The organism is Microbacterium sp. ZW3a, assembly GCF_057167165.1.
This window is the reverse complement of sequence record NZ_CM169903.1, coordinates 111999-169445: the sequence shown is the minus strand read 5'-3', so window position 1 is coordinate 169445 and position 57447 is coordinate 111999. Positions and strand designations below refer to the sequence as shown.

Genomic DNA, 57447 nt, shown 5'->3' with positions numbered 1-57447 from the left:
CATCGTCGTGCTCCCCACGGGTGCGATCGAGCACCACGGTCCGCACCTCCCCCTGGCGACGGATGCCATCGTCGCCGAGGCCTCCGCCACGGCCGCCGTCGCGCGGGCGGCGGCGATGGGCCTGGACGTCTGGCAGCTGCCGACCCTGTCGATCACGAAGTCGGACGAGCACTCGTGGGCGCCGGGAACGCTGTGGCTCACGCCCGAGACCATGATGCAGACGGTCGTCGACATCGGACGATCGCTGTTGACCACGCGGGCGCGGACGCTGGTGTTCCTCAACGGCCACGGCGGCAACGTCGCGCTGCTGAACGTCGCGAACCGGGAGCTCCGCCGCCGCTTCGGTCTGCGCACGTTCTTCATGCCCGCCGCCCGCGTGCCCTCGTTCGACGGCACCGACGGGACGCCCGACGAGCACGGCACCGGCATCCACGCCGGATACGGCGAGACCAGCATGATCATGCACCTGCGCCCCGAGCTCGTGGACACGTCGCGGTTCGCCGCCACCGTGCCCGCCCACATCGGCGACTTCCGGCACATCGGCTTCAACGGCAAGCCCGTGACCTTCGGCTGGCTCTCGAACGACTTCGGCCCCTCGGGCGTGCTCGGCGACCCGACCGGCTCGACCGCCGCCGCCGGCGCCGAGCTGTTCGAGCAGAGCGTCTCGTTCGTCGTCGAGGCGCTCGAGGAGATCAGCCGATTCGACTACACGGCGTGAGCGGGGTGGACGCCGCGCGGGCACAACTCCTGCATATCCGGCGTATCGGGTCGCCGGGACCGTCGTCGGCGCGAAGGTGCAGGAGTTGTGCGCGACGCCGCTCGCGCGCCGCCGCCGCCGCCGCCGCCGCCACCGCCGCAGCACAACTCCTGCGGGAGGTGGGCTCCCACGCTCCGGAGGCCGCGTACGGCCGGTCGTGCAGGAGTTGTGCGCATCGGGGCGCCAGATCGGCAGCGACAGCAGAACTCCTGCACAACCGGATCGCGGCCGCCGCGACCCCCCGGCATCCACGCTTCCGCCGGAGTTGTGCACGGCCGATCTCCCCGCGCGCCCACACGGCACAACTCCTGCACACCTCACGCCACGGCGCGCCGCGGCCCTTGCGGCCCGAAATCCGCCGGAGTTATGCACCGGCGCAGGGAGCCGTCACGTGACCGTCGCGGCCGAAGCGACCGGCATCCGCGCCTACGGGCAGGTCCTGCGCCTGCCCGGGGCGCGGGCGTTCGTCGCGGCCGGCGTGCTCGCGCGCTTTCCCCGCGCGACGCTGTCGCTCGGCATCATCCTGCTCGTCTCTGCCGCGACCGGGAGCTTCGCCTCGGCCGGGATCGTCGTCGCCCCGCTCGTCGTCGGCATGGCGATCGCGGCACCCCTGTGGTCGTCGCGCATGGACCGGCACGGCCAGGCCCGCGTCATCCTGATCTCGCTCGGATGCCTCGTGCTCGCGGCATCCGCCCTGCTCGCCCTCGTGCTGACGGGGGCGCCGTTCTGGACGTGGCTCGTCGCCGCGCTCGCGACCGGGGCGTCCACGCCCGACCTCACCTCGGCCGTCCGCGCGCGCTGGACGGTGCTGGCGCCGGAGTCGCAGCGCACGCCGGCCCTGGCGCTGGAGACCATCGGCGACCAGATGGTCTTCATCGCCGGTCCCCCCGCGATCACCGCCGTCGCGGCAGCGGTGAACCCCGCCGTGGCGATGCTGGGGTCCCTCGCGCTCGGGCTCGTTGGCGGGGTGTGGCTCGCCTCGCAGCGCGGCACCGAACCCACCCGGACGGACACCACGGGTCGCCCCCGCTTCGTGTGGCCCCCGGCGGGGGTGGTGCCGATCGCCCTGGCCTGAGTCGCCCTGGGCGGGGTGTTCGGCGCGTTCGACGTGAGCCTGATCGGCTGGGCCGACGTCGATGGGCGCCCGTGGCTCGCGGGCCCCGCGTTCAGCGCGCTGGCCGTGGCCATCGCCCTCGGGTCGATCATCACGGGCGCCCGGACGTGGCGGTTGTCACCCGCGACCCGCTTCATCGTGTTCGCCGCCCTCGCCGCGGCCGTCGCGCTCGCCCTGCCCGTCACCGAGCACTCGGTGCCCGCGCTGTTCGGGGTGATCCTGCTGCTCGGGCTCGCGGTGTCGCCGGTGATGGTGTCGGGGATCCTCGTGGCATCCGCCCGCGCCCCCGAGGGCCGCGTCACCGAAACGCTCGCCTACCCGACGGCCGCGATGTCGCTGGGCGTGCCGATCGGCGGGGTGATCGCGGGCGCGGCCCTGGATGCCACCGGCCCCGCCGCCGCGCTGGTCACCATCGCGGTGTCGCTGGCGTGTGCCGCGGCGATCGCGGCGGTCGGCGAGGCGCTGCTGCGGGTGGTGCGCCGCTGACGCGCGGGGCACCCCACGCGAAGGGGTGAGGCACCCCGCCCGCCCCGCGCCGCACGTCAGACCGCGTCGACGCTCTCGCGCTCCGGGGACTTCGCGGAGGTCCGCCGCGCCATCACGCGATTGCGGATCGCGAACACGAGCACCACGGCCAGCACCGCGTAGATCGCCAGCGCGATCGGGCTCTGGACGAGCGTCGTGAGGTCGCCGTTGGCGCTCATCGCGGCATCCCGCAGGCTCGTCTCGGCGAGCGGGCCGAGCACCATGCCGATGATGAGCGGCGCGAGCGGGTAGTCGTTGGTGCGCAGGAGGAAGCCGAGTAGTCCGATCCCCAAGAGCATGAGGAGGTCGAACGTCGCCCCCGATGTGGCATAGATCCCCAGCCCGCAGAACACCGCGATGGACGCATAGAGATAGGGCCGCGGAATGACCAGGAGCTTGGCCCACAGCATCGCGAACGGCAGGTTGAGGATCAGCAGCACGACCATCGCGAGGAAGAAGCTCGCGATCAGGGCCCACACCAGGTCGGGCGCCCGCTCGAACAGCAGCGGCCCCGGCTGCAGGCCGTACTGCCGGAACGCCGCGAGCATGATGGCCGCGGTCGCCGAGATCGGCAGGCCGAGCGCCAGGAGCGACCCCATCGCCATCCCCGTCGTGGAGTTGCCCGCCGCCTCGGGAGCCGCGAGACCCCGAATCGCCCCGGTGCCGAACACCGGCTTCTTCCGTCGCGCGTCGAGGCGCTTCTCGATGCCGTACGCGAGGAAGGTCGGGATCTCTGCCCCGCCGGCGGGGATCACGCCGAAGGGCACGCCGATCGCGGTGCCGCGCAGCCACGCCGGAGCGGCCTCCTTGAGCTCGCCGAGCGACAGCCAGGGACGACCGGCGGGCCGGATGATCGTCTTGTTCGAGATGTGGCGTTCGAGGGAGGCGACGTAAATGACCTCGCCGAGCGCCAGGATGCCAACGGTCACGGTCACGAGCGAGATGCCGTCGAAGAGGTTCGGCGAGTCCAGCGTGAACCGGGGTGCGCCCGAGACGCCGTCGACGCCGATGACCGCGATTCCGAGCCCCAGGAAGAGGGAGGCGAGGCCTTTCACGGCGTTGTCGGTGACGACGGACGACGTCGCCGCGAAGGCGAAGATCGCGAGCGCGAAGAACTCCGCCGGCCCGAAGCTGCTCGACACATCCGCCAGCAGGGGCGCGAAGAACACCAGGAGCACGCACGCGACGATGCCGCCGATGAAGGCGCCGATCGCGGCGGTCGCGAGGGCCTGAGCCGCCCGCCCGTTCAGCGCCATCTTGTGCCCCTCGAACGTCGAGGCGATCGCCGAGGCTTGCCCCGGGGTGTTCAACAAGATCCCGGTGATCGAGTCGCCGAACAGCCCACCGAAGTACACGCCCGAGAACATGATGAACGCGGCCGTCGGGTCGAGCGAGAAGGTGACCGGCAGCAGCAGCGCCACCGCCATCGACGAGCCGAGACCGGGCATGACCCCGACCGCGGTGCCGAGCACACAGCCCACGAGCACCCAGATGAGGTTCTGCCAGGTCAGGGCGCCGGCGAATCCTTCGCCGAGCAGAGCGAGAACGTCCATGTCAGAAGGCCCATCCCAGGATGCCGGAGGGCAGGGAGAGCCCCAGCCCCATGTCGAATGCGATGTAGGTGAGCGAGCTGATCGTTACGCCGACGAACAGGGCGAACAGCCACCGGGTGTGGCCGAAACCGCGGGCGATCCCCGCGAACAGGAGAGCCGCGGCCACGATCCAGCCGAGGATGCCGAGGAGGAACGCGAAAACGAGGAACGACCCCACGACCCAGGCGAACGACCGCCAGTCGACGCCGACCGAACGCTCGCCCGCCTCCGTGGCATCCGTCGTCGGGGTCTCGGCGAGCGCGCGCACGGCGCCGATGCCGAGGAGGACAGCGAAGACGTACAGCCCCGCGGCGATGATGCCGGGGAAGAACTGCGGGCCGGGGAAGGCCGCGGACGGCGGCACCTTCATCGTGACGATGCCGAAGACGAGGTAGGTCGCGAACGCCGCGAGCACGGCCGGCATCAGCAGGGCCTTGGCGAGTCCCGAGGCGCCGCGGTTCCGGCGGAACCGCAGCCGGTTTCCCACGACCGCCGAGACGGAGGTCGGGTTGTTCGACGGCATCACAGGCCCATCTCCTCGTACAGTCGCTCGATCCGCGCGCGCTCTTCGGCGAGGAACGCCGTGAGGTCGTCGCCGGTGATGAGGCGCTCGGTCCAGTGGTAGCGGGCGCGGGCGTCGGCCCATTCGGGGGTTGCCGTCGACTCGAGCACCAGGTCGGTCAGGTCGTCGACCTGCTCGTCGCTCAGGCCGCTCGGAGCCGCGAGCATGCGCCAGTTGGTGAGCGTCACGTCGTAGCCCTGTTCGGCCGCGGTCGGAATGTCGACGCCCTCGAGGGGCTCGTCGGCGACGAGCGCGAGGGCGCGCAGCCGCCCCGACTCGATCTGGTCGATGTTGTCGGGGTAGCCCCCGGTCGCCGCCTGGGCCGTGCCATTGAGCACAGCCTGAATGGCTTCGCCCCCACCGTCGGACGAAATGTAAGTCATGTCGGCGGGCTGGATGCCGGCGGCGAGCGCCAGATCCGCCACGACAAGCTGGTCGAACGAGCCGCCCCCGGTCCAGGGCAGCGCGCGCGGGTCGGCGCGCCAGGCCTGGACCAGGTCGTCGAGTGTCTGGAACGGCGAATCCGCCGGGACGACGATCACGTCGTACTCCTCGACCATGACGGCCAGGGGCGTGACGTCGTCGAGCGTCGCAGCCGAATTGAACTGCACGGTCGCGGCGAGGAGCCCCGTTCCGCCGACGAGGAGGTTGTTGGCCTGCCCGTTCAGCACTGAGACGTTCCCGAGGGCGATCGTGCCGCCCGCGCCCGGCATGTTCACGACCTGCACGTTGTTGACGAGGCCGTTCGCCTTCTGCGCCTGCTGCAGCTCACGGGCGACACCGTCCCAGCCCCCGCCGGCTGCGGCCGGGGCGATGATCGTCATCGACGCGTGGATGTCGTCGCCCGCGGCGGCCGAGGTGATCGACCCATAGGCGGCGACCGCGATCGCCGTCACCGCCACCGCCCCGCCGACGGCGCGGCCGATCCATCGGCGCCGGGTGGTCGAGACCGGTGGCGTGTGGTCGGGGGGAGAGGGAGGCGTAGGCTCCGTCATCACAGCTCCTCCTTGCGAACGTCGTCGTGTCGCAGAATGTGACGACGCTCTCAGGGAAGAGCGGCACACGCACCCCCCGGTCGCTTTGTGCTCATAGTGCGCACGAGAGAATGCCCCTGCCATGCCCGACGTCACGCCCTCGGTCCCCGCCCGGGCGGTTCGTCGCGCGCTCGTCGTGCTGCCGAGCCTCATCGTGCTGACCGCCGTCGGGCTCACGATCTTCGTCGCCGCGTCGGTGCAGGAGCGCCACATCCGCGACGACACTGCCGAACGGGTCTACGACGTCGCGTCGAGCCTCGCCGAACTCGACGACGTGCGCCGCACCGTGGCATCCGTCGCCTCTGTCGGCACGAGTGCCGACCTCGCGGACGCGCGCGATCTCGCCGAGGCGTCGACGAGCCTCCAGCCCCTCGCCGATCTGGTGCAGCGCACGGCCGGGGTCTTCTACGTCGTGATCACCGACGACGAGGGCGTGCGCATCACCCACCCGGTGGCCGAGCAGCGAGGGCGCCAGGTCGAGACGACGAACGCCAGCGTGCTGGCGGGGACGCCGTTCCTGGGCACCGAGACCGGGCCGTCGGGCAGTTCGCTGCGCGCCAAGGTTCCCGTCCGCGACGGGGAGGCGGTGGTCGGCATGGTCGCCGTCGGCGTGCTGGAGTCGAGCATCCTGTCCGATCGCGACGAAGCGCTCGGCGACCTTCTGCCGTGGGCCGTCGGCGCGCTGATCGCCGGAACGCTCGCGTCGTCGCTGCTGGCCGCGGCGATCGAGCGACGCTTCCGGCGCCTGGACGCCCTGGCCGCCGAGCAGGAGCAGACGGCGCGCACGATGGTGGCACTGCGCGAGCAGGCGCACGAGTTCGGCACGCGCCTGCACGTGCTGCACGGCCTCATCTCGCACGGCGACACCCGCGACGCCCTGACCTACATCTCCGACGCCATGCCCGGACTCGCGCCGCGCGAGCCGTCGGACACCCGCCTGGATGCCTCGGTCGTCAGCGCCAGCATCGAGGCCCTCCGCAGCGAGGTGTCGGCGCAGGGAGCGCGACTGGAGGTCCGGATCGACCGCGACACCCCGATCGATGAGACCGTCGTGCTCGTGCTCACCAATCTGTGCCGCAACGCCGCCGAAGCGGGCGCCTCGCGCGTGCGCTGCACCCTCGACCTCGTCGGCGACGTGCTGCACGGCGCGGTCGACGACGACGGGCCGGGCCTGGATCCGCGCGACGTCGAGCGCGCGTTCACGCGCGGCTACACGTCGAAACCCGATCCCACCGGCACGGGCCGCGGGATCGGTCTCGCCGTGGTGCGCCGCGCGGTCGCCGAACGCGACGGCGAGATCCTCGTCACGCGGTCGGCGTGGGGCGGGACGCGCTTCGAGTTCGAGATGGGGGCGCCGCGATGACCGACCGGATCCGCGTGCTCGTCGTCGATGACGACGCCACCGCCCGCGCGCTGCACGGGCGGTACGTCGCGGGAGCGCCGGGCTTCGCGGTCGTCGGCTCCGCGGGCACCGGTGAAGCCGCGGTCGCGCAGGCGATCAGCGGCGTCGATCTCGTGCTGCTCGACATGCGGCTCCCCGACATCAGCGGCGTCGAGGTGCTGCATCGCCTCCGCACCCTCGGCGCCGAGGGTCTCGACGTTCTCGTGATCAGCTCGTCGCAGGACCAGGTGACCGTGCGGCAGGCCCTCGCGGCCCACGTCATCGGCTACCTCGTGAAGCCGTTCACCGAGGGCACACTGCGCCAGCGCCTCGAGACCTACCGCGTCGAGCGTCGCGCCCGGGCGGAGGCCGACCGGGATCGCTCGCTCAGCCAGGGCGACATCGACCGCCTGCTCAGCACCGGCACGGTCCGCGTGCCCGACCGCCCCGCCACGGCCGGGCTTCCGAAGGGCCTCGCCCCGGTGACCCTCGAGCGAGTGCGAGCGGCTCTCGACCCGGTCGCGCTCGTCTCGGCATCCGATGTCGCGGCCGCCTGCGGGCTCTCGCGCGCCACCGCGCAGCGCTACCTCGAGCACCTCGTCGCCACCGGGGTTCTCGACCTCGCGCACCGCTATGGCGCGCGGGGCCGTCCGCGCATCCTGTACCGGCTCGCGCCGCCGCCTCCCTCCTGAGGGGACGCGCGCGACGCCCACCCGCCCGCCCGTCGAGTGTCCAAGACACGCCGGTGATGCCGCGTAGCATCCGCGTGTTCTTGGACACTCCATCGGTGGGGGCGCGACGGAGCGCGGCTCCCCTACAGGATGACGCCGAACTCGTCCGCTAGCGCGGGCAGCTGTGTGTGCAGCACGTGCGACGCCTCTTCCGCGAGGGGGTTCGTCGAGACGCCGTTCTCGTTCACGAGCTTCCCGCCGACGTACACCTGCTTCAGGTTCCGCAGGCCGCACGCGAGCACGTAGCTGCGCACCGGGTTCCAGAGCGGTCCGATGTCGGGCAGCCGCGGGTCGACCACGACGAAGTCGGCGAACTTGCCCACCTCGAGGCTGCCGACGCGGTCGTCGACGCCCATGATCTCGGCGCCACCGAGGGTGTGCAGGCGCAGGACGCGCTCGGGCATCATCGACAGCGGGTCGTGGGTGCGGGCGCGCTGCATGAACATGCCCATCCGCATGTTCTGCCACGGGTCAGCCACGTCGGTGCACGCCTGGTCGTCGAGCCCCATGCCGACCTTCATGCCGAGGTCGAGCATCTCGGGCACGTGCGCGATGCCCGACGCCAGACGCCCGTTCGACGCGGGCTGCCACGACATGGAGGCGCCGCCCTCGGCGGCATCCCGGATGATCTCGGGCGTCGTCTGGATGAAATGCCCGAACATCATGCCCGGGCGCAGCGCCCCGGCGTTCTTGTAGAGCTGGAACTTGGTCTGCTGGTGCTCGATCGCCTCGTACGTCTCGAGGAAGTGCGCCTGGTTGGTCACGCCGAAGCGGTCCATGACGGCGACCTCGATCTCGGCGGCATCGGGCCTGGTCGACCACTGCACCTGCCCCATGACCGAGGCGCCGAGCGCGATGTCGGGGTCCATCGCGAGAACGTGATCGAGGGATGCCTCGAACCGGGCGAAGATCTCGTCGTCGGTGCCGACGGTGGCATCCAGCGCGATGGAGTCGACGAAGCGAAGCCCGGCGTCGTGGCATCCATCGGCCTGTCGGGTGTGCCACGCGTGGTCGCGCAGCACGCCGCCGCCGTCGGAGCGCTTGCCCTCGACCATCGGCTCCCAGGGCAGCAGCGGGTCGGTGAAGTTGTAGGCCGTGGTTACGCCGTTGGCGAGGAAGTCGAGCGATCCGTGCAGCGTCGCCCAGTAGATCTGGTCGGGGGAGGCGTTGTTGAGCACGCTGAACATCGACGTGCACCAGCCGTAGAGCGTTTGGTCGACGCCGAGTCCGCGGGAGCCGCTCGTGAACAGGTGGCTGTGCGACGACACGAAGCCGGGGGCGACGAACTTGCCGTCGACGTCGAGCGTCTCGTCGGCGGCGAGGCCAGGATCGGGGTCGCCCGCGCCGATCGCGGCGATGCGGCCATCGCGCACGAGCATGTACCCGCGCTCGATGTAGCCGGGGTCGTCGGTGCCCGCGGGAACCGTGATGAGCCGTGCGTTGATGACCAGGAGCGACATGTTGATGACGGTAACAATCGCGTGTTTCCGCGGTGTTCCGAGCGTGCGGCGGGTGTTTTGCGCGGGGCTTTCTCGTCCCACTTCTGACGGGGCATGTCCCACTCCTGACGGGGCATGTCCCACTTATGGTCGGTTGGGAGCCGCCCAGACGACCATAAGTGGGACGAGGTTCGAGCGGCTCAGGCGAACACCGCGCGCACGGCCGGCGCGACGGCGGCAAGCACCTCGTCGCGGGCGGGTGTCGACGGGAACACGAGGAACAGGTGCGGGACACCCTCGCGCCGCACGAACTCCACGGGGGTTCCGGATGCCGCCACCCGCGCGGCGTACTCCTCGGCCTCGTCGGACAGCGGGTCGACGCCCGCCGCGACGATCACCGCCGGCGCCGATCCGGCGAGGTCGGGCGCGCGCAGCGGCGCCGCCTCGACGGGCACGGCGGGCGCGGCGTCGCTCTCGACCGGAGCACCGCCCCACGGCGCCACCGCCACCGGCACCGCGTCGGTTCCGGCCCCCGGGGCACCGGGATCCGGCGCAACCCGAGCTGCCGCAACCGGCACCGCGCCGGTGGCATCCCGCACGTACAGGCCCCAGTACCACTGCATGCCGCGCGCGGTCAGCGGCAGGTTCTCGGTGTGCGCGCGGTAGCTGGGGCGGTCGAGATCGGGCGCGTCGAGCACGGGGCAGAGCAGCACCTGAACCCGGATGCCGGGAGCCCGGCCCTCGCGCGAGCGCAGCGCCAGCGCGGCGGCGAGGTTGCCGCCCGCACTGTGCCCCGCGACGCCCAGCGCCGCGGGATCCTCGACCAGCCCGCCCGCGCCGTCGGCAGCGAAGCGCAGCGCGCGCTCGAGGTCGTCGAGCCCGGCGGGGAAGGGATGCTCGGGCGCGAGGCGATAGTCGACGCTGAGCACCTGCGTGCCGGTGGCCGCGGCGAGCGCGCGGCACAGGGCGTCGTTGTTGTCGAGGTCGCCGGCGACCCACCCGCCACCGTGCGCGAAGACGAGCGTGCCCCGGTGTCCCGCGCGCGGCCGGTACATCCGCAGCTCGAGGTCGCCGGTCGCGGTGTCGATCGACTCGATGATCTCGTCGTCGGGCAGCCGCACCCACGACGGGTTCGCACGGAGCTCGGCGATCCGCGCGGCGTCGTCGCCGTCGGCATCCGTCGCCCCGGAGGGGATCGTTCCCGCCTGCGCGGCCAGGCGCGCGAGGTGCGCGCGCACGGCGGGGTCGGTGATCGCGGGGTGCACGCCGTCGCTCACGGAGGCTCCTGTCGGGGTGGATCGTTCGAGTGTCCAAGACACGCCGTCGGCGGCTGGTCCTATACGGCGTGTCTTGGACACTCGATGGGAGGGAAGGCCGCCGGGGCGCTGAGAGCGAGCGTAGGGGCGGGGGCGGGGCGCGGCGGGGACGCGAGCGAGAGCGTTACGCCGCTGAAACACCGGCGTCGTCGGGGCGTTCGCGCCCGGGCGTACGGTGACGCCGAACGGGCGCACCCGACGCCCGGGGAGGAGTGCCATGTCTCAGCGCGTCATCGTGACCGGAGGGGCGGGCGGCATCGGCGCCGCGATCGTGGAGCGCTTCGCGGCCGACGGCGCCCGCGTCGCGGTGCTCGATCGTCGCGCGCCCGAGCGGGGATCGGCATCGTTCGTCCCGGTCGATCTGCTCGACCCGCTCGACACGCGCCGCGCGATCGGCGAGGCGATCGAGACACTCGGCGGTGTCGATGTGCTCGTCAACTGCGCGGGGATCTTCCAGCACGCGTCACTCCTCGACATCACCGTCGACGACTGGGACCGCGTGCTCGACATCAACGCCCGCGCCACCCTCGTCACGATGCAGTCCGTGGCCCCGGTGATGCTCAAGGCGCGAAGCGGCTCCATCGTCAACATCGCGAGCATGGCCGCCAAGCACGGCGGCGGCGGCGAGGGGCACTACGCCGCGTCGAAGGCCGCGGTCGTCGCGCTCACGCGGGCGGGAGCGCAGGAATGGGGATGCCACGGCGTCACCGTCAACGCGGTGTGCCCGGGGTACGTGCTCACCGAGATGGGCGCCGACACCCGCTCCGAAGAGGATGTCGCCGCGTGGAGCGCGAAGTCACCGCTGGGCCGACTCGGCATCCCGGAGGACGTCGCGGGGGTGACGCACTTCCTCGCCTCAGACGCCGGCGGCTACCTCACCGGCCAGGCGATCAACGTCACCGGCGGCATGATCATGCACTGAGGTCGCGAAAGCTGGAGCCATCGCCCGCCTGCGACCGCGTGATGACGCTGACCTTGCCGTCGCTCTCGAGCACGACGGCGGCCACCATCGACAGGTCGCCCGTGCCGCTGGCCCGGACCGCTTGGAGCACGTCGGCGCGCGCAACGCGATGGCGGCGCAGAGCCTCGTCGTCGATGTGCCCGTCACGGCCGAGCAGCGAGGGGGCGGAGGTCGTGAGACGCCGGAAACGCGGCGACCGCTGCACCCCGAGCGCGACGACGATCTGCAGCCCGAGCAGCAGCGCGAGCGCCACCAGGCCCTCGAGGAACGACACGTCGCTGCTGAGCAGGATCGTCGCGAGCGTCGATCCGAGCGCGACGGTGACCACGAAGTCGAAGGCGTTCATCTGCGCGAGCGCGCGCTTGCCCGACACGCGGATGAGGATGATGAGCGAGACGTAGGCCGAGACGCCGACCAGCACCACCCGCCAGATATCGAACCAGTTGTCGAACCACATGGCCGCACCGTAGGTCCCGCGTCCTGGCGGCGCCACGCGATTGCGTACAGCACCGAAGAGGGGTACGGGAATAGCCCGTCGAGCGCGGCGTTGTGGTGGGCGTAAGCCAGCCGAAAAATGGATGCCATGACCTCGACGCCCCTCGCCCCGACTGACGTCCCGGACCGCGACGACGCGGTGCTCGACAACGCCGCCTGGCACTCGCTCGCCGGCCCGCACGCACACTTCGCGATCGGTGACGACCTCGTGCGCCGCTATCCCGCGGACATCGCGCCGTTCGTCGCGGTGCGGACGTGGGACGACCCGGGCGTGTGGGACGTGCTGCGCGAGCTCGTCGGCCCCGGCGCCGAGGTGGGCTTGTCGGGCTACGAGGGCGACCTGCCCGCGGGGTGGGAGTTCCTCGGCGTGATCGAGGGCGTGCAACTGGTGGAAACCGACGCCCTGCGCCCGCGGCCGGATGACGAGGCCATCGAGCTCGACGCCGACGATGCGGCCGAAATGATGGCGATCGTCGAGCGGAATCAGCCCGGACCCTTCCGGCCCCGTACGCACGAGCTCGGCCGGTACATCGGCATCCGTCGCGAGGGCCGGCTCGTCGCGATGGCGGGCGAGCGGCTGCACCCCACCGGCTGGACCGAGATCAGCGCCGTCGCCGTCGACGCCGACCACCGACGGCAGGGTCTTGCGTCGCGCCTCGTGCTCGATGTGGCCTTCCACATCCAGCAGCGCGGCGACCGCGCCCTGATGCACGCCGCCGCGAGCAACGTCGGCGCCATCGCCGCCTACGAGCGTCTGGGCTTCACCCTGCGCCGCTACAACCGCTTCGCCTCCGTCCGCACGCCGGAGTGACCCGCTCGGCGGGCGCTGGCAACCCCGTCCGCGGCGCACGCCCGCGCGCTTACCGTGACCACATGGCATCCCCCGCGCACGTGACGACAATGGATGCCACGATCGACGGGCTCGCGTTCCGCACGAGGTCGAGCCGGGCAGGCGCACCGGGGGCGACGCCCTACGTACTCGTCCACGGGGTCGGCACCTCGCACCGCTACCTCGCGAGGCTGCACGCGCGCCTCGCGACGCACGCCGACGTGCACTCGATCGACCTGCCGGGCTTCGGCGGGCTGCCCGCGCCGGCCGGATCACCGGGCGTGCCGCAGATCGCGGACGCCCTCGCGACGGTCGTCGACTCCCTCGGGGTGACCTCCGCCGTGCTCGTGGGGCACTCGATGGGAGCCCAGTGGGTGGTCGACCTGGCCGTGCAGCGGCCGGATCTGGCGCGCGCCGTCGTGCTGTGCAGCCCCGTCACCGATAGCTCACGGCGGTCAATGCTCCCCCAGACGCTCCTCCTCGGCCTCGACAGCGTGCAGGAGCCTCCGAACGTCGGGGCCATCGTGCTCGCCGACTACGCCCGCTGCGGACCTGCCTGGTACTTCGCGCAGGTGCGCCACATGCTCCGCTACCCGCTCGAGGATCGGGTGGCGGCCCTGACCGCGCCGGTGCTCGTCGTCCGCGGCGGCAAGGATCGCATCGCGAATCTCCGGTGGTGCACCGCCCTGCGCGATCGTGCCGCCTCGGGCACGCTCGCCGTCGTCCCCGGCCACCGGCACCTGGTGCAGTTCACCGCGGCCCCCGACGTGGCCGCCCACATCCGCGCGTTCGTCGCCTCGGCGACGGGCGCCACCGCCTGACCGCCCCGGCGCCGCCGGGGTCGCCGCCCGGGTCGGGTCGGCGCCCGGGTCGGCGTCTCCCGGGTCGCCGCCGCCGGCACAACTCCGGCAGAAACCCTCACCGCCACGGCATCCACCGCCCGCCAACACAACCCGCAGGAGTTGTGCCCGCCCCGCCACGCGCCCCGCACCGGCCGCGCCCGACACCGCCCAGGCCGCCACCGCCCGCCCGCCGCCGCCCTCGCCCCGCCAGCACAACTCCGGCAGAAACCCTCACCGCCACGGCATCCACCGCCCACCACCACAACCCGCAGGAGTTGTGCCCACCCCCGCCACGCGCCCCGCCCCGGCACCGCCCGGGCCACCTCCGCCCCAGCGCCGCCAGCACAACTCCGGCAGAAACCCTCACCGCCACGGCATCCACCGCCCACCACCACAACCCGCAGGAGTTGTGCCCGCCCCGCGCCACCCGGGGCCACCGCCGCCCGGGCCCCCGCCCCACAGCCCCGGCCGCCCCCGCCCCACAGCCCGCCGCGCCCGGCCTCACCGCAACCGGCGCGCGACCTCCGCCTGGGCCTCGGCGAACGACTCCTCGGCTCCGTCGCGGCCCCCCGAGAGGTTCACGCCCACGACGCCGGGGATCGCCAGCATCTCCTCGGCGAGCGCGACCGCCAGCGCGATGCCCTCGGCCCGCGGATCCCGCGCTTCCCTCACGCGCGTCAGGAACCCGTCCGGCAGCACGAGCGTCGTGAACGACTCGAGCAGGTCGGCCGAGGCGTGGTCCACGACCACCGGCACGCACGGCACGTACGCCGCCGAAACCCCGACCTCGTCGATGAACCGCCGCACGGGCGCCGCTCCCCCGGCGTGGTTGACGAAGCACACGTCGGCGCCGGCGCGCAGCTTCTCGCGCAGGCGCGCCGCACGCCGGTCCACCGGTGGGGCCGCGGGAGACGCCGCCACCGAGACGACGTGCCCCGCCGCCCGCGCGAGGGCCGCGGCCTCGGTCGAGTCGAGGTCGAACACGGGCGCGGCGTCGGGTCGGTGCCCCGTGCGAGTGTGGTCGCCGGTGACGCAGTGCACCCCGGCCACCCCCTCGACAGCCAGGGCCGCGAGTTCGCCCTCGATCGCCACACGGTTGCGGTCGCGCATGTTGAGGCCGGTCCATACCCGCAGCCCCGCGCGCTGCAGCAGGTGCGCCCGGTAGGCCGGGGGAAATTGCACCCGCGCCGATCCCGCGTCGCCGGCGAGGACGGCATCCACTTCTCCCGCGAGCACCGCGGCGCACGCGTCGATGGATGCCACGCTCAGCGCCCGCGCGGGAAGGTCGGCCACGATCCACGGGCGCGTGCCGAAGGAGGCCAGGGTTGCGGCGGCGGCCGGGGTTCGGGGCGCGGGCTCGACGGGCGTTGCACGGTCCACACCCGTCCACGGCACCGTGGGACGGTGCAGGAACGCGCACCGGTGCGCGGCGTCGATTTCGCACGACCCGTCGAAGCCGACGCCGCCGCACGGGCCGTACTCCATTCGCTTCGGGCACGCGTCGATGAGGGGCAGGAGCGTCACGGGGCACCTCCGTTCCGGGGCGCCGCGGCCCCTCGCGGGGAGTGTACGGAGCGCGTGTTTCGCCAAATGTTCATAGCGGCAACATCGCCGAAACGCGCGATGCCTACGCTCGGCGGTGCCCGCAGCATTCCGGAGGTGGCCATGATCACGGCAGGCACCACATTCGGCTCCGACATCGACGAGACCGACGCGCTCGTCGGCGACCCGCTCGATCTCATGGTGCGGTGGCTTCCCCCGCACGACAGTGAGTTGCGGCCTCTCGCCGCCCTGTCGACGATCGGACGCGACGGTCTCCCCTCGCTCCGGCACGTGCTCGTGAGCGACCGGGATGCCACGGGCCTGTACTTCCACACCGATGCGGCCAGCGCGAAGGTCGGCGAGATCGGGGCCGACCCCGTCGCGGCGATGTCGGTGGCCTGGCCCGAGGTGGGACGCCAGCTCGTGGTGCGGGGCATCGTCGAGCGCGTGAGCGATCGCGAGGCCGCGGCGGTGTACGCGCAGCGCTCGCGCTACCTGCAGATGCTCGCCTGGATGAACACGCGCGAGAACGCGCAGCTGCCGACGCAGGAGCGACGCCGCCTCTGGGCGCAGTTCGACGCCGCGCACCCCGAGCTCGATCCGCCAAAGCGCTGGGTCGGCTTCCGACTGCGGCCGCTCACGCTGACGTTCTGGCGCGGCGACCCGATCGGGCAGAGCACGCGGCAGCACTACCGGCTCGCCGACGGCGCGTGGTCGGGCGAGATCCTGGCGGGCTGAGTCGTGGACATCACCACCGTCACCTCTTACCGCGCCGCGCGCACGCGCGACGACCTGTCGCTCGCGCCCGGCGAGGTCGTGATGGCCGGCGGCACGTGGCTCATGAGCGAGCCGCAACCGCGGACCACCGGGTTCGTCGACCTCACGACCCTGGGGTGGCCCGACCTCGAGATCACCGCCGAGGGACTCCGCATCGGCGCCACCTGCACGATCGCGCGGCTGTTGGCGTGGGTCGAGCGCGACGCCCCCGACGAGTGGACGTCGCTCGCCCTGGCCCGGCCCGCGGCCGACGCGCTGCTGGCCTCGTTCAAGATCTGGAACACGGCTACTGTCGGCGGCAACGTCTGCCAGGCGTTCGCGGCCGGGGCGATGATCGCCTTCCTCTCGACCCTGGATGCCACGGCCCTCGTGTGGACGCCCGACGGCGGCGAGCGCCGGATCGCGGTGGCCGACCTCGTGATCGACAACGCCGCGACCTCTCTGGAGCCGGGAGAGGTGCTGCGCGCCCTCGACCTTCCGCTCGCGGCATTGACGTCGCGCGTGGCGCTGCAGAAGATCGCCCTCGCCGAGCTCGGGCGCTCCGGCGCCGTCGTCACGGCCCGCGTCGGCCCGGACGGCTCGGCGGTGTTCGTGGTCACGGCCGCGGTGCGTCGGCCGCGCGTACTGCGCTTCGCGCGGGTGCCCGGGGCGGGAGAGCTGCGGGATGCCGTGGCATCCGCCACCGATTTCTACACCGATCCGCTGGGCAGCGCCGACTGGCGCCGCGGGGTCAGCGTGGTGCTCGCCGAGCGGCTGCGCGCGGGGTTCGCCCGGACCGCGCACGAGGGCGCCGCGTGAGCGCCGGCTTCCGCGGCGGCGCCGTCCCGCGCTTCGGAGCTCGGAGCGGTTCGGCCCTCGAGGCGTACCTCACCGCCGCGCTTCGGGCCGTGTTCTCCGGAGCGCGGCACCGGCGCCGCCCGAGACGAGGCCAGCAGGAGGGCACCGCGTGAGGTTCGAGGTCAACGGGGCGGCCGTCGACGCCGTCCCCCGTCCGGGCCAGTGCGCCCGGACCCTTCTGCGCGAAACCGGCCATGTCGAGGTGAAGAAGGGATGCGACGCGGGTGACTGCGGCGCGTGCTCCGTGCTCATCGACGGGGAGCCGACGCACTCGTGCATCGTCCCGGCCGTCCGGTTGGAGGGCCGCGCGGTGACGACCGCCGCCGGCCTCGCCCCGGGCGACGAACTCCACCCCGTGCAGGAGGCCTTGGCATCCGGGTTCGGGTTCCAGTGCGGCTTCTGCACCCCCGGCATGAGCGTCACGGCCTCGACGCTGTGCGCGAGCGACCTCGACGACCTCGACCGGCGTATGAAGGGGAACCTGTGCCGCTGCACGGGGTACCGACCGATCCGCGAAGCGATCCGGGAGTCGGTGCTGGGTCCGGTGCGCGAGACCGGACCCGCGCCCGCGCCGAACGGCCACCCCGCGCCCGCCACCGCGCGGGACGGCAGCGTCCCGCCCGCCGGCCGCGTCGGCACCTCCGTCGTGCCCGAGGCGGCCCGGCGCATCGTGCAGGGCCGCGAGCCGTTCACGTTCGACGAGCCCGTGCCCGGCGGCCCGGCGCTCGTGCTGCGCGTCGTGACGTCACCCCACGCCCACGCGCGCATCACCTCGATCGACACCGCCGCCGCCCTGGCGGTTCCCGGCGTCGTCGCCGTCTTCACCCACGCCGACGTCCCCGACATCCTTTACTCCACCGGCCGCCACGAGCACCGCACCGACGACCCCGACGACACGCGCATGCTCGACGACGTCGTGCGGCACGTGGGCCAGCGGGTCGCCGCGGTCGTCGCCGAAACGGCGGAGGCGGCGGATGCCGGCTGCCGCGCGGTCCGCGTCGAGTACGACGTGCTGCCTGCCGTCTTCGATCCGGAGGAGGCGCGTCGACCCAGCGCTCCCCTGCTGCACCCCGACCGCACGCCCGAGGAGCGCGTGATGGCCGCCGGTCGCAACGTCGTCGCGGGCTTCCACACCGGCCACGGCGGCGACATCGACCAGGCGCTGGCCGCGAGCCACGTCACGGTCACGGGTGAGTGGCGCTCCTCCCGCGTCACTCACGCGGCCCTCGAGACGCACGGGTCGGTCGGCTGGCTCGACGACGACGGGCGCCTCGTCATCCGCTCGTCGACGCAGGTGCCGTTCCTCGCCCGCAACGAACTCGCGCACGTCTTCGGCCTCGAGCGCGATCAGATCCGCGTGTTCGCGAACCGCGTCGGTGGAGGCTTCGGCGGCAAGCAGGAGCTCTTCACCGAAGACCTCACGGCGCTGGCCGTGCTGAAACTCGGGCGCCCGGTGGCGTACGAGTTCTCGCGCACCGACCAGTTCGCGCGGGCGTCGCTGCGGCATCCGATGCGCGTGCGCACCACTCTGGGGGCGGATGCCGACGGCCACCTCACCGCGATGAAGCTCGACGTGCTCAGCGACACCGGGGCGTACGGCAACCACGCGATCGGCGTGCTGTTCCACTCGTGCGCCGAGTCGACGACGCTCTACCGCGTGCCGACGAAGTGGATCGACGCCGAAGCGGTGTACACGAACAACCCGCCGTCGGGCGCGTTCCGCGGGTACGGGTTGGGGCAGGTGGTGTTCGCGGTCGAGTCGGCAATGGATGCCCTGTCGGAAGAGCTGGGCATCGACCCGTTCGACCTGCGCCGCATCAACGCGGTCCAGGAGGGCGACCCGCTCCACCCCGACGACGACGAGAAGTACGAGGAAGACCTGATCTGGGGCAGCTACGGCCTCGACCAGTGTCTCGATCTCGCGCAGGACGCGCTGCGGCGCGGCAACGGCGTCGACGCCCCCGAGGGCTGGGCGGTCGGCGAGGGCATGGCGGCGGCGATGATCGCCACGATGGCCCCGCGCGGACACATCGCCCACACGACCGCGACCCTGCGCCCCGACGGCACGTACCTGCTGCGCGTGGGCACCGCGGAGTTCGGCAACGGCACCTCCACCGTGCACCGGCAGATCGCCGCGACCGTGCTCGAGGCCTCCCCCGAGCGCCTGGAACTCTGGGCCGCCGACACCGACGCCGTCCGCCACGACACCGGGGCCTTCGCCTCGGCGGGCACGACGGTCGCGGGCAAGGCGCTGCACGCCGCGTGCACGGTGCTCCGCCGGCGCATGATCGACATCGCCGTGGAGCTGACCGGAGGGAATGCCACGGACGCCGAGGTCGTGGCATCCGGGGTTCTGGCCGGAGACGAACTCGTGACGTGGGACCGGATCGTGGATGCCGCCCCCGAGGCGCTCCGCGACGAGCAGGGGCTCACGGCCGACGGCGCGGAGTTCGGCGACTTCCGGTCGCTCGCGTTCAACGTGCACGCCGTGCGGGTGGCCGTCGACCCCGAGACGGGGACGGTGAAGGTGCTGCAGTCGATCCAGACCGCCGACGCCGGCGTCGTGATCAACCCCGCGCAGTGCCGCGGGCAGATCGAAGGCGGCGCCGCGCAGGCTCTCGGCGGCGCGCTGTACGAAGAGGTGATGCTCGAGGACGGCGTGGTGCAGAACGCGGTGTTCCGCACGTATCGCGTGCCGCAGTTCGCCGACGTGCCCGACACCGAGGTGTACTTCGCCGAGACCGACGACTCCCTCGGCCCGTTCGGCGCGAAGTCGATGAGCGAGTCGCCGTACAACCCGGTGGGCGCGGCGATCGGCAACGCGGTGTCGCGCGCCCTCGGCCGCCGCGGCTACGAGCTGCCGTTCTCGCGCGACCGCGTGTGGAGGCTCGCCGGCGGGGAGTGACGGCGGGCGGGCGGGAGTCGGCCACGGCGGCGCGGCGGCGCGGCGCCGCGCGACCCGGCGGCCCGGCGCCGCGCGACCCGGCGGCCCGGCGCCCCGGCGCCCCCCTCGTCCCACTTATGGCGGCGTGTGTCCCGAATGGTGCTGCCCTGAGGAGTTCAGAACCGCACCAAGTGGGACATGCTTCGGGGGTCAGCACGGCGGCCGCTGTTGTCCGCTGTCCCACATAGGGCGGGCGCATGTCCCAAAGCTTGCTGGTCCGAGCGGCTGCAGGCAGCAACAAGTGGGACATACCTCGCGCGACTCACCGTTGAAGCGGCACGGCCGTCCCCGACACCTGGATGCCACCGGCCTCCGGCACATCCACCTCGAGGATGCTCGGCCGACCGATGTGCCGCCCCTGGTGCACGGTGACGCGGAACGGAGTCGGCATCCCGATACGGTCGCGCAGATAGGCGCCGATCGCGGCCGCCGCGGAACCCGTCGCCGGGTCTTCGGTGATGTCGCCGACGGGGAAGAGGTTGCGGACCTCGACGGCCATGCCGTCCTCGAGGTCACCACCGACGTGCATCACGATGACCGTGCCCTGCCACCCGCGCTCGTCCTTGAGCGCACGGAGCGCGGCGGGGTCGAAGCCGAACGCGTCGAACCGGTGGCGCTCCGCGATCGCGACCACGGGGTGCACATTGCCCGCGAAGGCCTGCGCCCAGGGCAGACGCATATCCAGATCGGTGGATGCCAGCCCGAGCAGGGCCAGCAGCCGCTCCGCGATCTCGGGCTCGAGGTCGCTCGTGCGGGGTTCGACGCTTGTGAAGCTGGCGTCGATCCGCCCGCCGTCGTCGGTCGTCGACACCTCGACCGAGCCCGAAGCGATGTCGAACACGAACTGTCCTGGCCCGGACTCCTCGGCCAGCGCCACCGCCGTCGCGATCGTCGCGTGGCCGCAGAACGGCACCTCCGCCTCCGGCGAGAAGTAGCGCACCCGCATCCGCCGCCCGTCGCGTGCCACGACGAACGCCGTCTCGGGGTGCCCCACCTCGGCAGCGATTCGCTGCATGTCGTGGTCGCTCAGGGTCGTGGCATCCAGGACCACTCCCGCAGGATTACCGCCGCCGGGTTCGGCGGCGAAGGCGAGCAGGTGCAGGATGCCAGGGGCCTCGGTCATGCGCCGATTCTTCCGCGCGCGCGACCGAGGGCTCTCGGGCCACTTCTCGATCCGTGGATCGATTCGACCGCACCTCGTGACGCCGACGTGCCCCCGGACCGAGTTCAGGCTCCCTCCCCGGGGGTGAAATTCTCCCTCGGTGGTTCTCACCCGATAACGCCGGGGCGTTGCGAGAGTGTTTCCGCTGCGCGCGGGTCTCGGGGAGCCACCGCGGATCCGACATCCACAAGACGTCGGGGCGGGAGTGTGCCGCGGGATCCGGAGGCGCGGCGCGGAGGCCGCCTCGCCGTCCCTTCCCCGAGCGAATGCACCGGGAATCGTTGTCGGAACGGTGCTCTCGAGCGCCCCCTCACCTCCGCGTTCATCCCCATGAGCACGTGTCATCCCCACGACACGTGCGTTCTCACCTCACCCGGAGGAGGTGGTACCTCCCTTGCCGCCCTCTCCTCCGCATTCAAAGCTGGCCCCGACGAACCCGAAAGGCCTTGCCCATGTTGCACAACTTCGAGCACAGCACGCCCGCACCGTCGGGTTCACCGCACCTCCTCGCGCAAGACGCACGGGAGAAGTCTCGGCGCTCCGTGATCATGACCGCGGCGTGGGCGGCCCCCGCGGTCATCCTCGCGTCGGCCACGCCCGCCGTGGCGGAGTCCGGCACCGCCGATCTCTCGTTCGAGAAGTCCATCTATTCGGGCACCGCGTGCTCCTCCCTTCCCGGTGTCGCGCTCATCGTCCGAGTGAACGGTGTACCCGCACCCGGGCGGTCCGTGACGGTCACCCTGCCGGGCACCTCCACCTTCCAGGACGGCTCGCAGTCGTTCTCCGGCGTCAGCGGCAACGACGGAAGGATCGGGCTGCCCCCTATCCTCCTCACGCCCGGAGGAGGGATCGGATCGATCACGGCGATCACGAGCGGCGGCGCGACCATCTCGGCGATGCTGTCGACGTTCACCATCGTCGGCACGAGTGCAGACTATTCACGGTTTCCGGCCCCGCCGCCCGGTATCAGCGTGGCATCGATCCTGGGGGATGAATTCCGCAGCCCGGAGACCTACACCTTCCTCGGCAGCGACGGCGACGTCTACCAGAGCAAGGACGGGGGCGCGTGGACAAAACTGTCCTCGGGTGGAGTCAGGATCCTCAAGGAAGCAGACAACTTTTACCTTCCCTTCTGGGCAACGTCGGACGAATTGTTCGCCTTCTCGGGAACGCTGACGAGCGTCTCCCTTCCACCGGGAATCGACATCACGGCCTTCGAGGTGCTCCGATCGGAGAATTTTCTGGGGAACGTCGCTGTGCTCGATCGCGGGGGTGACGTCTATCACCGCTCAGAGAGCGGGGACTGGTCCCGATCGCCGATCAGTAACGTCAGGTCGATCATCGGAGGCAGGGTGGGAACGGTGGTCTGCGTCGGCGACACCTTCCTCAAAGCCATCAACGCAAGCGGCGTCGTCTCGGACTATCCCGCCCTGCCCGCCGGCGTCGGAATCGGTCGCGTTGCCGCGGGCCCCGCCAACTCGAGGGACGTCCTGACCTACGTCAAGGGAACGAACTCACGCCTGTACTGCAGCACGGCACTCGGGGCGTGGTCTCAGGTCACCACCGAGCCCGTCGACTGCGTGCACGTGAGTTGGAACGGAATGGCCTATTACACGATCGGCTCGAACGTGTATTCGCGTACGGCGACAGGTTTCATCCGGCAGCTCGAAACGCTGCCCCAGGGCCTGACCGTCAGCGAAATGGGGTCGGGCACCAACGGCTCCACCACGCAGATCCATGCGAAAGCCAGCGACGGCTACCTCTACCGGGCGACCTTGCAGAGCGGTGCCTACTCGGCCTGGAGCGTCTCCTCTCCCTACGACGTCCGAATCTTCTTCGTCAGCCGGTACGGGAGGGCGTACTACGCACTCCAATCGGCATGCTGATCGACGTACGGTGACGCTCACGGGCCAGAGCGTCAGCCCCGCTCCGCCCCCAGGTGCAGCACCGCCTCGGCGAGGGCCCGGATCCCCGCCGCGACGTCAGCGCCCGAGACGGCCTCGTCGGGGTGGTGGCTGATGCCGTCGGGGTTGCGGAGGAACAGCATCCCCACCCCCGTGATCGCGCCGATCGCCATCGCGTCGTGACCGGCGCGGCTGAACAGGGTCGGGGCCTCACCACCGATCCCCGCCCGGACCACGTCCTGCAGCAACGGCTCGCAGAACACCGCGGGCGCGCTGTGCACCTCGCGCGCACGCCACCGCAGGCCGCGGCGCCCCATGATGGCATCCAGCTCACGCGAGATCGCGTCCCACGTGTGATCGCGGGTGTCGTCGAACTCGCCGCGTAGGTCGAGTGAGAAGTGCGCCTCACCGGGCACGACGTTGACCGCCCCCGGGAACGCCTCGAGCTGCCCCACCGTGCCGATGATGTGGTGCTCGCCGCGGCAGATCCGCTCCACGGCGAGCGCCGCCTCGCTCGCCCCGAGCAGGGCGTCGCGGCGCAGGTCGTACGGCGTACCGCCGGCGTGCCGGGCCTCCCCCTCGACGACGAGCTGGAACCGCCGCGCCGACGCGATCGACGACACCGCCGCGAGCGGCAGCTCCGCGCGATCCAGCTCGGGGCCCTGCTCGATGTGGGCCTCGAGGTACGCCACGAGCGACTCTGGTCGGCGCGCCGCCTCACCGACACGGCCCGGGTCGAGGCCGAACTCGCGGAACGCCTGTCGCAGCGTGTAGCCGTCGGCATCCGTCAGCTCCCACCACGACGGGTCCCACTGGCCGGCCACGGCCGACGAGCCCAGCAGCGCCTTGCCGAAGCGCGTGCCCTCCTCGTCGGAGAAGGCGATGACCTCCAGCGCGAACGGGAAGGGGCTGGATGCCACGCCCTCGTCGTCGATGCGGCGCACGAGCCGCACCACCTCGAGGGCCATCAGCACACCCACGATGCCGTCGAAGCGCCCGGCATCCGGAACCGTGTCGAGGTGCGAGCCCATCAAGAGGGCCGGGGCGTCGCGCGCTCCGGCGGGGGCGAGGCGGCCCACCTGGTTGCCCGCCGCGTCTTGTCGCGTGGTCATGCCGAGTTCGCGCATCCACTCGGCGGCGAGGCGGTTCACGCGGGCGTGCTCGGGCGACAGGTACACCCGCTCGATGGAGCCCGGGGTCGCCGTGACCCGCGCGAGCTCCTCGCACCGTCCCATCACGCGGCGCGCGGCCGCGGCAATGCGCTCGGGCGCGACCTGCAGGCGGGTCGCGGCGGTCATCAGTGCGTCCCGGATGCCGCGGCCCCGGCCGGCCCGGCGGTGGCGGCCCCGTACACGCCCTGCGCGGCCTCGACCCCGCCGCCCGCGGCCACCGTCGCCCCGTGGCGGCGCAGCACCGTCTCGAGCGCCGACAGGGTCGTGAGGACGGCGTCGGTGCGGGCGTTGTACCCCATCGTCCCGATGCGCCAGACGCGGCCGTGCAGCGGACCGAACGACGTGCCAATCTCGATCCCGAAGTCGGTCAGCAGCTCCGTGCGCACCGCGTCGCCCACGACCCCCTCGGGGATCTCGACCGCCACGACGTTCGTCATCTTGTGCGCGACGTCGCCGAAGACGGTGAGCCCGAGGCCCTGCACACCCGCGAGCATCGCGTCGCCGTGCAGCTGGTGCCGCGCGATCACGGCATCCCGGCCCTCGAGGAGCAACACGCGCGCGCACTCCCGCGCGCCGTAGAGCATCGTGGTCGCCTCGGTGTGGTGGTTCAGGCGGCGCGGACCCCAGTAGTCGAGGATCATCGCGAGGTCGAAGTAGTTGGAGCGGATGAAGTCGGATGCCGAGGCGTCCCCCTCCTCCCGGATCCCCGCCTCGACCCGGGCACGCGAGCGCACCACCTCGACGGCGCGGTCGGAGAGGCTGATCGGCGCCGAGCCCGAGGGGCCGCCGAGGCACTTCTGCAGGCCCGCGGTCGCGGCATCCAAGCCCCAGGCATCCATCTCGAAGGGGTTGCCGCCGAGGGAAGCCGTGGCGTCGGTGTAGAACAGGGCGCCGTGGGCGCGGCAGATCTCGCCGATCTCGTCGAGCGGCTGGAGCATCGTGGTCGAGGTGTCGCCCTGCACGCACGCGACGAGGTGGGGCTTCACGCGCTCGATCGCCTCGCGGATCGCCGACACCGGGAACACCTCGCCCCACGGAACCTCGATCGTGTGCACCTCGGCGAGCGCACGTTCGGCGATCTCTTTCAGCAGGTGTCCGAAGCGTCCGAAGATCGGGACCAGCACCCGCTGCCCCGGGCGCACGAGGGAGAGGATCGCCGCCTCGATGCCCGCGCGGCTCGTGCCGTCGATGAGCAGCGTCGCGTCGTTGTCGGTGCCCCAAACCTGCCGGTACAGCTCCTGCGTCTCGGTCATGGTGGCGGTCATGAACGGGTCGTACTGCCCGACGAGCGGGGCGCCCATCGCGCGCAGCACGCTGGGGTACGCCGAGATGGGGCCCGGGCCCATCAGCAGGCGGGCGGGCGGGTCGATCGGGCCGGGGAGGTGGGTCATCGGGACTCCGTAGGGCGGGGGTGGGGCGTGGGGTGGATGATGTGGGCGCGGCCGGTCGTTGCGCGCATGTGCGCGTGCCGAACTCCTGAAACTTCGTCTGCGAATGCCGCCGACACCGGCGCCGCGGCGAGATGGCGCCGGAATCTCAGGAGTTTCGCACGGGTCGCCGGGCCGCCGTCGAGACCGGAGGTGCGGGGCCGACCACCGACCGCCGCGCGGGCGGCAGCGGGCCGAACTCCTGAAAAACCGGCGGTGGATGCCACGCGAGTGCGGATAGACGGCATCCTGGGGCAGAAGGTCAGGAGTTTCGCACGGCCGGGCGACGGAGTGACGCGGGTCATCGACCGGCCCCCGCCCCGGCGACCAGGGCCGCGAGGCGGCGGGCGAGGCGGACGAGCGCGAGGTCGGTGCCGGCGGGCGAGACCAGGCACACGCCGACCGGCGCACCGGCGACGGTCAAGAGCGGCACCGAGACCGCGGGCAGCCCCGCCACGGCTGCGGGCGCGGTCATGCGCAGGGTCGCCGCGCGGACGGCATCCACGTCGGCCGTGCGCAGCGGAGCGGGGCCCGGAACGGTCGGGAACACCAGCACCCCGCCGTCGACGAGCTCGGCCAGCGCCGCCGCGGCCGGCTCCAGCTCGGCGCGGGCGGCGGTCTCCTGGGCGGCGGTGATCTGCGACGCGATGCGGAACCGCTCCGCGACCGCCGGGCCCACGGCCCCGGGATGTGCGCGCATCCACTCGCCGTTGTTGCGCCAGGCCTCGGCGCCCTGGACGGTGCGGAACGCCGTGAAGGTGGCATCCAGGTCACCCAGGTGCACGGCGCGGAACGGCGGCGGATCGTCGGATGCCGCGACCGCGGCCAGCATCCGCGAGAACGCCGCACGGGTGTCGGGCTCGACGCAGTCGAGGATCTCCTCGGGCACGAGGAACCGCCAGGGCAGGTCGTCGCCGGAGGCACCGTAGACGTTCTCGGTCGAGGCGGAGCCGTCGTAGCTGAGGCACCAGTCGGCAACGCGCTCGAGGGTCTCGCCGTCGCGGGCGAGCCAGCCGACGGTGTCGAAGGACTGCGCGAGCGGGAGCATCCCCTGCCGCGGCACGAGGTCGTGGGTGGTGCGGAGTCCCCACAGGCCCTGGTACGACGCGGGCACGCGGATGGAGCCGGCGGTGTCGGTGGCGAGGCCGATGTCGGCGTGCCCGGCGGCGACGGCCGAGGCCGGTCCGCTCGACGATCCGCCGGGGAGGGCTCCGACCACCGCGCCGTTCGGCGGGGTGCCGTAGTGCACGTTGTCACCGGCGATCGAGTACGCGAACTCGTCGGTGCGGGCGATGCCGCGCAGCGACGCTCCGGCGCGCAGGAGGTCGGCGACGGCGGGCGCAGTGGCTTTCTCGGGCCGGGCCTCTTCGAGGAACGTGGGGTTGCCCGCGCCGATGCGGAAGCCCGCGATGGCGAACAGATCCTTCACGGCGACGGTGAGTCCGGCGAGCGGCCCCTCCCACGCGCCCTGCTGGAACGGATCGCCGACGCTCCGCCAGATCGTGCGGTCGAGCGCCGGGGTGCGCGGGGTCACGTGGGCGGCGGTGATGAGCCACTCCCCGGCGATCCGCTCCCACACCTGCGTCTGCAGCCCCCGACCGCCGCCGCGGAACGCCGAGACCGAGACGAGCAGCGCGACGTCGTCGCCGAGCGGCCGGTAGTGCACGTCGGTGATGTCGCGCGGCGGAACGCCGCCGCGCAGCGCCCGGAACCCGCTGATCGCGTCGTGCCCGACTAGGAGCCCGCCGGTGTCGCCGCGCAGGGTGTTGTCGCCGGGGGCGAAGAACGCGTCGAGCGCATCGAGGTCGTTCGCAACGATCGCCCGCTCGTACGCCTCGAAAGCCTCGCGCAGGTCGGCCGGAAGGCCGGCGTCGGTCCGGGCCGCGCGTGGGAGGGCGGCATCGCTGTGAAGGCCGGCGTCGGGCCGGGCCGCGCGTGGGACGGCGGCATCGCCGTGAAGGCCGGCGTCGGTCCGGGCCGCGGCCTCGGGGCTCGTGGCATCCGTCACTGCTCTGCCCCCTCGGAGCGCCGCCGCCGATCGGGTGTCCAAGACACGCCGTTGGCCCACGGCGGCATACGGCGTGTCTTGGACACTCGGCCGTCGAGCTCGCGGGACGGGGACTCAGCGCGGGCCAGAGCGCGGGCGAGAGCGGGGGTCACGGGGTGTCTCCCTCGATGTCAGGGGCGGCGGATGCCAGGGGCAGCGGCTCCACGGCAGCAACCGCCGCGAAGTCCGCCTCGCGGATGCGGGCGTGCACCCCCGACACGATGTCGACGACCTGCGAGATGTCGAAGTCGGTCGCGGCGCTGAGGTAGGCGTAGGCGAGGTGCTCCTCCATGCCCCAGCGGCCACCGAGGAGCGAGAGCGAGGCGTGCACGCACGCGCGCATCGCGGCATCCAGGTCGGGGTCCATGCCGGTCGGGACGAGGTACTCGGGCGTGCGCACGAGCGGCCCGGTGATCTCTCCGAACGCCGCGCGGGCGGCATCCGCCGGGATCACCTCGAAGCGCAGCGTCGCCCGCAGCGACGCCTCGAGCGCGGTGAGCGCGACCTCGCCGTCGCCCTGCGCGAAGTGCGGGTCGCCGACGTAGGCGAGCGCCCCCTCGACCTGCACCGGCAGGAACAGCGTCGTGCCCTCGACGAGGAGGTTGATGTCGATGTTGCCGCCGTGGGTTCCCGGCGGCACCGAGTGCGGACGCTCATCGCCCGCGACGGCCACCCCCATCGTGCCGAGGAACGGCGCGAGCGGAAACGCGACCACCGGCTCGCCGCCCTCCGCGATCGGCAGCTCGCCGTGCAGCACGCCCGCGCGCGATGACACCGCGGCGAACACGCTGACGTTGTGCTCACCCCGGGGCAGCTCGCCGACGAGCGCGCCCTTGCCGTGGCGGTTCGAGATGACGCCGTACGGCACGCGCGGGGCGAGCGTCTCGACGGTGATCTTCAGCAGATCGCCCGCATGCGCGCCGCGCACATGCACCGGACCGACGACCACGTGCGGCCCGTCGGCGAAGGAGTCGCGAACGACGGATGCCGCGATCTCGATCGCGTCGTCGAGCACCTGCTCCTCGGGCACACCGTGCGCCGCGAAGTACGCCGCCGGGTCTTTGCCCTGATCGTCGAGGATGCCCTCGTGGCTCACGGTGTCGAACGTGACGCTCTCGCCCGAGGCGATCTCGAGCACGGCCGTATCGGTCGCGCAGGGGAGGCGCCCCCACAGCACGGTGTCGGGTGTCGCGGGCACGTAGTGGTCGCCCGGAATCGGGCCGACGCCGGGCTGCAGGATCGGGATGGCGCTCACGCCTCCACCACCGCCGGGGTCCGCACGAGTTCGCGCCCCTCACGGTGGGTCACCGGCGCTCCGCGCTGGAACGCCGGCTCCCCGCGCAGCCACGTCTCGCGCACGACGCCGGTGAGCGTCTGCCCGTGCCACGGCGAGACCGGATTGCGGTATTCGAGGGCGGCGGCATCCACGACGATCTGTTCCTCGGGAGCGAAGGCCACGAGGTGCGCGGGAGCGCCGGGAGTGATGACACCGAGGCCCTCGAGCCCCGCGATGCGTGCCGGGCCCGTGGTGAACAGGGGCAGGAGGGTCTCGAGAGGGATGCCACGCCCCACCGCCGCGGTGTGCACCGACGACAGTCCGGTCTGCAGGCCCGCGATCCCGCCCCACGCGAGGCCGAAGTCAGGGTTGCCCTTGAGCTCGACGGTGGCCGGCGAGTGGTCGCTCACGATCGCGTCGATGGTGCCGTCGAGGATCCCCGCCCACAGCAGGTCGCGGTTGGCGGCCCCGCGGATCGGCGGGCAGCACTTGAACGCGCCGGCGCCGTCGGGCACCTCGGCGGCGTCGAGCGTGAGGTAGTGGGGGCAGGTCTCGACGGTGAGGCGCACGCCCTCGGCCTTGGCCGCGCGCACGTCGTCGAGCGCCTCGCCGTCGGACACGTGCACGATGTGGGCGCGGGCGCCCGTCCGCCGCGCGGCCTCGATCACCCGGCGAATCGCGGCGCGCTCGCTCTGCGGCGGACGTGTCGCCTCGAAGTCGACATAGCGCGGGCCGAGCGGCCCGTCGCCGTGCAGGTGTGCGGGGTCTTCGGCGTGCACGATGAGCAGGCCGTCGAAGGCGGCGAGCTCGGCGAGGCAGCGCTCCAACTGGTCGGCGTCGAGGTAGCCGAACTCATCGATCCCGCTCGGCGAGAGGAAGCACTTCACCCCCACGACTCCCGCGGCGAACAGGGCGCTGAGCGACCCGAGGTTCTCGGGCACGGCTCCTCCCCAGTAGGCCACGTCGACCGCGAGCTTTCCCGCGGCGGCGGCGCGCTTGGCATCCAGGGCTTCGGGGGTGGTCGTCACCGGGGAACTATTGAGGGGCATGTCGACGACGGTCGTCACTCCCCCGGCGGCCGCGGCGGCGGTGCCGGTGGCAAAGCCCTCCCACTCGGTGCGGCCGGGCTCGTCGAGGTGCACGTGCGAATCGACGAGGCCCGGGAGCAGCACCGAGTCGCCCGGCAGCACCGTGTCGGCCATCGGGTCGAACACCGTGACCGCCGAGATCACGCCGTCGTCGACGACGACCGTGGCGGGGGCGAAACGGCCGTCGATGAAGGTGCGACGCGCGGCGATCCTCGTGCTCATGCCGCTCACGCTAAGCGCCCCGCGTTTCGCCGATGTAACCGTCATCAACATTTGTGCGAACACCTGGGTCGTGCGCGCGATATCCGCCCCCGTGCCCTCGCCACCGCGGACGCGTGCGCGTGCGCCGGGTCGCGTACCGCCCGCATACGCGTCGCGCCGGCCGACCGCGCAGGCACAACGAAACGAGGAGCCCCCGCCGCCCGCGGGCGACGGGGGCTCCTCGCGTGCTCTACTTCGCGACGAGCGTGAGGGTCAGCGTCGAGTGGTAGACGCCGACCGGCGCGTTGCGGGGGGCGGTGAAGTCCAGCATCGCGTCGAAGAGCGCACCGCCGACTCCGGTGGAGACGCCCGGCGAACCGGAGGCGAAGCTCGCCCCGCTTGCGCCCACCGTGATGCCGGCCGCCGGAACGTATCCGGTGAGCGGCATCGGGTGGATCCCCAGAACGCTCGCCGGAACCGTGTCGGCGCCGCTCCGGAACGGGGAGGCGACGGCGGTTAGGGTCCAGCCGGTCAACGTCGAGCGATCGTCCACGACAGCGACCTTCCCCAGGTTCGCCGTCGCGGTGCGACCGCGCTCCACCGCGCCGAAGTCCACGGAAGACTTCTCGGCGTCGAGCGACCAGAGGTCACTGGCGGTCACCGTGGTGTGCAGTTCTGCCGTGGCATCCCGCTCCGCCGGGTAGGCCGCGATCACGAACGTGCCCCAGGCGACGACGGTCGGATCATTCGGCAGGGTCAGAGCCAGGGTGTGCTCACCCCGGCTGAGGGAGCCCACGGAAACGATCGCATCGCCCGCCGCGTCGGTCGTCACGTGACCCAGATCGGTCGGAGAGGACCACGCCCACGCCTGCAGCACCTGCTGCTGGTGACCGCTCCCCGCGCTGATCTTCACGGTGGTCTCCCCGAAGGCGGGGTCGGCGATCGCGACACGGCCGCTGTCGGAGCCGGCCGGTTCCGACGGAGTCGGGTCGACAACGACGAGGGTCGCCGCCGCGGAGACCACGTCCGGACCCACGCCGTTCGAGACGACGGCGCGATAGCGGGTGCCGGTCATCGACACCGACGCGTCGGGGACGGCGAGCGTCGACGAGGTGGCGCCGGCCACGTCCGCCCACGTCGAGCCATCCGTCGACGACTCCCACCGGATGGTGGGGGCGGGCGAACCCGCGGCGGTCACCGAGAAGGTCGCGGTCGTTCCGACCAGCGCGTTCTGATCAGCGGGATCGGTCACGGTGGGCGCGGCGGCGGTCAACGTCACGCTGGCCTCCAGCGCCTTCCCCTCTCGGCTGCCGACCGACTGGACGAAGCTCAGCGAGTGCACACCCACGCCCGAGACGGGGGTGTCGAGAGCGACGTGCCACTTTCCGCTGTCGTCGACAACGGTCTGCCCGATCGTGCGGCCCTGCTCCACGACGCGCACGGTCGCGTCGGCGAACCCGGTGCCGTCGAACGACGAGAGCGAGAGGTCCGTCGGACGCACCTGGGAAAGGTCGGTGGTCAGGGCGAAACCCGACCCGCCGGCGTCGATGTTCGGCCGCTGGGAGAGGAACTGCTCCGGAGTGAGCGCGTGGTCGACGATCCGCGTCTCGCCGACGCAGCCGTACCAGCCGTGCTCGGGCTCGCTGTTCCACGTGGAGGTACCGATGATCCAGGGCATGAAGTCCGCGGCCATCATCCCGCCCGCCTGCGAAGCGTTGCGCAGAACCGGCACGCCGTCGACGTACATGATCACGGTGCCCGTGCCCGGGTCGTTGACGATCGCGACATGGTGCCACGATCCGGGCATGATCTCCCCCGACCACAGGGTGTAGGAGTTCTTCGAGGTCGTGTCCGCCGCCGAGAACTGGTACTCGCGGAGGTTGGAGATACCCAGCCACGCGGCGCCGGCTCCGGGGTCGGAGGAGTCGTTGATCCCCATCCACTCCCGAGTACCGCCCCGGGTGATCGCGGCCCCCCAGCGGTTCGCGGCTTCGCTCCAGTTGCTGTCCATCTGCAGGAACGTCTCCAGGGTGTAACCGGTGGACGCGTCCAGGTGCGCGAACGTCGCCGGCGCACCGTATTCGGTCGTGATGTAGGAGAGGTTGTCCGGGCCGCTCGCGTTGCGGTGCACGTCGGTGAAGCACACCGCTCCCTTGTCCGCCGCGTAGACGGGAACGTTGGAGTGGGTGATCGAGACGTCGTCGGCGGTGTCGTCCGCGTCGGTGTCCTCGATCGGGTTCCGGTACATCGGGCTCGCGCCGGCCACATCGGGGATCTCCGTCGTGTCGGACAGATCACCCTCCGCGACGTCGCCGAATCGCCAGTGCGCGACGGTGCCGTCCACGCGGACGTAGTCGGACTCGTTCCCGGCCGGGACGAGTGGCTTGTCCCCGCCCTCGCCGGTCCATCCGGCGGACACGATCTCCTTGGCCAACGCCGAGAGGTCGCCGTTGTCTGCCTGGTCTGCGCTGGGAGCGCCCCATCCGAACCGCGCACCGAAGTCCAGCGGAAGGCTGAACTCCTTCCCCGGGCCGCTCAGCACCGGAGTGTCGGTGGAGCTGAGGGCGTTCGCGTGCTTCTTCGTCACCCAGGGGGAGACGGTGTTGACGTCGATGCGGTTGTTCGTCATGTCGAACTCGACCAACGTCATGATGCCGTTGCCGCCGTCCGCCGCCATCTGGTAGTCGCTGAGCACCTCGTAGACCGGGTGACCGAAGTCATTGATCAGTGTCCGCTGCGTCGCGCCGTGGAAGTGGCCGTTGAGGGTCACCACGATCTGATCGTTCTTGCGGATCAGCCTCTCCCAGAGCAGATCCCCGAACCACCAGCTGGTCGGCGAGACCTGGTCCTGATCGATGCCGATGATCGCGTGGGAGGAGAGGATCACGGGAACGCCGGGGTGCGCGTCCAGGATGCCCTGAGCCCAGGCGAACGTGTCGTCGGACGCGTTCCACCCCAGGGACATCACGACCCACTCGTGTCCCTCCGCCTGGAACATGTACGCCGAGGAGTACCCGTTCTGGAACGTCCCCAGGAGGGTGCCGCCGGCCTGCCGCGCCAGAGTCGTCGCGCCGAAGTTCGCGAGGTAGTTCGCCGCGTTCGACTCCGACGAACGCGCGCCTTGATCGTTCACGTCGTGGTTGCCGGGAAGGATCGAGTACGGCACGCCGCCGTCCTCGAGGGTCCTCATCGCCTTCGCCGCCGCGGTCCACTGGTCGCCCACCCACTGTTGGTCCACGACGTCGCCCAGGTGCATCGCGAAGGGGATGTTCAGATCACTCTTGTGGTCGGCGACCCACTGCGTCTGCACCTCGAAGGGGTTCGTCCCGTACTTCGGGTAGAACTGCGAGGCGCTGTACCGGGAGTAGAACTGCGTGTCGGGAAGCACCGGCAGAAGGAAGCTCGACCGGGTGGTGGTGTCGGTGGCCGCGGTCGACGAGACATCCGTCGAGGTCGAGGCGTCGTCGGTCGCGGCGACCGCGCCGGAGGCGTTGCCGAGAGCGAGGGCGGACAGGGCGAGCGCGATCACAGCGGCGACCGCGGAGCGTGTGCGCGAAGCGCGACGGGGATGGGGGAACATCTCTCTTCTCATCAGGTGCACGAGGGGCGGGGATTCAGGATGCGGGGGTCCGAGGCCCGTAGACCTCGATCTCCGACAGCGTCATCCAGGTGCTGGAGGACTTGTTGCCGATGATCACGCGGACGCCCGTGGCGAGCACGGGGGTGAAGGAGGCCTCGAGCGAGAGGTCGGCCGCCTGATTGACGTAGGGCCAGCCAGCGGCGGTCGGTAGGTTCTTCCACCCCCCGAGCACGGTGCGGTACTGGGCGGTGACGGTGCCGACGTTCTGCTTGCCGCCGATGTCGTACACGTTGATGCCGGTGATCTGGCGCGGCTGATCGAAGGAGAACCAGACGCGGTTGGGGTTGACGCGGTTGGTCGCTCCCCCGCTGCGCCAGTCCGCGAACCCGCTGACGTTCCGGTTGCCGTCCGTGAGGGCGAACGCCGTGCTGTCCTTGAACGTGAAGTCAGGGTGCACCCCGCTCTGCCGCAGCACGTTCACGCGCTCCGCTGCCAGGACGGTGACGACCAGGCGTGCCGCGAAGCCGGTTTCCGGGGCGGCCGAGAGCGTGACGGTTCCGGGCTGGGCGACCGCGGCATCCGTGAGGCTCGACCAGTCCCACGACACCGAGGAGGTCACGGTCGCACCCGTGCCGGGAACCTTGCGCACCACCGTTCGCGGGGCGAGCATCCGCAGCTCTTTCAGGTTCACCCCCGCGTACGACGTCATCGACGACTCGTCCGCGTCTCCCGGCGAGCCGATCGAGAAGTGCGCCGACACGGGGACGTCCTCACCGAAGAAGCCCGAAGCGGTTCCGGTCACATCGAGCTCGCCGCCGGTGTTCCACACGGAGGGGTCGGGCATCTGCCAGGTGATGGACGTGAGCGGGAAGGAACCGCCCCAGCTATAGCGGCCCACGAGATTCGTGGGCATCGGCGGGACCGCTCCGGTGGGAACGATGGCCGTCGGGACCGCGACGGTGGCCTCCAGCGTTCGCATGCGCCACTTCTGGACCGCCGCGCCGGCGTTGAGGGTGTACGTCTGGATCTCGGATCCGTCAGCCGTCTTCCAGTTGTACAGGTCGAGCGCCGCGGGCTGCGCCGACGGATCCGACTGCACGTTGACGAGGTTCACGGTGCCGTCGCCCGCGTCGCGCGCCTCCCACTGGGCGTAGGGGTCGGTCGCGGAAGCGGCGAGGTCGGCGAGCTGCAGGTACCGGAAGGTCGACTGGTCGTTGCGGGAGCGGGTGAGGACCCGGTCCTGCTGATCCGCGATGACGTAGGTGTTGTTCGCCCCGCTCACGGGGTAGAAGCGCAGGGCCTGGCCCTTCAAGGATGCCGCGTTGCCCGTCTTCATCGTCTCGATCGCGGCCGCGGCCCGATCCGTTGCACCGGGCGCCGAAGACACCTGTGCGTTCGGGTCGTCGATCTGCGCGACCTTGCCCGGAGCGTGAACGCTCTCGAGAAGAATCAGGGTCGGGGCGCCGACGCCATCGGGCACCGCCGTGGACGAGGAGACCGCGGCGTTTCCGACCCATCCGGCGTAGGCCGGCGAGACGATCGCGAGCCCGACGACCGAGACGGCGACGACGGCGAGAAGTCGAAGCGACCGCCGGGGAGACAAGGGGAACATGGAAGGAGGAGGTCCTCTCTTACGCAGGACACGCCCCTGCACGGGAGCGTCGACCCGTTCGGGCGGGCCGCGGAGAAGTTATCCAGCCGATCTGCCCTGCAGCCCTCGCGTGCGGTTTCAAAAGATGAACGCCACGTTCTCGCCGGGTGACCGCGCTCGGGTCTTGAGGAGCGGGTCCCCTCCAGACGCCGAATGTTCCCCACAGCAACATCGCCGACACATCCCGCCACAGCCCCGTAACGCAGCGCCCCTAGCGTGGGCGGCATGCACCTCAGCGCCTTCAACGCGGCCTCGCCCGCCGAGGCCGCGGCCACCGCCCGCGTGTGGGCCGACATCCCCGGGTGGGTCGACGCCGTCGTGGACGCGCGCCCCTACGCCGATGTCGACGCCCTCGCCGCCTACGCCTCCGCCCTCGCCTCCGCCTGGTCGCCGGAAGACCTCGCCCAGGCCCTGCACGCCCACCCCCGCATCGGCGCGACGGTGTCGGGCGAGAACGCCGAGGCCGCGGCATCCCGTCGCGAACAGGCCGCGATGACGACCGCCGCCGACGACGACGTCGCCGCGATCGCCGCGGGTAACGCCGCGTACGAGGAGCGTTTCGGGCGTGTGTTCCTCATCCGCGCGGCCGGGCGCACCCCGGGCGAGATGCGCGCCGAGCTCGAACGGCGTCTCGGCAACACCCCCGACGCCGAGACGATCGAGGCCACGCGCCAGCTCGCCGAGATCGCCCTCCTGCGCCTGCGCGGCACGATCACCGACGAGCCGGAGGGCACGGAATGACCCACCTCACCACCCACGTCTTGGATGCCACGACGGGCACGCCCGCGGCCGGCATCACGCTGGAGCTGGTCGGTCCTGACGGCGCGGTCGTCGCCGCGGCCGAGACCGACGCCGACGGACGCGCGGCCCTCGGACCCGACCGTCTCGACGACGGCGACCACGCGCTGACGTTCGGCACCGGCGCGTACTTCCGCGCGCGAGGGGTGCCGTCCTTCCACCCGCGCGTGACGGTGGCCTTCACCGTGGCCGGCGACGCGCACCTGCACGTGCCGCTGCTGCTGAGCCCGTTCGCCTACTCGACCTACCGCGGCAGCTGAGGAGGAGCCATGAAGGTCATCGTCATCGGAGCCGGCGTCGGCGGCACCTCCGCCGCCCTGGCGCTGCAGAAGCTCGGACACGAGGTCGTCGTCTACGACCGCATGCGCGAAAACCGCCCGGTCGGGGCGGCCCTGTCGCTGTGGTCGAACGGCGTGAAAGTCCTCAACTGGCTCGGACTCGGCCCCCAGGTCGCGGCCCTCGGCGGCCAGATGGACGACATGGCCTACTACGACGGCCACACCGGGGAAGAGATGTGCCGGTTCAGCCTGGCATCCGTCACCACGCAAACCGGGCAGCGGCCGTACCCCGTCGCACGCGCCGACCTGCAGGCGCTGATGATGGATGCCGTCGGCCTCGACCGCATCCACCTCGGCCGGCAACTGGTCGGGGTCTCCGACGACGGCACCACCGTGACCGCGACGTTCGCCGACGGCACGACCGACACCGCCGACCTGCTGATCGGAGCCGATGGGGCGCGCTCGCTCGTGCGGGACTACGTCACCGAGCCCACCGGCATCCGTCCGGAACGGCGGTACTCCGGATACGTGAACTACAACGGCCTGGTCGATGCCGACCCGCGGATCGGGCCGCCCGAGCAGTGGACGACCTACGTCGGCGACGGCAAGCGCTGCGCCGTCATGCCCGTCGCGGGCGACCGGTTCTACTTCTTCGTCGACGTGCCGGGCCCCTCGGGAGTGCTCGAAGACCCCATGGCCGCGCTCGAGACGGCGTTCGGGTCGTGGGGCGCCCCGGGCGTGCGTGCGCTTCTGGATGCCATCGACCCCGACGCCTCACTCAACCGCGTGGAGATCTGGGACATCGACCCGTTCGACACGTGGGTGCGGGGACGTGTGGCGATCCTCGGCGATGCCGCGCACAACACCGCCCCCGACATCGGGCAGGGTGCGTGCTCGGCGCTCGAAGACAGCTTCGCGCTCGGCATCGTGTTCGCCACGACCACCCTCGGCGTCGAGGACTCGCTCACGCGGTACGAACGCATCCGCACCGAGCGGGCCGGCGACCTGGTCTTGCGCGCCCGCAAGCGCGCGCACGAGACGCACGCCTTCGACGTTGAGGCCACCCAGGCCTGGTACGACGGCCTCCGGCGGGAGGACGGCACCGGGGTGATCCGCGGCATCGTCGGCAACATCGAGGGGAGTCCGGTGGAGCTCGGCGCGTCGGTCCTGCGCTGAGGCGCCGGTTCCCCGTTCGCCGCTGTCACGACGGCCGGGCCAAACTCCGGAGAAACCCGCGGCCGGCGTGGGGCCGAGAAGCCTCGGGATCTCCGGCCGGGCCAAACTCCGGAAGAACCCGCCGCCCACGGCCAGAACGCCGGTCACACCGGCCACAGGATGCCGAAACTCAGGAGTTCGGCGCGGCTCGGCGCGGCGCTCCACCCCGCTGCTGCAACGGGAGCGCGGCAGCAGCCGCCCCGGGCAGAATGTGCCGGGCGGCCGGCGGGGCGCTGAGGAACCCCGAGGTTTCCGGGCCGGCCAAACTCCGGAAGAACCCGCCGCCCACGGCCAGAACGCCGGTCACACCGGCCACGGGATGCCGAAACTCCGGAGTTCGGCACAGTGCGGCGCGGTACGCCACCCCGCGGCCGCGGCGTCAGCGCACCCGCCGGACGCGCGTCAGGCGTGGAAGACCGAGTGCACGTCGCCGCCGAGCACCTCGCGACCTCCGAGCACGTCGATCTCGAGCAGCACCGCGGTACCGGTGACCTCGCCGCCGAGGCGGGCGACCAGCGCGCGGCCGGCCTCGAGCGTGCCGCCGGTAGCGAGCACGTCGTCGAGCAGCAGCACGCGGGTCCCGTGGGGGATGTCGTCGTGCATCTCGATCTCGGCCGTGCCGTACTCGAGGGCGTACGAGACGGATGCCGCGGGGCGCGGCAGCTTGCCGGCCTTGCGGATGGGCACGAGCCCCACGCCGGCCGCGATGGCCGCCGCCCCAGCGAGGAGGAATCCGCGGGCCTCGATGCCCGCGACGACGTCGAACCGGCCGGCGAAGGGCTCGAGCAGCGCGTCGATCGTGGCGCGCAGGGCGTCGGCATCCGCCAACAACGGCGTGATGTCGCGGAACGTCACCCCGACCTCGGGGTAGTCGGGGATGCTGCCGATGAGCGATTCGGCGCGGGCGAGGGCGGGGGCGTCGGGCACCGCCCCAGCCTAATCGGGGCGCGGTGCGCCGCGTGGGGTCGCGGTGTGCCGCGGTGTGCTGCGGTGGCGGGCGAGTGTCCAAGACACGCCGCTGGCCCCCGCGCCAATGCGGCGTGTCTTGGACACTCGCCGCTCGGGGGGCGGGGGCGGGGGCGCGGGGCGGCGCCGGGGCGCGCGAGGGCGGGGCGACGGCGCGCGGGGGCGGCGGGAGGGAGGCGCAAGGGGGGTGCCGCTGCTGCAAGCGCTTGCACTAGCGTGGGGCGCATGACTTTCACGCAGGAGGACCCGCGCCCCGAACTCGCGTCCGCCCCCGGATCCGAGTGGTGGCGCACCGCCGTCATCTACCAGATCTACCCCCGCTCGTTCGCCGACGCCTCGGGCGACGGCCTGGGCGATCTGCCCGGCGTCACCGCGCACCTCGACGACCTGCACGAGCTGGGGGTGGATGCCATCTGGCTCAGCCCCTTCCAGCGGTCGCCGCAGAAAGACGCGGGGTATGACGTCGCCGACTACCGCGACGTCGACCCGATCTTCGGCACCCTGGCCGACTTCGACGCGATGCTCGCGGGTGCGCACGAGCGTGGCATCCGGGTCATCGTCGACCTCGTGCCGAACCACTCCAGCGATCAGCACGTGTGGTTCCAAGAGGCGCTGAAGGCCGCCCCCGGAAGCCCCGAGCGGGCGCGGTACATCTTCCGCGACGGTAAGGGCGAGAACGGCGAGCTGCCCCCGAACAACTGGGAGTCGGTGTTCGGCGGCGGCATGTGGAAGCGCGTGACCGAGGCCGACGGCACGCCGGGCCAGTGGTACCTGCACATCTTCGACGAGTCGCAGCCCGACTTCGACTGGACGAACCCCGAGGTGCGCGCCGAGTTCCGCGACATCTTGCGCTTCTGGCTCGACCGGGGCGTCGACGGGTTCCGCGTCGACGTCGCCCACGGCCTCATCAAGGCCGAGGGCCTTCCCGACTACACGCCCGATCCCGCGGGCGGCTCCATGGGCGGCGACGCCGGCGCGGTGCCGTACTGGGGCCAGCCGGGCGTGCACGACGTATGGCGCGAGTGGCACGACGTGCTCGCCGAGTACGACGGCGACCGGGCGCTATGCGCCGAGGCGTGGCTGCCGACGGTGAAGCAGACCGCCCTGTGGGTGCGCCCCGACGAGATGCACCAGGCCTTCAACTTCCACTACCTCGAGACGGCCTGGGATGCCGAGGCCCTCCGCGTCGTGATCGAGGAGTCGCTCGACGAGTACGGCGCCGTCGGCGCTCCGAGCACCTGGGTGCTGTCGAACCACGACGTCGTGCGCCACGCGTCACGTCTCGCGCTCACGGCGGAGAACCCGCAGGGCGCGGGCATCGGCCCGAAGTCCCCCGGCCAGCCCGACCCAGTGACGGGCCTGCGCCGCGCCCGCGCCGCCACAACGCTGATGCTCGCGCTGCCGGGCTCGTCGTACCTGTATCAGGGCGAGGAGCTGGGGCTCCCCGAGGTGATCGACCTGCCCGACGACGCACGCCAGGACCCGACGTGGTTCCGCACCAACGGCGAGCGCTACGGCCGCGACGGCTGCCGCGTGCCCATCCCGTGGACCGCCGACGCGCCCGCCTACGGGTTCAACGACACCGGCGCGGCGTGGCTGCCGCAGCCCGCCGAGTGGGCCGAGCTCGCGCGCGATGTGCAGCGCGACGACCCGGCCTCGACGCTGTCGCTCTACCGCTCGCTCCTGGCCGCGCGACGCGCCCACGCGCTGGGCACGGGGAGCCTCGAGTGGCTCGACGGCTTCGGCGATGACGTCGTGGCGTTCCGCAACGGTCCGCTCACGGTCGTCGCCAACCTCGGCACCGCGCCGGTCGAGCTCCCCGCGGGCGAGGTGCTGATCGCGAGCGGTCCGCTCGACGGCACGCGGCTGCCCACCGACACGACGGTCTGGATCGCCGCGGCCTGAGCCATGGCATCCGGGGCACGCGAGACCGTGGTCGGCATCGACGACGTCGCCCGACGGGCGGGGGTGTCGACGGCCACGGTCTCGCGCGCGCTGAGCGGGCGCGGGCCGGTCTCGGACGCGACGCGAGAGCGGGTGCGCGCGGCGGCCGTGGAACTCGGCTACGTCGTCTCGGCCGCAGCGTCGACTCTTGCGACGGGCCGTACCCGCGCGATCGGCGTGGTCGTGCCGTTTCTCGATCGCTGGTTCTTCAGTACGGTGCTGGCCGGTATCTCGGACGCCCTCGTGCGCCAGGGCTACGACATCACGCTGTACAGCGTGAGCGCCGACGCCGATGAACGCCGCCGCGTCTTCGACGACCATCTGCGGCGGCGGCGCATCGACGGCGTCCTCACGATCGCCCTCGACCTGGATGCCGCCGAGTCGGCGCTCCTCCGCGGACTCGGCATCCCGATCGTGGCGATCGCCGGGCCGACGCCGCTCCTGACGACCCTCACGGTCGACGACCTCGCCGTCGGCCGCCTCGCCACCGAGCACCTGCTCGGCCTCGGCCACCGGCGCATCGCGCACATCGGCGCCGACGCGACGACCGACGCCGTCTCGTCCGTGCCGGCGCTCCGCCGCCGCGGGTTCGCGGAGGCGATGGATGCCGCCGGCGCCACGGCCCTGCACGAGACGGCCGACTTCACCATCGAGGGCGGGTCAGCTGCCGCGCGGCGGCTGCTCGTGGCATCCGAGGCTCCGTCCGCGATCTTCGCGGCCTCGGACGAGATGGCGATCGGCGCCGTGCTCGCCGCGCGCGAGCGGGGGCTGCGGGTGCCGGAGGACGTCTCGATCATCGGCGTCGACGGCAACGACCTCGGCCGCTGGTTCGGCCTGACCACGATCGATCAGTTCGCGCGCGGTCAGGGGGCCCGGGCCGCCGAGGCCGTGCTCGCCGAACTCGACGGTGCCGCCCCCGCCGCGCGCCGCGGTACCCTCCCCTTCGCGCTGCTCGAGCGCGGGTCGACGGCCGCACCTCCGGCCTGAGCGGGGCGCCGGCCTGGTCGGGGCGCCGGTCTGGTCGGGGCGCCGGTCCCCGGGGGGCGCACAACTCCGGCACATCGGTCCAGCCACCGCGCACCGCGCACACGATCAGCGAATCTGCCGGAGTTGTGCGGCCCCCGGTCAGCGAGTGCCCGCACACGACCGGCGAAACTGCCGGAGTTGTGCAGGCCCGGTCAGCGGATGCGGCCCACCAGGTCGTCGCGCGTGAGGGTGTCGGCCTCGGCGAGCACGGCGCGGGCGGCGTCGCGGGCGTCCTCGACGTTCCACAGCAGCACGCCGACCACGCGGTCGTCGTCGAGGTAGGAGACGACGCGACGGTCGGTGTCGATCACGTCCTCCACCGTCTCGAGGGAGGAGTCGAGCGTTCCGACCGCCTCGTACCGGATGCCGAACACCGCCGAGTAGTAGTACGGCGTGTGCGTGTACGGCTCAGCGGCGCCCGCGAGGTTGCGGCCCGCGGGCCAGGCCCATCGCGTTGGCGTTGTCGACGTGCTCGACCCGGCGGCGTCCGAGGATCCGGTCGGGGTAGCTCGCGATGTCGCCGGCGGCCCAGACGTCGTCGGCCGAGGAGCGCAGCTGCGCGTCGACCACGATGCCGTCGTCGGTCCGCAGCCCGGCGGCCTCGGCCAGGTCGGTGGCGATCTCGATGCCCAGGCCGCTGACGACGGCGTCGGCGCGCACCACGTCACCGTTCTCGAGCGCGAGCTGCACGCCGGTGGCATCCGCTTCTCCGCCCTCGACTCTCGAGCCGGCGACGATCTCGACCCCCGCCTCGCGGAACAGCGTCTCGAAACGCTCGGCGAGCGCGGGCGGGAACACCGCGTCGCCGAGCACGGCTCCGGTGTGGATCAGCACGGTGTCGACGCCGTTCTGCACGAGGGCGGCCGCGAGCTCCGAGCCGATGTACCCGCCGCCGACCACGGCGATGCGCTCGACCTCGGTCGACAGCGCGCGCAGGCGGCGGTAGTCCGCGGCGGTCCGGAAGGTCAGCGCCCGCTCACCATTCGAGCGGTCCTCGATCGGGAGCGGCACCGGATGCCCGCCGGTCGCGAGGAGGAGCTTGCCGTACGAGAACGTCTCGCCCGCGGCATCCACTTCGTGCGCCTCGGGACGGATCGCGGTTGCCCGCGTGCGCAGTCGGATCTCGGCGCCGGTATCGGCGGAGGTGCCGAGGGGCACCTTCTCCCACGCGAAGTCGTCGTCGGTCCACAGCTTCTTGCTGAGGGCCGGACGCGTGTACGGCTCGTCGACGTCATCGCTCAGGATGCCGATCGACCCGGCCGTATCGATCTCGCGGATGCCGCGAGCAGCGGTGTCGGCGACCATTCCGCCGCCGACGATGAGGTAGTCGAAGTGTGTCGTGGCCATACGACCAGCCTTGCGGCCGTGCCCGCGTCAGGGGACGGGTGGACAGGGGCCGTGGCATCCGGTACCGCCCGCTGATCCTCCCTTTTCGGCTCGGCCATACTGAGTCCGGGGAGAGAGAGGGAGCACGCCATGGGGGATGCCACGACCGTCGCGATCGTCGACGATCACGAGCTCATCGGTCTGGCCGTCCGGGGGATCCTGGCCGACGCCGACGGCCTGGAATTCACGCGGCACACTCCCACCGTCTCCGCCCTCGTATCGAGCCCGCGCGACGCCGACATCGTGCTGCTCGACCTGAACCTCCGCGACGGGAGCCACCCGGCCGAGAACGTCGCGGCCCTGAAGAACTGGGGCGCGAAGATCCTCGTGCTCACCTCGGCGGAGAACCCCTATCTCGTGCGGGAGGCCGCACGCACCGCCGCCGAGGGGATCGTGCGCAAGTCGGCACCGACCGAGGTGCTGCGCACGGCGCTGCTCGACGCGGCACGCGGGCAGCTCGCCCTCAGCCCCGAATGGGCCTCGGCGCTCGACACCGACCCGCTCATGGCCGCCGCTCCGCTGACCGAGCGGGAGCGGGAGGTGCTCTCTCTGTATGCCTCGGGGCTCGGGGCGAAGCAGGTCGCGAGTCGGCTGTTCGTCAGCGAGAACACGGTCGATGATCATCTGCGCCGTATCCGCAGTGTGTATCAGCAGATCGGGCGACCGGCGGCGACGAAGATCGACCTGTACCGACGCGGTGTGGAGGACGGGTTCCTGCCGGGACCGACCCGTGGCTGACGTCGGCGGAACGGAGCTGGCCAGCCGGCGCGCGCTCGCCATCGCCGCCGCCGTCATCGTCATCGTCATCGCGCTCGCCACCCCTCGCTTCGTCGGTGACGACACCGAAGCGACGCTCCCGACCTGGTACCTCGCGCTCGTCGGGGTGATCATGGTCGCGATCATCGCGGTGGGTGTGCTGGCACCCTGGCTGAGCGTGCGGACGCTGCGGATCGGAGCCGCGGTGGGCGCGTCCGGCTACGTCGTCGCCATCGCCGGGTTCGCCGCGGCCGGCGCTTCGGCCCGCTCGCTCGATCGTGTGCCGTGGATGCTGTCCACCGTCGGCCTCGGCTCGGGACTCGCGCTCCTGGCCGGCGGAATGGTCCTCGCGAGCGTCACGATCGCGTTCGGCTCGGTGATGGGCTTCGGGTACCGCCTGATGTTCGGCGGCTTCGACCTCGACGGCATCGTCAACGACCTCGAGGGCGTGATGACCGCCGCCATGGCGTGCGCCCTGATCGCCCACCTGCTGGCGGCGACGCGCGCGATCGACCGGGCGCGGGCGGCAGAGGCGGCGGCCAGCGCTCAGGCTGCCGCCGAGAAGGGACGCCTGGCGGCGCGCAGCCGTGCCGCGGCGCTCGTTCACGACGAAGTGCTCGCGGTCCTGACGATCGCGGCGACCTCGGGGGCGGCGGCATCCCTGATCCCCCGCTCGGCGTTATCGCGACAGGCCGCGCAGGCGCAAACGCTCGTGGAGGATCTCGACCGCGAAGGCGCGTCACCGGTGGGCGCCGTGCGCGTGCGGCTCGCGGCGCTCGCGAGCGCCGCCGGCGCCGGATTCGAGGTCACGGTCGCCGATCCCGTCGAGCCGACGCCCGCGGCCGAGGAGGCGCTGCTCGCCGCGGCGCGACAGGCACTGGACAACAGCATCCGCCACGCGGGAGCGGGAGCGTCTCGACGCGTGTCTCTGCGGACGGCAGAACGCGCAATCGTGATCGAGATCGTCGACGATGGGCGCGGTTTCGACCCCGCGGCGGTGCCCGATGACCGGCTCGGTATCGCCACGAGCATCCTGCGCCGCGTGCGCGACGTGCCGGGCGGCACCGCCGCCGTCCGGAGTGCGCCCGGCGCCGGCACCTCGGTGACGGTGGGGTGGGCTCCCCCGCGTGCGCCCACGGTCGCCGCGCCCGGAGCCCGTTCGGTGCGCGGCCCGATCGTCGCCACGGCCGTGGTCTTCGTCGCAACACAGGGGCTCGCCGCCACCGCCGCGGCGCTGGCCGGAGCCACCGGGTGGGTCGCGCCGGCGCTGCTGCTCGCGCTGCTCGCGCTCGGTGAAGGGCTTCGCCGAGCCGCGCATCCCCGTCCCGCCGTCGGGGCCGCCGCCGCGATCGCCGGAGGCCTTGTCGCGGTGGTGACCACCGGGGCGCTGGTGAGTCCGTACGGTTTCGGGCAGCTGTGGTTCGTCACCGCCGCCGGGTTCGTGCTGGCCGCACTCGCCCTCACCGGACGGCCGCTCATCGCCGTGACCGCGCAGGCCGCGGTCGTCGGCATCCTCTTTCTGCTCGTCCTGACGCGCGGCGACGATCTCGTCACCTTCGGCTACGCCATCACCCGCGCCCTGATGGTCGTCGGGGTCTCGACCGCGCTGTGGTTCGTCATCGCGCGACTCGTGCGGCGCCGGCACCTGCTCGACGTGCGGATGATGACCGAGGCCGGGATGCAGGCGTGGGATGCCGCCGCGCGCGCGGAACTCGCCGTCCGCGCCGCGACGCTGCGCGCGCAGGTCGCGCCCGTCCTGACCCGGCTCGCGGGCGACGACCCGCTGGACGAGCGAGACCGCAGCGCCTGCGCGAGCCTCGAGGGCCAGCTGCGCGACGAGTATCGCGCGGGCGTGCTGGCCCGCGATCCGCTCGATGCCGCCGTCCGCGCCGCCCGCGCGCGAGGGGTGGACGTCGTGCTCCTCGACGACGGCGACGGATCGGCATCCGATGGGCTCGTCGACGAGGTCGCGCGCTGGATGGCACCGCTCGTCGACAGCGCGCGCGAGCGCGTGCTGGGGCGCTTGCTTCCCCCCGGACGGTCGGCGATCGCGACGATCGTCACCGATGACGAAACCACCCTTTTCCGGGGCCCGGCCCCCTCCGCTCCGTAGCCGCGGCTCCCTAGGGTTTCGGGTGACGGCCTGCCATTCCGGCGGGTTCCGACTCGCGAAGGAGATCGCACGACCATGCGTCACATCACACGCGCCGCCCTCATCACCGTCGCGAGCGCGGCGCTGGTGGCAACGGCCTCCGCGCCCGCCCTCGCTGTACCCGACGCCTCCGACACGACGGCCCTCACCGCGACCATCGGGAGTGGATCGCTGTCCATCAGTTCCCAGGCTTCGGTCGCGTTCGCGGCGTTCACCCCCTCGGTGTACAACGGCGACCACTACGAAAACGAGAGCTTCGGCACCGTCGTCACCGACAACCGAGCCGGGACCAGCGGGTACACCGTCAGCTGGAGCGTCACAGACTTCACCACCAGCCCCAGCAACGGCAAGCCGATCGCGGCGAACCGCCTGACCGTCACCCCGATGCCGGCGGACGACACGAGCGGCACGGTCACGTGGACCGCAGGATCGGCGAGTTCCTCCGGATCCGGTGTGCTCGGGACGGCGAGCAACGTCAGCGGCGTCAACGCTATCGCGCTCAGCACCGACCTCGAGCTCAGGATGCCCGAGAATGCACTGGCCGGCGAGTACAGCGCCGTGCTGACCGTCTCGGTGACCGGCGGCTGAGGGCGGGTGGGACGCCGACACTCGGCCCGCATCCCGCACGCCGAGCGCGTGCCCGCGCGCGATGGTGAGGCGACGGCGGCGTGATGAAGATCGCCGCCGTCGCCCTCCTCGGCGCGCTCCTCGTGGGCGCGCCCTCGCCGACGCCCACGCCGATCGCCGACGGCAGCGGGGGCAGCGGGATCGGCATCCAGCTCCTCGACATCCCGGTCGACGCGCAGGACGACTCCCGGGCACGCACCAACATCGTCGACAACGTCGCCCCGGGAACCACGATCCAGCGCCGCGTGACGATCTCGAACTTCGACGACGGGGAACAGCAGGCGTCTGTCTCGGCGGCGGCCTCCACGGTCGTCGATGGGGCCTTCACCCCCGATGACGCGCACCCGAACGAGCTCGTGAGCTGGATCTCGGTCGATCACCCCACGCTCACCCTGCCCGCACGCTCGGCCGCCGACGTCACGGTGACGATCGCGGTGCCCGCCGACGCTCCCGAAGGAGAGCAGTACGCGACCGTCTGGGCGCAGGCCGACGCCGGGCGGCAGACCGCCTCGGGGGTCACGATCGTCAATCGCAGCGGCATCCGCGTGTATCTGTCCGTCGGTGCCGGGAACGGTCCGGCGTCGGACTTCGCGATCGAGGGCGTGACGGCATCGACGGGACCGGACGGCGTGCCGCAGATCGACGCCGTCGTGCACAACACGGGCGGACGCGCGATCGACGTCAAGGGCAGCGTCGCTCTCCGCGACGGACCGGGGATGACATCGGCGGGCCCCTTCGATCTGGGGACGGCGACCACGATCCTGCCCGGGGAGACGCACACGGTCTCGATCCCGCTCGCGGCCGGGCTGTCGGCCGGCCCCTGGACGACGGCGCTCACCTTACGGAGCGGCCTCGTCGAGCGCGAAGAGACCACAACTCTCACTCTTCCCGTCGCGGCCGCGGTCGGCCCGCCCGCGAGCGAGCCGTCGCCGATGGCCCTGATTCTGCTCGTCGTCGCGGGCGTCGGCGTTCTCGCCGCCGCCGCGTGGGGGCTCATCCGTCGTCGCCGGGGCACCCCGGGGCCAGCGACGGTCGCGGCCACCGTCCCGTCCGAGACGGGGACGCCGGACGGGTACGGCCAATAGGCTCGGGGCATGAGCGTCGACCTCGAAAGCCTGTACACCGACCTGCACACGCACCCCGAGCTGTCGTTCCAGGAGACGCGGACCGCGGGCGTCATCGCGCGGCACCTCGCCGATCTGGGACTCGAGGTCGAAGAGGGCGTCGGCACGACCGGGGTCGTCACGAAGATCGACAACGGCCCCGGCCCCGTGGTGTGGCTCCGCGCCGACATGGACGGCCTCCCCGTCGAAGAGAAGACGGGCCTGCCCTACGCGAGCACGGCGCGCGGCACCGACCCCGCCGGCACCACCGTCCCCGTCATGCACGCGTGCGGCCACGACATGCACATCACGGCCCTGATCGGCGCGCTCGAGCGTCTCGTCGCCACTACCGCCGAGTGGTCGGGCACGGTTGTCGCGGTGTTCCAGCCCGCCGAGGAGTACGGCGCAGGATCCCAGGCGATGATCGCCGACGGGGTGCTGGACCGGTATCCGCGCCCCGACATCGTGCTCGGCCAGCACGTCACCCCACTCCCGGCCGGCACGATCGGCGTGCGCCCGGGCACCCAGATGGCCGCCTCCGATGGACTGACCGTCGTGCTGCACGGCCGCGGCGGTCACGGCTCGCGCCCGCACTCGACGATCGACCCGGTCGTCATGGCCGCCGCCACCGTCATGCGTCTGCAGACCGTCGTCTCGCGCGAGGTCGACCCGCGCGACGTCGCGGTCGTGACCGTCGGCTCGATCCACGCGGGCTTGAAGAACAACATCATCCCCGCCGAGGCGAAGCTCGAACTCAGCCTCCGCTACCCCGACGACGTCGCCCGCGCGCGCGTGATGAGCAAGGTCGAGCGCATCGTCCGAGCCGAGGCCGAGGCCTCGGGCGCCGAGCAGACCCCGACCATCACCACCGACCACTCCCTGCCGCCGACGATCAACGACCCGGATGCCACGGCCCGCCTGACCGCGACCTTCCGTCGGACGTTCGGCGAGGCCAGCGTCGTCGACCCCGGAATGTTCACCGGGAGCGAGGACGTGTCGTGGTTCGCCCGCGAATCCGGCGCGCCGCTCGTGTTCTGGTTCTGGGGCGGGGTCGACCCGCAGAAATTCGCGGATGCCTTGGCTGGCGGCACGATCGAGCGGGACATCCCGACCAACCACTCGCCGTTCTTCGCCCCCGTGATGCAGCCCACGATCGACCGCGGCGTCGAGAACCTGGTCGTCGCGGCGCGGGAGTTCCTGGACTGATCGCGGCCTCCGTGTGAGGGTGGAAGGACCCCCGGGAGGCCCTCATGACCACCACACACGACCCGCTGCGCAGCGAGGCGCTGCTTCCGGGTGCCGCGATCATCGTCGGCATCCGGTCGCTTCTGATCTGGGCGATCGTGGCCGCGACCACGCTCGCGACGTTCCTCCGCGGCTCGATGAGCAGCTGCTCGGGGGGAGTGACCGGCAGCGGTGGGTTCCTCGACGCCGACGGGCAGCCGACCGACGCCGCGCCGATGTGCGGCTCGATCACGATGAGCGCGAGCCCGCTCGTCTACATGGCGATCGGCCTGATCGTGCTGCTGTCGCTCACGCGGATGCTGAGGCGCGCCGACACCATCGACGCCGCCCTGCGGATCGTGAACAATGCCCGCATGGTGATCGTGGTGCTCACGCTCGTGACGTTCGTCGTGGGGTACTGGGCGATCATGACGGTCCGGGTCGACGACTGGAGCAGCTACTCGCTGCTGTACCCGTTCCCGTTCGCGACGTTCGACATCTCGACGCACCCGATGGGCGCGAACGGCTGAGCCGCCCGGGTTCAAGCCCCCACCGGAGCCCCCCGCCGCGCGCTACGGTCTCGGATGTGACGTTCAACGACAACGCCCGCGTCGGCCGCAACTCCGCACGACGCAGGGGCGGCACGGTCGCAGCCGTCGGCGGAGGCGCGGTGGGCCTCGGCGCGATCGCCGTGCTGCTGATCTCGCTCTTCACCGGGACAGACCTGACCGGACTCTTGGGCGACGGCGGCGGTAACCCGGCCGCTCCCGTCGGCGGCGGCGAGCGCATCGCGAACTGCGAAACCGGCCAGGATGCCAACAGCAACGACGACTGCCGGCTCGCGGCCGCGTCGCTCAACATCGACCAGTTCTGGCAGAACTCGCTCGACGGCTACCGCGAGCCGCAGCTCATCATCGTCGACGGGTCGACCTCGACCCGCTGCGGCACGGCCTCGAACGCCACCGGGCCGTTCTACTGCCCACCCGAAGAGACGGTGTACGTCGACCCGACGTTCTTCGCGCTCCTGCGCGAACAGTTCGACACCACCGCGGGTCCGCTCGCGCAGCTGTACGTGCTCGCCCACGAGTACGGCCACCACGTGCAGAACCTCATCGGCGTCATGGAGCAGTACCCGAACAACGGCACGGGACCGGCGAGCAACGGCGTCCGCATCGAACTGCAGGCCGACTGCTTCGCGGGCGCCTGGGTCGCCGACGCCGGCGATCAGATGGATGAGAACGGCACGCCCTACCTCGAGCCGCCGACGACGCAGCAGATCACCGACGCGCTGGGTGCCGCGGCATCCGTCGGCGACGATCACATCCAGGCCGAGACCAACGGGGTCGTGAACCCCGAAAGCTGGACGCACGGATCGAGCGAGCAGCGGCAGCGGTGGTTCGAGGCCGGGCGCGCGGGTGGCGTGAACGCGTGCGACACGTTCTCGGTGCCGGCGGGGAGCCTGTAAGGTCCGCCGGCGCTCTCGCCCCCTGAGCCTCGTCCCACTTCTGGCGGTGCATGTCCCACATATCGCCGCTCGAGGACGACCGAAACGGCAATATGTGGGACGAGGTCCGCCCGTCACGGCAGCGGGCTAGCGCTGAGCAGAGGTGTGAGTGCGACGTTAGCCGGCAGCCCCGCGCAACGCCTCCCACGCGTCGTGCGCGGCGTCGGCGAACGCCTCGACATCGGGGACCGCGGTGGGATCGACGCAGAATCCCACACCGAGCCAGCGGTCGTTGGAGATCGCGGCGACCCGCAGCGCGTGGTGCGGCGCCGGTTCCGACGAGGTGTAGACGTGCGCGACCCGGCGTCCTCCCACGGCGACGGGAACCCGCGGCCCCGGCACGTTCGACACCGAAAGAGCGAACGCGCGCGGCCCGTCCGCGAGACCCCGCACGGCGGCCCCGAACGGTCCCGCGGCCGCCAGCGCGTGGAACAGCTCGTCGAGGGAGCGCGCGTCGTGGCCGTGCTTGCGCTCCCGGGTCTGGGCGCTGAGCAGGTCGAGGCGTCGCAGATCGTCGGGCTCGTGCAGGCACAGGTCGACGTCGATGAACGAGTCGCGGTTGCCGGCGGTCGCGGCATCCTCTCCCGCCTCGTGCAGGCTCACCGGCACCTGGGCGTTGAGGTGAGGCACGTGCCCGCGCCGCGCGAGCACGCGGCGCACCGCTCCGCCGACGACCGCGAGCAGCACGTCGTTCACCGTCGCGTGATCCGGCCGTGACGCCCCCACCTCGCGGGCCTCGCGCAAAGGAACGTCCGCGAACGCGAGCGCCCGCCGGGCCGTGAGGGGGCGGTCGAACGGCGACCGGGAGCCCGGGTGGCCCAACTCGCGCGCGAGGGTGAGTGGCATCCGTTCCCACTCCCGCCAGCGGGAGGGGCGAGCATCGGGATCGCGGATGCCGACGTCGTGCACCGGGGCGTCGTGCGGCTCCAGGATGGTCGAGTCGAGGAAACGCACGGCGGTGATCCCATCGGCCATCGCATGGTGCAGGCGGATGGCGAGGGCTTCGCGCCCGTCGGCGAGCGGCCCGATGAGATCGACCGTCCACAACGGCCGAGCGCGATCGAGCGGCTGCGACATGAGGGTGCCCACGACGGCGCGGAGCTCGGCCGGATCGGCCGCCGGGTACTGGCGCACGTGCGCGGCGATGTCGAGGTCGTCGACCCCCTGCCACATCGGCCCGTCCACGCCGTCGACGACCCGCTGCCGCGCCCGCGGGAACGCGTCGAGCCGCGCGAGAACACCGGCTTGCACGGCATCCAGGTCGAGGGGCGGGCCCGGGTCGAGGAGCAGGAGCTTGAGTGCGTGGGCGCGGATCGCGTCGGACTCCAGCGCGAGAATGTGCGCGTCGTCGGCCGAGAGGGGCTCTGGCATGCCGACTACGGTAGCGGGCCGGCGTTCGCCCATTCACAGCCCCGGTGGGGGCGCTCCCCGGCTGCGCTACTGTGTGCCGATGCGCGTGGGGGTCTATATCGACGGATTCAACCTCTACTACGGGGCGAAGAGTCAACTCGGCAGTTCACCGGGATGGCGCTGGCTTGACCTTCGCGCCCTCTCGACCCACTACGCGACCTGGTCGGGAGCAGTGATTCATCGGGTCGTGTACTGCACGGCACGTGTGAACGATCCGGCCGACGCCGGCATGACTCAGCGGCAGGCTTTCTACCTGCAGGCCCTGAAGGACGCCGGGTCAGTCGACGTGATCGAAGAGGGCTACTACTCGTCGTGGGCCAAGGAAGCGGTGATGACGGCGGAGCCGTCGGGAACCCGGGCGCCTCAGGCCCTGTCGGACGCGCCGCACCTGCTGTCGTGGACTCACGGCCTCCCCGTGCGGCGCACGAACACGGGTCTCATGCTGGCGACGGTTCGTAAGCGAGAGGAAAAGGGGTCCGATGTCAATGTGGCGACGCATCTCCTCACCGACGTACTCACCGGCGATATCGATGCAGCCATCGTCGTGTCGAACGACTCCGACCTGGCGCTACCGGTCAAGGTGGCGCGCGACCATGTCCCGGTCGGACTGATAAACCCCCAGACTCGACCGCTTACGCACGCCCTGAAAGGTGCACCTTCCGATGGTGTGGGGCGCCACTGGTGGCGACGCCTCGATCCTGCCCACGTCTTCGGTTCGCAGCTGCCGGCGACCGTTGGGCAGATCAGCAAGCCTGCGGGATGGTGACCCGCGAACGTGCAGGCATGTGGTATTTTTTCGGTACCAACCCGCCCTCCATGTGAGGGCGGGTCTTTCTTTGGCCGCCCGTGCTGCCGCGGTGTAGTCAGCCTCGGGCGGCGGCATCCACGGTCGGGCTCACGACGCCCTCGCGGTCGTCGACGAGGCGGCGGCGCCCGATCCATCCGGTGAGGCCGCGGCCGTCGCGCCAGACGAACAACAGCACCAGGGTCAACACCGCGAGCACGAACGCGAGCAGCGACCAGGGCGTGGGGAGCGCCCCGAGCACGGAGTACGTCGCCGCCCCGGTGAGGAACCGCAGCACCCGCGCCAGCCAGCGCGGCAAGACACCGTCGGTGTACCGCACGCGCGTGGCGAGGTCGCCGATCGATCGGCCGGTGACGAGGATCACCCCGAGCCACAGCGCGGCACTCACGCCCGTCCCCACCAGCGATGCGAGGTTCCCCGTGCGGTCGGGGTCGTTCAGCAGCAGCTGCTGCACGGCCTGGACCGTGACCGCGACCGCGGAGCCGAGCAGCCCCACACCGATGACATCGCACAGGATGCCGAGAAGGCGGCGCCCGCGCGTGACGGGGCGGGGGATCTCGGCATCCGGGGTCTTCTCTGCACCCCGGTGCCTCTTGGGCACGACGAACGCCACGATGGATCCCAAGAGTGCACCGGAGGTGTTTGCGATGAGGTCGTCGACGTCGAAGACGCGGTACGCGCACGGGAAGATGCCCCACACGCCGGTGAGCTGCGTCGTCTCGATGATCCCGCTGATCGCGAACCCGACCAGGCCCGCCACGACGATGCCGCGGCCGCCGAGCACCCGCAGGAAGAAGCCCAGGGGCACGAACAGCAGCACGTTCAACGCGACCTGCAGCACGACGGGGTCGGTGAGGTACCGGCCCGAGACGGCGACGGCCGCGCGGATCTCGTCGACGAACTCGAAAGGCCGGAGGTTCCTCCCGGCGCACAGGTAGTCGTCGCTGTCGGGCACCGGCACGAGCGTGTACGTCCAGATGGCCCAGAAGTACACCGCGGCCCCGGCCCACAGCACGCTCCGGCCGAACGTCAATCCTCCGCGGCGGCGGTAACTGACCGCGACGAAGGGCACGAAGGCGAGGAACGCCACGATCGCGCCGAGGAAGACGGCGATCATGCCCGACCCGAGGATGTTGTTCACTCCGCGATCCTAGGGAAACGCGACGACAGCCGTGCCCCTCGTAGCCTGGGACGATGACCCGCGCCGACGACCTCCGCGATCGCCTCGTCGCCCGGATCGACGACACAGGATTCGTCGCGCACGGACTCCACGTGCGAGCGGGCGACGAGGTCGCCGAACACCGGTGGACCCCCGACGTGCGCGAAGAGATCCACTCGGTCAGCAAGTCCGTCTGCACGCTGGCTGCGCAGTTCGCCGTCGCCGAGGGCTTGGTCGGGCTCGACGAGCCCGCCGTGGACCTCGCACCCGGACTGGCCGCGGGCGCGCAGACCACCCTCCGCCGCCTGCTGTCGATGACGAGCGGCATCGACTTCCCGTGGTCGGCAACGATGATGACCGACTGGCCCGATCTGGCCGCGGAGTTCCTCTCCCGCCCCTCGCGGGGTCTCGTCTTCCAATATTCCAACGCGAGCACATACACGGCGATGGCCCTCCTCGCGCACCGCGTGGGCGACATCCCCGCCTTCCTCGAGCCTCGCTTGTTCGCCCCGCTCGGTCTCGACGGCCTCGAGTGGCGACGCTGCGCGCACGGGCGCATCCTCGCCGGCGAGGGGCTGTCGCTGCGAACGGAGGAGATGTCGAGGCTCGGCGCGCTCCTGCGCGACCGCGGTGTGTGGAGAGGTCGCCGCATCATCCCCACAGAGGGGGCGGATGCCGTCCACTCGGCGTGGATCGACACCGGCAGCGACACCGACGGGTACCGCCGCTACGCCCAGGGCGCGTGGGACGGCCCGGGGCCGGCCTGGCGCCTGCACGGCGCCTACGGACAGCTGGTGGTCGTCACCGGCGACACGGTCGTGACGATCTCGGCGGACGACCACTTCGGCGCAGACGCCGTGGCCGCCTTCACGGCCGAGATCGCGGCATCCTGACCCGGCGGTGATCACGGTCCGGCGACCATCCGGGGAACGGTTCGCGCGTCAGATTGCGCCGCGGGTCCGCGGGGCGTAATGTCGCGCGCCGTGACTGACGAAAGTCGCGAGCCCGGCGAACAGACGCCGATGGCCAAGCGCATCCTGATCGGCGAGCCCCTCACGTCGGAGAAACTCGACGAACAGCTCCTCCCCAAGAAGATGGCCCTCCCCATCTTCGCCTCCGACGCACTCTCCTCCGTGGCCTACGCCCCGCAGGAGCTGCTGATGATCCTGCTCATCGGCGGCACGGCGCTATTGACGCTGAGCCCCTGGGTCGCGGCTGCCGTCGTGGTGCTGCTCATCGTCGTCGTGCTCAGCTACCGCCAGCTGATCAAGGCGTACCCGTCGGGGGGTGGCGACTACGAGGTCGCCAGCAAGAACCTGGGTGAAGTGCCGGGTGTCGTGGTGGCCGCGGCTCTGCTGGTCGACTACGTGCTCACGGTCGCCGTGTCGGTGGCATCCGGGGTCGACAACATCATCTCGGCGCTGCCCGAGCTGAACCCGTTCCGGGTCGACATCGCGGTCGGCTTCGTCATCCTCATCGTGATCGTGAACCTGCGCGGCGTGCGCGAGGCGTCGTCCGTCTTCGCCATCCCGACGTACCTCTTCATCGGGTCGGTCGGCATCATGATCGCCGTGGGCCTTGGCCGCGCGCTGGCCGGAGACGTGCCCGTGGCCTCCAGCGCCGAATATGCGGTGCAGGCCGAATCCCTGACGCAGGCGGCCCTGATTCTGCTCGTGCTGCGCGCGTTCTCGAGCGGCTGTTCGGCCCTCACGGGCGTCGAGGCCGTGTCCAACGGCGTGCCGGCCTTCCGCAAGCCGAAGATCCGCAATGCCCAGACCACCCTGACGCTCATGGGCGGCATCGCGATCCTGCTGTTCGTCGGGCTCACCGCACTCGCACTGCTGGCCGGCGTGCACTACGCCGAGAACCCCTGCACCCTCATCGGCTTCGACTGCTCCACCCCGCAGCCGAGCCTCATGGCCCAGGTGGCCGCGGCCACGTTCGGCATGAACAGCATCCCGTTCTTCATCATTCAGGCCGCGACCGCGTGCGTGCTGCTGCTCGCCGCCAACACGGCGTTCAACGGCTTCCCGCTGCTCGGGGCCGTGCTCGCCCGCGACGGATACGCGCCCAAAGCCCTGAACACCCGCGGCGACCGCCTGGTCTACTCCAACGGCATGATCATTCTCGGCATCGTCGCCATCGGCGTGCTGATCGTCTACCAGGCCAACCTCACGACGCTGATCCAGCTCTACATCATCGGTGTGTTCGTGTCGTTCTCGCTCGGACAGATCGGCATGGTCAAGCACTGGCGACGGGCGTTGCGCAACCTTCGCCTCCTCCCCGCCGCCGCGGCGGCCCAGGAGTCGGCGCGGTACGAGCGGCGATCAGCGGTCACGGGCCTGTGGATCAACTCGCTCGGTGCGGCGCTCACGGTGCTCGTGCTGCTGATCGTGACGGTCACGAAGTTCGCGCACGGGGCGTGGCTGGTGTTCATCGCCATCCCGATCCTCGCGGTGCTCATGCTCGGGGTGAACCGCTACTACCGCGACGTCGAGCACGAGATCCGCATGGACGACACGGTGCACTTCGGGTCCTCGGGCGACGTCGCCATCATCCTGGTGAACCGTCTGCAGAAGCCGGTGATGAAGGCGATCGACTACGCCCTCGCGGCCAAGCACGACAAGACCCTCGCGGTACACGTCGCCATCAACGACGAGGATGCCGCCCGCGTCCAGCGCGAGTGGGCCGAGCACGACATGCCCATCCCGCTCGTCATCATCGAGTCACCGTACCGCACGTATACCTCCCCCGTGACGAGCTTCATCAAGACCTACCGCGAGAAGCACGGCTCGTCGGTGGTGACGGTGTACCTGCCGCAGTTCATCGTCGGCCACTGGTGGGAGTCGATGCTGCACAACCGTCGCTCCCGCCGCCTGGCGCAGCAGCTCATGCTCGTGCACGGTGTCTCGATCACCCTCGTGCCGTGGTTGCTCGACTCGTCCGAGCTCATCTATGGCCGTCGCTCCCGTCCCCTTCCCGGGCAGCAGCGCGGCGGTCAGCCCGTCGCCGAGGTTCCGGCGCAGAACCCCGCACACGATCCGGCCCACAAGGGTCGCAACACCGGCGACCCCGGGGCCTGACCCCCGGTCGTGTGAGCGTCGCCGTCAGCGACGACCGACGCGACGGAACAGCGTCACCGCGATACCCGCCGCCACGACGAGGATCCCGGCGCACCACGCCAGCGCGACCCAGACGCTCGCGCCGACGGGCTGCTGCGCGAGCAGCGCGCGAATGGCATCCACGATCGAGGTGACCGGCTGGTTCTCGGCGAACCACCGCACCGGACCGGGCATGGTGTCGGTGGGCGCGAACGCGGAGCTGATGAACGGCAGGAAGATCAGCGGGTAGCTGAAGGCGCTCGCGCCGTCGATCGTCTTGGCGGCGAGGCCGGCGACCACCGCGACCCACGTCAGGGCGAGGGTGTACGCCATCAGGATGCCGATGACGCCGAGCCAGGCCGCCGCCGAGGCGCCAGAGCGAAATCCCAGCACGAGAGCCACACCGATGACCAGCGCGAGCGAGACCGCGGTCGCCAGCAGCGACGTGAGCACGTGGCCCCACAGCACGCTGACCGGCGCGATCGGCATCGACCGGAACCGATCGACGATGCCACCGCGCACGTCGAGGAATAGGCGGTACGCGGTGTAGGCGATCCCGGATGCCACGGTCACCAGCAGGATGCCGGGCAACAGGTAGTCGATGTAGGCGGTGCCGCCGGTGTCGATCGCGCCGCCGAAGACGAAGACGAACAGCAGCATCATCGCGATGGGCATGATCGCCGTCGTCACGATGGTGTCGGGGCTGCGCAGGATGTGGCGCAGGGAGCGTCCGGTGAGGACGGCGGTGTCGGCGAGAACGTGGGTGGTCATGACTCCCCCGGTGTGTGCGGGTCGGCCGAGCCGACG

The 57447-nt window shown here is 71.8% G+C and carries 49 protein-coding genes (2 of these 49 running past the window's edge); 27 read left to right on the top strand and 22 right to left on the bottom strand.

The features are described from left to right. The 3 genes from ACU6WY_RS00810 to ACU6WY_RS00800 all read left to right on the top strand — a co-directional run. A protein-coding gene (locus tag ACU6WY_RS00810) for a creatininase family protein (protein ID WP_483820592.1) crosses the window boundary here: on the top strand, positions 1-718 show its 3' portion. Its footprint begins 62 nt before the window's first position; the window shows 718 of its 780 coding nt (coding positions 63-780); its start codon lies off the left edge, out of view; it ends in the stop codon at positions 716-718. A 430-nt stretch (positions 719-1148) separates the two neighbouring features. Next, entirely contained in the window at positions 1149-1832 is a 684-nt protein-coding gene (locus ACU6WY_RS00805; RefSeq protein ID WP_483820591.1) for an MFS transporter, read from the top strand. Between the two features lie 33 nt (positions 1833-1865). Next, positions 1866-2357 carry a hypothetical protein gene (locus tag ACU6WY_RS00800; RefSeq protein ID WP_483820590.1) on the top strand — a complete coding sequence of 164 codons (492 nt, stop codon included), beginning with the start codon at positions 1866-1868 and terminating at the stop codon, positions 2355-2357. Positions 2358-2413: 56 nt separating this feature from the next. On the opposite strand, the gene ACU6WY_RS00795 is transcribed toward ACU6WY_RS00800, so the two are convergent. Genes ACU6WY_RS00795 through ACU6WY_RS00785 form a run of 3 tightly spaced genes read right to left on the bottom strand, consistent with a single transcriptional unit; the run spans position 2414 to position 5545 of the window. After that, on the bottom strand, positions 2414-3949 hold the full coding sequence (locus ACU6WY_RS00795) for a tripartite tricarboxylate transporter permease (protein ID WP_483820589.1): 1536 nt from the start codon (positions 3947-3949) through the stop codon (positions 2414-2416). Between the two features lies 1 nt (position 3950). Next, on the bottom strand, positions 3951-4511 hold the full coding sequence (locus tag ACU6WY_RS00790) for a tripartite tricarboxylate transporter TctB family protein (RefSeq protein ID WP_483820588.1): 561 nt from the start codon (positions 4509-4511) through the stop codon (positions 3951-3953). Continuing rightward, positions 4511-5545, bottom strand: coding sequence for a tripartite tricarboxylate transporter substrate binding protein (locus tag ACU6WY_RS00785; RefSeq protein ID WP_483820587.1), 1035 nt, complete (start codon positions 5543-5545; stop codon positions 4511-4513). The genes ACU6WY_RS00790 and ACU6WY_RS00785 overlap by 1 nt, the downstream gene beginning before the upstream one ends. A 121-nt stretch (positions 5546-5666) precedes the next feature. Here ACU6WY_RS00785 and ACU6WY_RS00780 point away from each other — a divergent pair, with 121 nt between their 5' ends. Then, positions 5667-6947: a sensor histidine kinase gene (locus ACU6WY_RS00780; RefSeq protein WP_483820586.1), complete on the top strand. Its 1281-nt coding sequence runs from the start codon at positions 5667-5669 to the stop codon at positions 6945-6947. Beyond that, entirely contained in the window at positions 6944-7657 is a 714-nt protein-coding gene (locus ACU6WY_RS00775; protein ID WP_483820585.1) for a response regulator, read from the top strand. The genes ACU6WY_RS00780 and ACU6WY_RS00775 overlap by 4 nt, the downstream gene beginning before the upstream one ends. Positions 7658-7779: 122 nt before the next feature. Here the strand turns inward: ACU6WY_RS00775 and ACU6WY_RS00770 are convergent, their stop codons facing one another. Both ACU6WY_RS00770 and ACU6WY_RS00765 read right to left on the bottom strand, forming a co-directional pair. Then, positions 7780-9156 (bottom strand): amidohydrolase family protein, encoded by a 1377-nt coding sequence (locus tag ACU6WY_RS00770; protein ID WP_483820584.1) that lies wholly within the window; start codon positions 9154-9156, stop codon positions 7780-7782. A gap of 179 nt (positions 9157-9335) precedes the next feature. Continuing rightward, positions 9336-10412 (bottom strand): alpha/beta hydrolase, encoded by a 1077-nt coding sequence (locus ACU6WY_RS00765; RefSeq protein WP_483820583.1) that lies wholly within the window; start codon positions 10410-10412, stop codon positions 9336-9338. 256 nt (positions 10413-10668) lie between these two features. Here ACU6WY_RS00765 and ACU6WY_RS00760 point away from each other — a divergent pair, with 256 nt between their 5' ends. Further along, on the top strand, positions 10669-11373 hold the full coding sequence (locus ACU6WY_RS00760; RefSeq protein WP_483820582.1) for an SDR family NAD(P)-dependent oxidoreductase: 705 nt from the start codon (positions 10669-10671) through the stop codon (positions 11371-11373). Here ACU6WY_RS00760 and ACU6WY_RS00755 read toward each other — a convergent pair. After that, the gene (locus ACU6WY_RS00755) at positions 11363-11869 is read right to left on the bottom strand and encodes a DUF421 domain-containing protein (RefSeq protein WP_483820581.1); all 507 of its coding nucleotides are present in this window, start codon (positions 11867-11869) and stop codon (positions 11363-11365) included. The genes ACU6WY_RS00760 and ACU6WY_RS00755 overlap by 11 nt on opposite strands. Positions 11870-11995: 126 nt before the next feature. On the opposite strand from ACU6WY_RS00755, the gene ACU6WY_RS00750 reads away from it, so the two are divergent. Beyond that, complete coding sequence (locus tag ACU6WY_RS00750) at positions 11996-12718, top strand: GNAT family N-acetyltransferase (protein ID WP_483820580.1); 723 nt, start codon at positions 11996-11998, stop codon at positions 12716-12718. A 62-nt stretch (positions 12719-12780) separates the two neighbouring features. Further along, on the top strand, positions 12781-13557 hold the full coding sequence (locus tag ACU6WY_RS00745; RefSeq protein WP_483820579.1) for an alpha/beta fold hydrolase: 777 nt from the start codon (positions 12781-12783) through the stop codon (positions 13555-13557). 522 nt (positions 13558-14079) lie between these two features. Here ACU6WY_RS00745 and ACU6WY_RS00740 read toward each other — a convergent pair. Then, positions 14080-15102 carry a methylenetetrahydrofolate reductase gene (locus ACU6WY_RS00740; RefSeq protein WP_483820578.1) on the bottom strand — a complete coding sequence of 341 codons (1023 nt, stop codon included), beginning with the start codon at positions 15100-15102 and terminating at the stop codon, positions 14080-14082. 99 nt (positions 15103-15201) lie between these two features. Here ACU6WY_RS00740 and ACU6WY_RS00735 point away from each other — a divergent pair, with 99 nt between their 5' ends. The 3 genes from ACU6WY_RS00735 (at position 15202) to ACU6WY_RS00725 (ending at position 19639) form a co-directional block, all read left to right on the top strand. Beyond that, the gene (locus ACU6WY_RS00735) at positions 15202-15858 is read left to right on the top strand and encodes a pyridoxine/pyridoxamine 5'-phosphate oxidase (protein WP_483820577.1); all 657 of its coding nucleotides are present in this window, start codon (positions 15202-15204) and stop codon (positions 15856-15858) included. Positions 15859-15861: 3 nt separating this feature from the next. Then, entirely contained in the window at positions 15862-16695 is an 834-nt protein-coding gene (locus ACU6WY_RS00730) for an FAD binding domain-containing protein (RefSeq protein ID WP_483820576.1), read from the top strand. A 148-nt stretch (positions 16696-16843) separates the two neighbouring features. After that, a complete protein-coding gene (locus tag ACU6WY_RS00725; protein ID WP_483820575.1) occupies positions 16844-19639 on the top strand; it encodes a molybdopterin-dependent oxidoreductase in 2796 nt (931 codons plus the stop codon). Between the two features lie 301 nt (positions 19640-19940). On the opposite strand, the gene ACU6WY_RS00720 is transcribed toward ACU6WY_RS00725, so the two are convergent. Next, complete coding sequence (locus ACU6WY_RS00720; protein WP_483820574.1) at positions 19941-20801, bottom strand: PhzF family phenazine biosynthesis protein; 861 nt, start codon at positions 20799-20801, stop codon at positions 19941-19943. A 641-nt stretch (positions 20802-21442) separates the two neighbouring features. Between ACU6WY_RS00720 and ACU6WY_RS00715 the strand changes: the two genes are divergently transcribed. Beyond that, the gene (locus ACU6WY_RS00715; RefSeq protein ID WP_483820573.1) at positions 21443-22726 is read left to right on the top strand and encodes a hypothetical protein; all 1284 of its coding nucleotides are present in this window, start codon (positions 21443-21445) and stop codon (positions 22724-22726) included. Between the two features lie 32 nt (positions 22727-22758). Here ACU6WY_RS00715 and ACU6WY_RS00710 read toward each other — a convergent pair whose 3' ends face one another. From ACU6WY_RS00710 to ACU6WY_RS00680, 7 genes are all read right to left on the bottom strand, one after another. Then, positions 22759-24042 (bottom strand): allantoate amidohydrolase, encoded by a 1284-nt coding sequence (locus ACU6WY_RS00710; RefSeq protein ID WP_483820572.1) that lies wholly within the window; start codon positions 24040-24042, stop codon positions 22759-22761. Beyond that, positions 24042-25307, bottom strand: coding sequence for a pyridoxal-phosphate-dependent aminotransferase family protein (locus ACU6WY_RS00705; protein ID WP_483820571.1), 1266 nt, complete (start codon positions 25305-25307; stop codon positions 24042-24044). The genes ACU6WY_RS00710 and ACU6WY_RS00705 overlap by 1 nt, the downstream gene beginning before the upstream one ends. 337 nt (positions 25308-25644) lie before the next feature. Continuing rightward, positions 25645-27351 (bottom strand): AtzH-like domain-containing protein, encoded by a 1707-nt coding sequence (locus tag ACU6WY_RS00700; protein WP_483820570.1) that lies wholly within the window; start codon positions 27349-27351, stop codon positions 25645-25647. A gap of 148 nt (positions 27352-27499) precedes the next feature. After that, positions 27500-28645, bottom strand: coding sequence for an acetamidase/formamidase family protein (locus ACU6WY_RS00695; RefSeq protein WP_483820569.1), 1146 nt, complete (start codon positions 28643-28645; stop codon positions 27500-27502). Continuing rightward, positions 28642-29976, bottom strand: coding sequence for an allantoinase AllB (gene allB, locus ACU6WY_RS00690; RefSeq protein WP_483820568.1), 1335 nt, complete (start codon positions 29974-29976; stop codon positions 28642-28644). The genes ACU6WY_RS00695 and allB overlap by 4 nt, the downstream gene beginning before the upstream one ends. A 229-nt stretch (positions 29977-30205) precedes the next feature. Then, positions 30206-33535 carry a LamG-like jellyroll fold domain-containing protein gene (locus ACU6WY_RS00685; RefSeq protein ID WP_483820567.1) on the bottom strand — a complete coding sequence of 1110 codons (3330 nt, stop codon included), beginning with the start codon at positions 33533-33535 and terminating at the stop codon, positions 30206-30208. A gap of 34 nt (positions 33536-33569) precedes the next feature. Then, entirely contained in the window at positions 33570-35147 is a 1578-nt protein-coding gene (locus ACU6WY_RS00680) for a hypothetical protein (protein WP_483820566.1), read from the bottom strand. 264 nt (positions 35148-35411) lie between these two features. Between ACU6WY_RS00680 and uraD the strand changes: the two genes are divergently transcribed. The 3 genes from uraD to hpxO are packed head-to-tail and all read left to right on the top strand — an operon-like array spanning position 35412 to position 37438. Beyond that, positions 35412-35927, top strand: coding sequence for a 2-oxo-4-hydroxy-4-carboxy-5-ureidoimidazoline decarboxylase (gene uraD, locus ACU6WY_RS00675; RefSeq protein WP_483820565.1), 516 nt, complete (start codon positions 35412-35414; stop codon positions 35925-35927). After that, entirely contained in the window at positions 35924-36244 is a 321-nt protein-coding gene (gene uraH, locus ACU6WY_RS00670) for a hydroxyisourate hydrolase (RefSeq protein ID WP_483820564.1), read from the top strand. Before uraD ends, uraH begins: the two co-directional genes overlap by 4 nt. 9 nt (positions 36245-36253) lie before the next feature. Further along, complete coding sequence (gene hpxO / locus ACU6WY_RS00665) at positions 36254-37438, top strand: FAD-dependent urate hydroxylase HpxO (protein WP_483820563.1); 1185 nt, start codon at positions 36254-36256, stop codon at positions 37436-37438. Between the two features lie 441 nt (positions 37439-37879). Here hpxO and ACU6WY_RS00660 read toward each other — a convergent pair whose 3' ends face one another. Then, a complete protein-coding gene (locus ACU6WY_RS00660; protein WP_483820562.1) occupies positions 37880-38404 on the bottom strand; it encodes an adenine phosphoribosyltransferase in 525 nt (174 codons plus the stop codon). Positions 38405-38668: 264 nt separating this feature from the next. On the opposite strand from ACU6WY_RS00660, the gene ACU6WY_RS00655 reads away from it, so the two are divergent. Both ACU6WY_RS00655 and ACU6WY_RS00650 read left to right on the top strand, forming a co-directional pair. Beyond that, positions 38669-40348 carry a glycoside hydrolase family 13 protein gene (locus ACU6WY_RS00655; RefSeq protein ID WP_483820561.1) on the top strand — a complete coding sequence of 560 codons (1680 nt, stop codon included), beginning with the start codon at positions 38669-38671 and terminating at the stop codon, positions 40346-40348. A 27-nt stretch (positions 40349-40375) separates the two neighbouring features. Continuing rightward, positions 40376-41374 carry a LacI family DNA-binding transcriptional regulator gene (locus ACU6WY_RS00650; protein ID WP_483821940.1) on the top strand — a complete coding sequence of 333 codons (999 nt, stop codon included), beginning with the start codon at positions 40376-40378 and terminating at the stop codon, positions 41372-41374. 191 nt (positions 41375-41565) lie between these two features. Here ACU6WY_RS00650 and ACU6WY_RS00645 read toward each other — a convergent pair whose 3' ends face one another. Both ACU6WY_RS00645 and ACU6WY_RS00640 read right to left on the bottom strand, forming a co-directional pair. Further along, complete coding sequence (locus ACU6WY_RS00645; RefSeq protein ID WP_483821946.1) at positions 41566-41787, bottom strand: hypothetical protein; 222 nt, start codon at positions 41785-41787, stop codon at positions 41566-41568. A 34-nt stretch (positions 41788-41821) separates the two neighbouring features. Then, the gene (locus tag ACU6WY_RS00640; RefSeq protein ID WP_483820560.1) at positions 41822-42760 is read right to left on the bottom strand and encodes an NAD(P)/FAD-dependent oxidoreductase; all 939 of its coding nucleotides are present in this window, start codon (positions 42758-42760) and stop codon (positions 41822-41824) included. 129 nt (positions 42761-42889) lie between these two features. On the opposite strand from ACU6WY_RS00640, the gene ACU6WY_RS00635 reads away from it, so the two are divergent. The 7 genes from ACU6WY_RS00635 to ypfJ all read left to right on the top strand — a co-directional run bounded on the left by ACU6WY_RS00635 (position 42890) and on the right by ypfJ (position 50126). Continuing rightward, entirely contained in the window at positions 42890-43537 is a 648-nt protein-coding gene (locus ACU6WY_RS00635; RefSeq protein WP_483820559.1) for a LuxR C-terminal-related transcriptional regulator, read from the top strand. Next, positions 43530-45668 carry an ATP-binding protein gene (locus ACU6WY_RS00630; RefSeq protein ID WP_483820558.1) on the top strand — a complete coding sequence of 713 codons (2139 nt, stop codon included), beginning with the start codon at positions 43530-43532 and terminating at the stop codon, positions 45666-45668. The genes ACU6WY_RS00635 and ACU6WY_RS00630 overlap by 8 nt, the downstream gene beginning before the upstream one ends. 75 nt (positions 45669-45743) lie before the next feature. Next, positions 45744-46295 carry a hypothetical protein gene (locus tag ACU6WY_RS00625; protein ID WP_116647533.1) on the top strand — a complete coding sequence of 184 codons (552 nt, stop codon included), beginning with the start codon at positions 45744-45746 and terminating at the stop codon, positions 46293-46295. An 83-nt stretch (positions 46296-46378) separates the two neighbouring features. Next, positions 46379-47419, top strand: a complete 1041-nt coding sequence (locus tag ACU6WY_RS00620) for a hypothetical protein (RefSeq protein WP_483821939.1) — start codon at positions 46379-46381, stop codon at positions 47417-47419. Positions 47420-47428: 9 nt separating this feature from the next. Then, positions 47429-48643 (top strand): amidohydrolase, encoded by a 1215-nt coding sequence (locus ACU6WY_RS00615; protein ID WP_483820557.1) that lies wholly within the window; start codon positions 47429-47431, stop codon positions 48641-48643. Between the two features lie 44 nt (positions 48644-48687). Further along, on the top strand, positions 48688-49191 hold the full coding sequence (locus ACU6WY_RS00610; RefSeq protein WP_483820556.1) for a hypothetical protein: 504 nt from the start codon (positions 48688-48690) through the stop codon (positions 49189-49191). A gap of 56 nt (positions 49192-49247) precedes the next feature. Beyond that, on the top strand, positions 49248-50126 hold the full coding sequence (ypfJ, locus tag ACU6WY_RS00605) for a KPN_02809 family neutral zinc metallopeptidase (RefSeq protein WP_483820555.1): 879 nt from the start codon (positions 49248-49250) through the stop codon (positions 50124-50126). A 156-nt stretch (positions 50127-50282) separates the two neighbouring features. Here the strand turns inward: ypfJ and ACU6WY_RS00600 are convergent, their stop codons facing one another. Beyond that, on the bottom strand, positions 50283-51536 hold the full coding sequence (locus ACU6WY_RS00600; RefSeq protein WP_483820554.1) for a wax ester/triacylglycerol synthase domain-containing protein: 1254 nt from the start codon (positions 51534-51536) through the stop codon (positions 50283-50285). Between the two features lie 79 nt (positions 51537-51615). Here ACU6WY_RS00600 and ACU6WY_RS00595 point away from each other — a divergent pair, with 79 nt between their 5' ends. Then, positions 51616-52341, top strand: coding sequence for an NYN domain-containing protein (locus tag ACU6WY_RS00595; protein WP_483820553.1), 726 nt, complete (start codon positions 51616-51618; stop codon positions 52339-52341). A gap of 97 nt (positions 52342-52438) precedes the next feature. Here the strand turns inward: ACU6WY_RS00595 and ACU6WY_RS00590 are convergent, their stop codons facing one another. Then, the gene (locus ACU6WY_RS00590) at positions 52439-53521 is read right to left on the bottom strand and encodes a VanZ family protein (protein WP_483820552.1); all 1083 of its coding nucleotides are present in this window, start codon (positions 53519-53521) and stop codon (positions 52439-52441) included. 53 nt (positions 53522-53574) lie between these two features. On the opposite strand from ACU6WY_RS00590, the gene ACU6WY_RS00585 reads away from it, so the two are divergent. Next, positions 53575-54432: a serine hydrolase domain-containing protein gene (locus tag ACU6WY_RS00585; protein ID WP_483820551.1), complete on the top strand. Its 858-nt coding sequence runs from the start codon at positions 53575-53577 to the stop codon at positions 54430-54432. Positions 54433-54510: 78 nt separating this feature from the next. Further along, positions 54511-56622: an APC family permease gene (locus ACU6WY_RS00580; protein WP_483820550.1), complete on the top strand. Its 2112-nt coding sequence runs from the start codon at positions 54511-54513 to the stop codon at positions 56620-56622. Positions 56623-56646: 24 nt separating this feature from the next. On the opposite strand, the gene ACU6WY_RS00575 is transcribed toward ACU6WY_RS00580, so the two are convergent. Beyond that, positions 56647-57411 carry an ABC transporter permease gene (locus tag ACU6WY_RS00575; RefSeq protein WP_483820549.1) on the bottom strand — a complete coding sequence of 255 codons (765 nt, stop codon included), beginning with the start codon at positions 57409-57411 and terminating at the stop codon, positions 56647-56649. Then, positions 57408-57447, bottom strand: the final stretch of a protein-coding gene (locus ACU6WY_RS00570; RefSeq protein ID WP_483820548.1) for an ABC transporter ATP-binding protein. 749 nt of this gene lie beyond the right edge of the window; only the last 40 of its 789 coding nucleotides appear in the window; the start codon falls outside the window, past its right edge — the gene reads right to left on this strand; its stop codon occupies positions 57408-57410. The genes ACU6WY_RS00575 and ACU6WY_RS00570 overlap by 4 nt, the downstream gene beginning before the upstream one ends.

Coding starts and splice junctions, on each gene's coding strand:
- ACU6WY_RS00705 (WP_483820571.1), bottom strand. CDS start 25,307: ATGACCCACCTCCCCGGCCCGATCGACCCGCCCGCCCGCCTGCTGATG.
- ACU6WY_RS00640 (WP_483820560.1), bottom strand. CDS start 42,760: ATGGCCACGACACACTTCGACTACCTCATCGTCGGCGGCGGAATGGTC.
- ACU6WY_RS00600 (WP_483820554.1), bottom strand. CDS start 51,536: ATGCCAGAGCCCCTCTCGGCCGACGACGCGCACATTCTCGCGCTGGAG.
- ACU6WY_RS00580 (WP_483820550.1), top strand. CDS start 54,511: ATGTCGCGCGCCGTGACTGACGAAAGTCGCGAGCCCGGCGAACAGACG.
- ACU6WY_RS00745 (WP_483820579.1), top strand. CDS start 12,781: ATGGCATCCCCCGCGCACGTGACGACAATGGATGCCACGATCGACGGG.
- ACU6WY_RS00780 (WP_483820586.1), top strand. CDS start 5,667: ATGCCCGACGTCACGCCCTCGGTCCCCGCCCGGGCGGTTCGTCGCGCG.
- ACU6WY_RS00610 (WP_483820556.1), top strand. CDS start 48,688: ATGACCACCACACACGACCCGCTGCGCAGCGAGGCGCTGCTTCCGGGT.
- ACU6WY_RS00785 (WP_483820587.1), bottom strand. CDS start 5,545: ATGACGGAGCCTACGCCTCCCTCTCCCCCCGACCACACGCCACCGGTC.
- uraH (WP_483820564.1), top strand. CDS start 35,924: ATGACCCACCTCACCACCCACGTCTTGGATGCCACGACGGGCACGCCC.
- ACU6WY_RS00710 (WP_483820572.1), bottom strand. CDS start 24,042: ATGACCGCCGCGACCCGCCTGCAGGTCGCGCCCGAGCGCATTGCCGCG.
- ACU6WY_RS00795 (WP_483820589.1), bottom strand. CDS start 3,949: ATGGACGTTCTCGCTCTGCTCGGCGAAGGATTCGCCGGCGCCCTGACC.
- ACU6WY_RS00595 (WP_483820553.1), top strand. CDS start 51,616: ATGCGCGTGGGGGTCTATATCGACGGATTCAACCTCTACTACGGGGCG.
- ACU6WY_RS00635 (WP_483820559.1), top strand. CDS start 42,890: ATGGGGGATGCCACGACCGTCGCGATCGTCGACGATCACGAGCTCATC.
- ACU6WY_RS00750 (WP_483820580.1), top strand. CDS start 11,996: ATGACCTCGACGCCCCTCGCCCCGACTGACGTCCCGGACCGCGACGAC.
- ACU6WY_RS00575 (WP_483820549.1), bottom strand. CDS start 57,411: ATGACCACCCACGTTCTCGCCGACACCGCCGTCCTCACCGGACGCTCC.
- ACU6WY_RS00775 (WP_483820585.1), top strand. CDS start 6,944: ATGACCGACCGGATCCGCGTGCTCGTCGTCGATGACGACGCCACCGCC.
- ACU6WY_RS00790 (WP_483820588.1), bottom strand. CDS start 4,511: ATGCCGTCGAACAACCCGACCTCCGTCTCGGCGGTCGTGGGAAACCGG.
- ACU6WY_RS00680 (WP_483820566.1), bottom strand. CDS start 35,147: ATGTTCCCCTTGTCTCCCCGGCGGTCGCTTCGACTTCTCGCCGTCGTC.
- ACU6WY_RS00770 (WP_483820584.1), bottom strand. CDS start 9,156: ATGTCGCTCCTGGTCATCAACGCACGGCTCATCACGGTTCCCGCGGGC.
- ACU6WY_RS00685 (WP_483820567.1), bottom strand. CDS start 33,535: ATGTTCCCCCATCCCCGTCGCGCTTCGCGCACACGCTCCGCGGTCGCC.
- allB (WP_483820568.1), bottom strand. CDS start 29,976: ATGAGCACGAGGATCGCCGCGCGTCGCACCTTCATCGACGGCCGTTTC.
- ACU6WY_RS00735 (WP_483820577.1), top strand. CDS start 15,202: ATGCCTACGCTCGGCGGTGCCCGCAGCATTCCGGAGGTGGCCATGATC.
- hpxO (WP_483820563.1), top strand. CDS start 36,254: ATGAAGGTCATCGTCATCGGAGCCGGCGTCGGCGGCACCTCCGCCGCC.
- ACU6WY_RS00625 (WP_116647533.1), top strand. CDS start 45,744: ATGCGTCACATCACACGCGCCGCCCTCATCACCGTCGCGAGCGCGGCG.
- ACU6WY_RS00615 (WP_483820557.1), top strand. CDS start 47,429: ATGAGCGTCGACCTCGAAAGCCTGTACACCGACCTGCACACGCACCCC.
- uraD (WP_483820565.1), top strand. CDS start 35,412: ATGCACCTCAGCGCCTTCAACGCGGCCTCGCCCGCCGAGGCCGCGGCC.
- ACU6WY_RS00755 (WP_483820581.1), bottom strand. CDS start 11,869: ATGTGGTTCGACAACTGGTTCGATATCTGGCGGGTGGTGCTGGTCGGC.
- ACU6WY_RS00655 (WP_483820561.1), top strand. CDS start 38,669: ATGACTTTCACGCAGGAGGACCCGCGCCCCGAACTCGCGTCCGCCCCC.
- ACU6WY_RS00760 (WP_483820582.1), top strand. CDS start 10,669: ATGTCTCAGCGCGTCATCGTGACCGGAGGGGCGGGCGGCATCGGCGCC.
- ACU6WY_RS00620 (WP_483821939.1), top strand. CDS start 46,379: ATGAAGATCGCCGCCGTCGCCCTCCTCGGCGCGCTCCTCGTGGGCGCG.
- ACU6WY_RS00720 (WP_483820574.1), bottom strand. CDS start 20,801: ATGACCGAGGCCCCTGGCATCCTGCACCTGCTCGCCTTCGCCGCCGAA.
- ACU6WY_RS00585 (WP_483820551.1), top strand. CDS start 53,575: ATGACCCGCGCCGACGACCTCCGCGATCGCCTCGTCGCCCGGATCGAC.